General features: G+C 48.8%; 53 protein-coding genes and 1 riboswitch (1 of these 54 running past the window's edge). Of the genes, 46 read left to right on the plus strand and 7 right to left on the minus strand.

The genetic code is table 11. From position 1 onward, the window contains the following. Nucleotides 1-211: 211 nt before the first annotated feature. The 20 genes from HJV72_RS13720 (at nucleotide 212) to HJV72_RS13815 (ending at nucleotide 21,192) form a co-directional block, all read left to right on the plus strand. Nucleotides 212-568 (plus strand): hypothetical protein, encoded by a 357-nt coding sequence (locus tag HJV72_RS13720; RefSeq protein WP_049728617.1) that lies wholly within the window; start codon nucleotides 212-214, stop codon nucleotides 566-568. 124 nt (nucleotides 569-692) lie between these two features. After that, entirely contained in the window at nucleotides 693-1,193 is a 501-nt protein-coding gene (locus HJV72_RS13725) for a shikimate kinase (RefSeq protein ID WP_208071710.1), read from the plus strand. A gap of 159 nt (nucleotides 1,194-1,352) precedes the next feature. Further along, a complete protein-coding gene (locus HJV72_RS13730) occupies nucleotides 1,353-2,645 on the plus strand; it encodes a UDP-N-acetylglucosamine 1-carboxyvinyltransferase (protein WP_208071712.1) in 1,293 nt (430 codons plus the stop codon). A gap of 79 nt (nucleotides 2,646-2,724) precedes the next feature. Next, nucleotides 2,725-3,915 carry an MFS transporter gene (locus tag HJV72_RS13735; protein ID WP_208071713.1) on the plus strand — a complete coding sequence of 397 codons (1,191 nt, stop codon included), beginning with the start codon at nucleotides 2,725-2,727 and terminating at the stop codon, nucleotides 3,913-3,915. 69 nt (nucleotides 3,916-3,984) lie between these two features. Further along, a riboswitch (SAM riboswitch) is annotated at nucleotides 3,985-4,082 on the plus strand. A gap of 139 nt (nucleotides 4,083-4,221) precedes the next feature. Further along, a complete protein-coding gene (gene metK / locus HJV72_RS13740; protein ID WP_208071715.1) occupies nucleotides 4,222-5,409 on the plus strand; it encodes a methionine adenosyltransferase in 1,188 nt (395 codons plus the stop codon). Between the two features lie 78 nt (nucleotides 5,410-5,487). Continuing rightward, nucleotides 5,488-6,984 (plus strand): HAMP domain-containing sensor histidine kinase, encoded by a 1,497-nt coding sequence (locus HJV72_RS13745; protein ID WP_208071717.1) that lies wholly within the window; start codon nucleotides 5,488-5,490, stop codon nucleotides 6,982-6,984. Continuing rightward, on the plus strand, nucleotides 6,977-7,666 hold the full coding sequence (locus HJV72_RS13750; protein WP_208071719.1) for a response regulator transcription factor: 690 nt from the start codon (nucleotides 6,977-6,979) through the stop codon (nucleotides 7,664-7,666). Before HJV72_RS13745 ends, HJV72_RS13750 begins: the two co-directional genes overlap by 8 nt. Nucleotides 7,667-7,733: 67 nt before the next feature. Further along, complete coding sequence (locus HJV72_RS13755) at nucleotides 7,734-9,113, plus strand: TrkH family potassium uptake protein (RefSeq protein ID WP_208071721.1); 1,380 nt, start codon at nucleotides 7,734-7,736, stop codon at nucleotides 9,111-9,113. Between the two features lie 9 nt (nucleotides 9,114-9,122). Then, the gene (locus tag HJV72_RS13760; RefSeq protein WP_208071724.1) at nucleotides 9,123-9,773 is read left to right on the plus strand and encodes a potassium channel family protein; all 651 of its coding nucleotides are present in this window, start codon (nucleotides 9,123-9,125) and stop codon (nucleotides 9,771-9,773) included. A gap of 12 nt (nucleotides 9,774-9,785) precedes the next feature. Beyond that, nucleotides 9,786-10,577 (plus strand): TrmH family RNA methyltransferase, encoded by a 792-nt coding sequence (locus HJV72_RS13765; protein WP_208071727.1) that lies wholly within the window; start codon nucleotides 9,786-9,788, stop codon nucleotides 10,575-10,577. A gap of 70 nt (nucleotides 10,578-10,647) precedes the next feature. Next, nucleotides 10,648-11,088, plus strand: coding sequence for an NfeD family protein (locus HJV72_RS13770; RefSeq protein ID WP_208071729.1), 441 nt, complete (start codon nucleotides 10,648-10,650; stop codon nucleotides 11,086-11,088). Next, complete coding sequence (locus tag HJV72_RS13775) at nucleotides 11,088-12,035, plus strand: SPFH domain-containing protein (protein WP_049728627.1); 948 nt, start codon at nucleotides 11,088-11,090, stop codon at nucleotides 12,033-12,035. Before HJV72_RS13770 ends, HJV72_RS13775 begins: the two co-directional genes overlap by 1 nt. Before the next feature lie 14 nt (nucleotides 12,036-12,049). Then, a complete protein-coding gene (gene argF / locus HJV72_RS20350) occupies nucleotides 12,050-14,095 on the plus strand; it encodes an ornithine carbamoyltransferase (protein ID WP_243765648.1) in 2,046 nt (681 codons plus the stop codon). 9 nt (nucleotides 14,096-14,104) lie between these two features. After that, nucleotides 14,105-15,085: a biotin--[acetyl-CoA-carboxylase] ligase gene (locus HJV72_RS13785; protein WP_208071731.1), complete on the plus strand. Its 981-nt coding sequence runs from the start codon at nucleotides 14,105-14,107 to the stop codon at nucleotides 15,083-15,085. Next, complete coding sequence (locus HJV72_RS13790) at nucleotides 15,078-15,407, plus strand: DUF6145 family protein (RefSeq protein ID WP_066581886.1); 330 nt, start codon at nucleotides 15,078-15,080, stop codon at nucleotides 15,405-15,407. Before HJV72_RS13785 ends, HJV72_RS13790 begins: the two co-directional genes overlap by 8 nt. 9 nt (nucleotides 15,408-15,416) lie before the next feature. Beyond that, entirely contained in the window at nucleotides 15,417-16,190 is a 774-nt protein-coding gene (locus HJV72_RS13795; protein WP_208071733.1) for a type III pantothenate kinase, read from the plus strand. After that, nucleotides 16,168-17,130: a tRNA dihydrouridine synthase DusB gene (dusB, locus tag HJV72_RS13800; protein ID WP_208071736.1), complete on the plus strand. Its 963-nt coding sequence runs from the start codon at nucleotides 16,168-16,170 to the stop codon at nucleotides 17,128-17,130. The genes HJV72_RS13795 and dusB overlap by 23 nt, the downstream gene beginning before the upstream one ends. A gap of 241 nt (nucleotides 17,131-17,371) precedes the next feature. Beyond that, nucleotides 17,372-17,854: a transcription elongation factor GreA gene (gene greA, locus HJV72_RS13805; RefSeq protein WP_066580657.1), complete on the plus strand. Its 483-nt coding sequence runs from the start codon at nucleotides 17,372-17,374 to the stop codon at nucleotides 17,852-17,854. Nucleotides 17,855-17,892: 38 nt separating this feature from the next. Next, nucleotides 17,893-19,824, plus strand: a complete 1,932-nt coding sequence (lysS, locus tag HJV72_RS13810) for a lysine--tRNA ligase (RefSeq protein WP_208071738.1) — start codon at nucleotides 17,893-17,895, stop codon at nucleotides 19,822-19,824. Nucleotides 19,825-20,016: 192 nt separating this feature from the next. Further along, entirely contained in the window at nucleotides 20,017-21,192 is a 1,176-nt protein-coding gene (locus tag HJV72_RS13815; RefSeq protein ID WP_208071747.1) for a zinc-ribbon domain-containing protein, read from the plus strand. A gap of 81 nt (nucleotides 21,193-21,273) precedes the next feature. Here HJV72_RS13815 and HJV72_RS13820 read toward each other — a convergent pair whose 3' ends face one another. The 3 genes from HJV72_RS13820 to HJV72_RS13830 all read right to left on the minus strand — a co-directional run bounded on the left by HJV72_RS13820 (nucleotide 21,274) and on the right by HJV72_RS13830 (nucleotide 25,042). Continuing rightward, a complete protein-coding gene (locus tag HJV72_RS13820) occupies nucleotides 21,274-22,359 on the minus strand; it encodes a M24 family metallopeptidase (protein WP_243765647.1) in 1,086 nt (361 codons plus the stop codon). A 63-nt stretch (nucleotides 22,360-22,422) separates the two neighbouring features. Further along, complete coding sequence (locus HJV72_RS13825) at nucleotides 22,423-23,730, minus strand: MFS transporter (RefSeq protein WP_208071748.1); 1,308 nt, start codon at nucleotides 23,728-23,730, stop codon at nucleotides 22,423-22,425. Between the two features lie 43 nt (nucleotides 23,731-23,773). Beyond that, on the minus strand, nucleotides 23,774-25,042 hold the full coding sequence (locus tag HJV72_RS13830) for an amidohydrolase family protein (protein ID WP_208071749.1): 1,269 nt from the start codon (nucleotides 25,040-25,042) through the stop codon (nucleotides 23,774-23,776). Nucleotides 25,043-25,309: 267 nt separating this feature from the next. On the opposite strand from HJV72_RS13830, the gene HJV72_RS13835 reads away from it, so the two are divergent. Further along, nucleotides 25,310-26,002, plus strand: a complete 693-nt coding sequence (locus HJV72_RS13835) for an L-ribulose-5-phosphate 4-epimerase (protein WP_208071751.1) — start codon at nucleotides 25,310-25,312, stop codon at nucleotides 26,000-26,002. A 60-nt stretch (nucleotides 26,003-26,062) separates the two neighbouring features. On the opposite strand, the gene HJV72_RS13840 is transcribed toward HJV72_RS13835, so the two are convergent. Beyond that, complete coding sequence (locus tag HJV72_RS13840; RefSeq protein ID WP_208071753.1) at nucleotides 26,063-26,848, minus strand: HAD family hydrolase; 786 nt, start codon at nucleotides 26,846-26,848, stop codon at nucleotides 26,063-26,065. 229 nt (nucleotides 26,849-27,077) lie between these two features. Here HJV72_RS13840 and HJV72_RS13845 point away from each other — a divergent pair, with 229 nt between their 5' ends. From HJV72_RS13845 to HJV72_RS13855, 3 genes are read left to right on the plus strand one after another with little or no spacing between them, the layout of a single operon-like run. Further along, nucleotides 27,078-27,947 carry an L-ribulose-5-phosphate 3-epimerase gene (locus HJV72_RS13845; RefSeq protein ID WP_208071755.1) on the plus strand — a complete coding sequence of 290 codons (870 nt, stop codon included), beginning with the start codon at nucleotides 27,078-27,080 and terminating at the stop codon, nucleotides 27,945-27,947. A gap of 24 nt (nucleotides 27,948-27,971) precedes the next feature. Beyond that, nucleotides 27,972-29,480, plus strand: a complete 1,509-nt coding sequence (locus HJV72_RS13850) for an FGGY-family carbohydrate kinase (RefSeq protein ID WP_208071757.1) — start codon at nucleotides 27,972-27,974, stop codon at nucleotides 29,478-29,480. A 34-nt stretch (nucleotides 29,481-29,514) separates the two neighbouring features. Then, complete coding sequence (locus HJV72_RS13855; protein WP_208071759.1) at nucleotides 29,515-30,600, plus strand: alcohol dehydrogenase catalytic domain-containing protein; 1,086 nt, start codon at nucleotides 29,515-29,517, stop codon at nucleotides 30,598-30,600. A 780-nt stretch (nucleotides 30,601-31,380) separates the two neighbouring features. On the opposite strand, the gene HJV72_RS13860 is transcribed toward HJV72_RS13855, so the two are convergent. Next, complete coding sequence (locus HJV72_RS13860) at nucleotides 31,381-31,983, minus strand: DUF624 domain-containing protein (protein ID WP_208071761.1); 603 nt, start codon at nucleotides 31,981-31,983, stop codon at nucleotides 31,381-31,383. A 298-nt stretch (nucleotides 31,984-32,281) separates the two neighbouring features. On the opposite strand from HJV72_RS13860, the gene HJV72_RS13865 reads away from it, so the two are divergent. The 14 genes from HJV72_RS13865 to HJV72_RS20195 all read left to right on the plus strand — a co-directional run bounded on the left by HJV72_RS13865 (nucleotide 32,282) and on the right by HJV72_RS20195 (nucleotide 47,926). Then, nucleotides 32,282-33,712 (plus strand): ABC transporter substrate-binding protein, encoded by a 1,431-nt coding sequence (locus HJV72_RS13865; protein WP_208071762.1) that lies wholly within the window; start codon nucleotides 32,282-32,284, stop codon nucleotides 33,710-33,712. A 137-nt stretch (nucleotides 33,713-33,849) separates the two neighbouring features. Beyond that, nucleotides 33,850-34,785 carry a carbohydrate ABC transporter permease gene (locus tag HJV72_RS13870; RefSeq protein WP_066580604.1) on the plus strand — a complete coding sequence of 312 codons (936 nt, stop codon included), beginning with the start codon at nucleotides 33,850-33,852 and terminating at the stop codon, nucleotides 34,783-34,785. Nucleotides 34,786-34,833: 48 nt separating this feature from the next. After that, nucleotides 34,834-35,655, plus strand: a complete 822-nt coding sequence (locus tag HJV72_RS13875; protein ID WP_208071764.1) for a carbohydrate ABC transporter permease — start codon at nucleotides 34,834-34,836, stop codon at nucleotides 35,653-35,655. A 10-nt stretch (nucleotides 35,656-35,665) separates the two neighbouring features. Continuing rightward, the gene (locus tag HJV72_RS13880) at nucleotides 35,666-36,817 is read left to right on the plus strand and encodes an ABC transporter ATP-binding protein (protein WP_208071766.1); all 1,152 of its coding nucleotides are present in this window, start codon (nucleotides 35,666-35,668) and stop codon (nucleotides 36,815-36,817) included. A gap of 4 nt (nucleotides 36,818-36,821) precedes the next feature. Further along, nucleotides 36,822-37,943, plus strand: a complete 1,122-nt coding sequence (locus HJV72_RS13885) for an ABC transporter ATP-binding protein (RefSeq protein WP_208071768.1) — start codon at nucleotides 36,822-36,824, stop codon at nucleotides 37,941-37,943. A gap of 41 nt (nucleotides 37,944-37,984) precedes the next feature. Continuing rightward, the gene (locus HJV72_RS13890; RefSeq protein ID WP_208071837.1) at nucleotides 37,985-39,076 is read left to right on the plus strand and encodes an alcohol dehydrogenase catalytic domain-containing protein; all 1,092 of its coding nucleotides are present in this window, start codon (nucleotides 37,985-37,987) and stop codon (nucleotides 39,074-39,076) included. 21 nt (nucleotides 39,077-39,097) lie between these two features. Then, nucleotides 39,098-40,093, plus strand: a complete 996-nt coding sequence (locus HJV72_RS13895) for a dihydroxyacetone kinase subunit DhaK (RefSeq protein WP_208071770.1) — start codon at nucleotides 39,098-39,100, stop codon at nucleotides 40,091-40,093. Between the two features lie 35 nt (nucleotides 40,094-40,128). Then, nucleotides 40,129-40,767, plus strand: coding sequence for a dihydroxyacetone kinase subunit DhaL (gene dhaL, locus HJV72_RS13900; protein WP_208071772.1), 639 nt, complete (start codon nucleotides 40,129-40,131; stop codon nucleotides 40,765-40,767). 156 nt (nucleotides 40,768-40,923) lie between these two features. After that, nucleotides 40,924-41,856: a sugar-binding transcriptional regulator gene (locus HJV72_RS13905; protein WP_208071774.1), complete on the plus strand. Its 933-nt coding sequence runs from the start codon at nucleotides 40,924-40,926 to the stop codon at nucleotides 41,854-41,856. 241 nt (nucleotides 41,857-42,097) lie between these two features. Continuing rightward, nucleotides 42,098-43,627 carry an FGGY-family carbohydrate kinase gene (locus HJV72_RS13910; RefSeq protein ID WP_208071776.1) on the plus strand — a complete coding sequence of 510 codons (1,530 nt, stop codon included), beginning with the start codon at nucleotides 42,098-42,100 and terminating at the stop codon, nucleotides 43,625-43,627. A 4-nt stretch (nucleotides 43,628-43,631) separates the two neighbouring features. Continuing rightward, the gene (locus HJV72_RS13915; RefSeq protein WP_208071778.1) at nucleotides 43,632-44,669 is read left to right on the plus strand and encodes a 2-hydroxyacid dehydrogenase; all 1,038 of its coding nucleotides are present in this window, start codon (nucleotides 43,632-43,634) and stop codon (nucleotides 44,667-44,669) included. Between the two features lie 18 nt (nucleotides 44,670-44,687). Next, nucleotides 44,688-45,341, plus strand: a complete 654-nt coding sequence (locus HJV72_RS13920) for a class II aldolase/adducin family protein (RefSeq protein WP_208071780.1) — start codon at nucleotides 44,688-44,690, stop codon at nucleotides 45,339-45,341. A gap of 13 nt (nucleotides 45,342-45,354) precedes the next feature. Beyond that, nucleotides 45,355-46,407, plus strand: a complete 1,053-nt coding sequence (locus HJV72_RS13925) for a 2-hydroxyacid dehydrogenase (RefSeq protein ID WP_208071782.1) — start codon at nucleotides 45,355-45,357, stop codon at nucleotides 46,405-46,407. Nucleotides 46,408-46,423: 16 nt separating this feature from the next. Beyond that, complete coding sequence (locus HJV72_RS20195; protein ID WP_208071784.1) at nucleotides 46,424-47,926, plus strand: xylulokinase; 1,503 nt, start codon at nucleotides 46,424-46,426, stop codon at nucleotides 47,924-47,926. A 56-nt stretch (nucleotides 47,927-47,982) separates the two neighbouring features. Here HJV72_RS20195 and HJV72_RS13935 read toward each other — a convergent pair whose 3' ends face one another. Continuing rightward, on the minus strand, nucleotides 47,983-48,234 hold the full coding sequence (locus HJV72_RS13935) for a helix-turn-helix domain-containing protein (RefSeq protein ID WP_208071785.1): 252 nt from the start codon (nucleotides 48,232-48,234) through the stop codon (nucleotides 47,983-47,985). A gap of 360 nt (nucleotides 48,235-48,594) precedes the next feature. On the opposite strand from HJV72_RS13935, the gene HJV72_RS13940 reads away from it, so the two are divergent. The 4 genes from HJV72_RS13940 to iadA all read left to right on the plus strand — a co-directional run bounded on the left by HJV72_RS13940 (nucleotide 48,595) and on the right by iadA (nucleotide 52,189). Then, nucleotides 48,595-49,317 carry an ABC transporter ATP-binding protein gene (locus HJV72_RS13940; protein ID WP_208071787.1) on the plus strand — a complete coding sequence of 241 codons (723 nt, stop codon included), beginning with the start codon at nucleotides 48,595-48,597 and terminating at the stop codon, nucleotides 49,315-49,317. Further along, nucleotides 49,314-50,054 (plus strand): ABC transporter permease, encoded by a 741-nt coding sequence (locus tag HJV72_RS13945; RefSeq protein ID WP_208071789.1) that lies wholly within the window; start codon nucleotides 49,314-49,316, stop codon nucleotides 50,052-50,054. Before HJV72_RS13940 ends, HJV72_RS13945 begins: the two co-directional genes overlap by 4 nt. A 33-nt stretch (nucleotides 50,055-50,087) precedes the next feature. After that, entirely contained in the window at nucleotides 50,088-50,945 is an 858-nt protein-coding gene (locus tag HJV72_RS13950; RefSeq protein WP_208071791.1) for a MerR family transcriptional regulator, read from the plus strand. Between the two features lie 98 nt (nucleotides 50,946-51,043). Further along, the gene (gene iadA / locus HJV72_RS13955; RefSeq protein WP_208071793.1) at nucleotides 51,044-52,189 is read left to right on the plus strand and encodes a beta-aspartyl-peptidase; all 1,146 of its coding nucleotides are present in this window, start codon (nucleotides 51,044-51,046) and stop codon (nucleotides 52,187-52,189) included. A gap of 62 nt (nucleotides 52,190-52,251) precedes the next feature. On the opposite strand, the gene HJV72_RS13960 is transcribed toward iadA, so the two are convergent. Next, entirely contained in the window at nucleotides 52,252-53,448 is a 1,197-nt protein-coding gene (locus HJV72_RS13960; RefSeq protein WP_208071794.1) for a hypothetical protein, read from the minus strand. A 272-nt stretch (nucleotides 53,449-53,720) separates the two neighbouring features. Here HJV72_RS13960 and HJV72_RS13965 point away from each other — a divergent pair, with 272 nt between their 5' ends. From HJV72_RS13965 to HJV72_RS13980, 4 genes are all read left to right on the plus strand, one after another. Continuing rightward, the gene (locus HJV72_RS13965) at nucleotides 53,721-54,596 is read left to right on the plus strand and encodes a ketose-bisphosphate aldolase (protein WP_208071796.1); all 876 of its coding nucleotides are present in this window, start codon (nucleotides 53,721-53,723) and stop codon (nucleotides 54,594-54,596) included. Nucleotides 54,597-54,651: 55 nt separating this feature from the next. Beyond that, on the plus strand, nucleotides 54,652-55,515 hold the full coding sequence (locus tag HJV72_RS13970) for a MurR/RpiR family transcriptional regulator (protein WP_208071798.1): 864 nt from the start codon (nucleotides 54,652-54,654) through the stop codon (nucleotides 55,513-55,515). Between the two features lie 17 nt (nucleotides 55,516-55,532). Beyond that, a complete protein-coding gene (locus HJV72_RS13975) occupies nucleotides 55,533-56,849 on the plus strand; it encodes an ADP-dependent glucokinase/phosphofructokinase (protein ID WP_208071800.1) in 1,317 nt (438 codons plus the stop codon). 232 nt (nucleotides 56,850-57,081) lie between these two features. Beyond that, nucleotides 57,082-57,671: the 5' end (the start) of a sugar ABC transporter ATP-binding protein gene (locus tag HJV72_RS13980; RefSeq protein ID WP_330618995.1), read on the plus strand. Its footprint extends 940 nt past the window's final position; 590 of the gene's 1,530 nt are visible here — the first part of the coding sequence; the start codon lies at nucleotides 57,082-57,084; its stop codon lies off the right edge, out of view.

Raw genomic sequence — 57,671 nt, forward strand, 5'->3', positions numbered from 1 at the left:
TGGATTTCTGAGGAAAGCCAGCTTTTTTGCCGTATCGGAAATCCCCCGGATTAAAGGAATAGCGTATAATGAGATGAAAATTCCGTTTGGCGAGGATGAAGTTGGCAGAGCATGATATAGGATTAAGTCAAGATTCGCCTGACGGATTATGGAACATCGGTGAAAACGGCGCATATGATAAGATAGATACTTAGCTTAGGAGTGTGTGTACATGGACAATCGACTGCCTTACTACATGGCCTATCCGATGCCTTTACTCTATGATGACGACAAGGTTGCCAGAAGGGACCTGGATTATATGAAGAGCCTGTATCCTGCGACAGCCAAACGGCTGATTCCTTATATTGAAGATGAATGTGACAGGCTGGAATACGAAGGAAGCATGATGTATGATGAATATCCGGATCAGCTGCAGCTGCGGCTGATGTGCCGGCGGATATTCGACAGGGCCGAAGAAGATGAAGAAGATCCGGGCAGCTGGCTGAATGACTTGATTCAAGTCATGGCTTATCAGGAATTATGCCGCAGACGCTGTGAGCACAGGAACATGAGACGAAAATACTACTAATGAAAGAAAGGAGCCAGACCTTGGGAAGAAAGGCCTGACTCCTTCCTCGCTTTCGTGAGGGTGGACGGATGAGCCGGTATATGTTAGAATACTTATTGAACATATTGAGGAAGGTACGACAGACATGGAGAATATAATATTTATCGGTATGCCTGCGGTAGGAAAGAGTACAGTCGGAGTTGTCGTTGCAAAGCGGCTTGGATATCAGTTTATTGATACGGATCTTTTGATACAGGAAGAGGAAGGGAATCTTCTCAGGGAAATTATAGAAAAAAAGGGGATCGATGGGTTTTTGGAAATAGAGGACCGTGTGAATGCGAAAGTGGAAGTGCACAACACGGTCATATCACCGGGCGGCAGCGTAGTATACTGCGAAAATGCCATGAAACATTATAAAGAAATCGGTACGGTCGTATATTTGATGGCATCTTATGAGACAATAAACAAGAGGCTGAAAAGTGCGAAAAAAAGAGGCGTCGTGCTTAGGGCCGGACAGACGCTCAAGGATCTGTATGATGAGAGGGTCCCCTTGTTCGAGCGGTATGCGGACTTGACCGTGTGCGAGGATGGACTCAAGCTGGAAGATACGATAGACAAGGTGATCGAGGCGTTACAAAATGCATAAAAAGTTACGGTTGCATTAAGAAAAATGTAATATAAGTTACATAATTGTAAAAAATATTTTACAATTTTCGATTCTATGGTATAATAGCAAAGAATGTGAATAAAGAAAAATAGCTATCAGAGTTTTGAGAGTGAATATAAATTGATATTGAGGTGCAGTATGGAACAGTATATTATAAAAGGCGGCCATCCGCTTGTGGGAGAAGTAGAGATAGGCGGAGCGAAGAATGCGGCTCTGGCGATACTCGCAGCGGCAATCATGACAGATGACACAGTTCTTATTGACAATATACCGGACGTCAATGATGTCAATGTACTATTGGATGCAATTACCGGAATCGGTGCAAAGGTGCACCGCGTAGACCGACACACGGTCAAGATCAACGGAAGCGGAATCAGGAATTTTGATGTGGAGTATGATTATATCAAGAAGATTCGCGCGTCTTACTATCTGCTAGGTGCGCTGCTCGGCAAATACAAGAGAGCAGAAGTGGCGCTGCCGGGAGGATGCAACATCGGGAGCAGGCCGATAGACCAGCACCTGAAAGGATTCCGGGCACTCGGAGCCGACGTGGATATCGAGCACGGCAAAGTAGTTGCCGAAGCAGAGAATCTGGAAGGGCGGCACGTGTATTTTGACGTCGTGACAGTAGGAGCAACAATCAACGTGATGATGGCGGCGACGATGGCAGACGGCATCACAATCATGGAAAACGTGGCCAAGGAGCCGCACGTGGTGGACGTTGCCAACTTCCTGAACAGCATGGGTGCCAACATCAGAGGAGCGGGTACCGATGTGATAAAGATACGTGGAGTACACAGACTGCATGGGACGGAATATTCTGTCATACCGGACCAGATCGAGGCAGGTACATTTATGTTTGCTGCCGCAGCCACAAAAGGAGACGTAACGGTGCTGAATGTCATTCCGAAGCATCTGGAAGCAACGATTGCAAAGCTGACAGAGATTGGCTGCGAAGTAGAAGAATTTGACGATGCCGTGCGTGTCGTATCCAAAGGAGACTTGACAAGCACTCACGTAAAGACACTTCCATACCCGGGCTTTCCGACGGATATGCAGCCCCAGATAGGGGTGACGCTGGCTTTATGCAAGGGGACAAGTACCATAACAGAGAGTATATTTGAGAACAGATTCAAATATCTGGATGAACTGGCCAGAATGGGGGCCAATATAAAAGTAGAAGGCAATTCTGCTACCATCGAAGGGGTAGATAAGTTCTCCGGGGCCAGGGTGAGCGCACCGGACCTTCGCGCAGGCGCGGCGCTCTGCATCGCGGGACTTGCCACAGATGGTATAACGATTGTAGATGATATCATCTATATACTTCGGGGATATGAAAGATTTGATGAAAAGCTGCGCAGCATAGGCGCACTCATGGAACAGGTCTCTACGGAGAAGGAGATTCAGAAGTTTACGCTTAAGGTAAGCTAGAAGAAAAGATGAATCATATAAAACAGACATTTGAATCAGTCCGCATTTTGCGGGCTGATTTTGGTAAGCGGGGAATAAGATGAAGAAGATAAAGAATCGTTATATTATTCTGCTCATTGCAGCTATCGTTAATTTTGTACATGGAAACCCGTACATATGGACTGTGTTCCAGCCCCATGTCAGAGCTGAGTACCAGCTCAGCCTGGCGGCATCCAGCCAGCCCTTTACGATAATCATCGGTATCTTCGCCGTGGGCAATATGATAGGCGGATATCTTCAGCACAAGATTGGAGCCAGGGCGACAATCCTTGGCGGAAGCTTCGTGATGTGTACCGGATTCTTTCTGGCAGCAGTTGCACCGGTTGGCATGCCGTGGGTAATATCGGCCGGTTATGGGCTGCTCGGCGGTCTTGGTTCCGGCTGTGCGTTCAGCATGCTTGTAGCCGTGCCACAGCAGTGGTTTCCAGACAAGAGAGGGCTGGTGACAGGGATAACGGTAGGAATCGTCGGCATCTCCGGCGTCGTCATGAACCCGTTCTGTGACTGGCTGCTTGCGAACCACGGTTACAGGTATGCAATGCTGGCTGTGACGGGAATCTATGCTGTGCTCAGCCTGGGAGGCATATGTATCTCAGAGCCGGATGACAAACCGGACGGAGCTGGGGAGGGCAGTGCAGCCGAAACCGTGCAGAGGAAGCAGTATACCACAAAGGAAATGTTCCGGACGAAGACGTACTATCTCCTGAGCGTATCCATGGCCCTTGCCGTGCCGGCTTATGTGCTTGTCAATCCGCTTATGAAATCGCTTGGGATGGAGCGGGGACTGACGGATGGCGCAGCCCTGATAGGCGTCGTAGCCGCTTCGGCAGCGAATATTGCCGGTCGTTTTGCAGCGCCATGGATGTCGGACTTCTTCGGACGGAAGACGGTGATACAGGTATTGTATGCAACCGCCATGATTTCGGTCATCGGCCTCACGGTGGCAAAGGGCGGATTGTTCATACTGCTCATATCACTCGTGTCGCTTACATATGGAGGGTTTGTCAGCGTATATCCCGTACTGACTTCAGACTGCTTTGGCATGAAGTACCAGGGGATGAACTTCGGAGCGGTCATGCTCGGATACGGAGCCGTCTCCATCCTCTGCCCTTATCTGCTGGCTGCAGTCCAGGATACGCCGCTTGGAACCAGCCTTTCCTTTATCATCGCAGGAGGGATATGCATAGTCGGGATGGCTGTGACAGCCCGCATACAAGTCCGCCAGGAATGAATTGAGTATTGACATTTTGCGTGAAAGGCTGTAAAGTCTTATTGAACAACAAGTTAATAATGAAACTTTCTCTTATTCAGAGCAGTGGAGATACAAAGGATCTGTGAAGCTGCGGCAACCCCGTAAAGGAAGGTGCCAACCTGAGCGAGTCTTTCGAACAATAAGAGGATTGGTTTATGAATATAAAACAGTCCGCTTATGGCGGATTGTTTTTTTGTACAATAGGAAAAGAAGTTTCTATATTGCCAGAGACCACCGGGAGAAAGTTTTACAGTGCCGGAAACGGCCGTTAAGAAAGGAGAACATATGGAAAAGAGATTATTTACATCAGAATCAGTGACAGAAGGGCACCCGGACAAAATGTGCGACCAGATCTCCGATGCGATTCTGGACGCGCTAATGGAGCAGGATCCAATGAGCCGTGTCGCCTGCGAGACGAGTACGACGACGGGGCTTGTGCTCGTAATGGGAGAGATAACGACCAATGCATATGTAGACATCCAGAAGATCGTGAGGGATACGGTCAGGGAAGTCGGATACACAAGGGGGAAATATGGGTTCGACTGTGAGACGTGCGGTGTCATAACGGCCATTGATGAGCAGTCGCCGGATATCGCACTCGGGGTTGACAAGGCACTGGAGGCGAAAGAGAATAAGATGTCTGATGCAGAGCTGGAGGCGATTGGCGCAGGAGACCAGGGTATGATGTTCGGGTATGCGACGGATGAGACGCCGGAGCTGATGCCTTACCCGATAGCGCTTGCACACAAGCTGTCCAGGAAGCTCACGGCAGTAAGGAAGGACGGGACGCTCTCATACCTGAGACCTGACGGCAAGACGCAGGTGACGGTAGAGTATGATGAAAAAGGGACTCCGATCAGGCTGGAGGCGGTCGTGCTGTCTACACAGCATGACCCGGATGTAACACAGGAGCAGATACACGAAGATATTAAAAAATATGTGTTTGATGAAGTCATACCGTCAGAAATGATAGATGAAGACACAAAGCTTTTCATCAATCCGACAGGAAGATTTGTAATCGGCGGCCCTCACGGGGACAGCGGACTTACAGGAAGAAAGATAATCGTGGACACATACGGCGGAATGGCACGCCACGGCGGCGGGGCGTTCTCGGGCAAAGACTGTACGAAGGTGGACCGTTCAGCGGCCTATGCGGCACGCTATGCGGCTAAAAATATCGTGGCTGCGGGACTCGCACGCAGATGCGAGATACAGCTGTCATACGCAATCGGCGTGGCACATCCGACGTCTGTCAGAGTTGAGACGTTCGGCACAGGCAGGCTGCCTGACGACAGGCTCGTGGAGATAGTCCGTGAGCATTTTGACCTACGTCCGGCTGGCATCATCAGGATGCTGGACCTCAGACGTCCGATTTATAAGAAGACAGCGGCTTACGGGCATTTTGGAAGGACCGATATCGAGCTGCCGTGGGAAAAGACTGACAAAACGGAGATATTGTCCGCATATTTATAAAAATTTTATAAAAGTTTATGGGTGCTTTCGTGTGGAGCACCCTCTTTCATGCTATACTTAAGCTCGGAGGATATGACTATGAAGCTAAAAACGAGGCTTATAATAGCATTTTTGACAGTGATACTGATTCCGGTTCTGCTCACGTTCCTCATGGTCTGCGGGTTGAGCCGGTATCAGATTAATTCTATAGAAAAGACATATGAGATAACCGGAACGACAGTAAAAAGCTTTGCCAATTCCATGCAGGTGCTGTCCCGCCTGACAGAGAAGCCGTACCATGAGCTGGAAGAGATGGTGCAGGAAGATCCGGGGCAGCTTGAGGATGCCACATGTCTGGAGAAGTTTAATAAAAAGCTTGAGAAGAAAAAGGCATACCTGCTCGTGCGCAAGGGAACCACGATTATATATATGGGGACGGACATCGACAATGTGAACCATGTGATTCCGCAGCTGCCCGAATATGGGGAATCAGGCAACACATCCGAGAACGGGGTGTATCTGGGCGGAGAGGCGCAGGCACTCGTCAAACAGGTAGATTACTTATATGAGGACGGTGAACAGGGGAGTGCTTTTATAGTTACGGATGTCAGCAATATGATTCCGGAAGTGCAGGAGTTTATCGTAGATCTGGTGATGGGAATAATTATCGTGCTCGTGCTGACTGCGCTGCTTCTCATATTCTGGATATACCGCGCGGTGATGCAGCCTCTTGGCAAGATGCAGAATGCGGCCCAGAACATCAAAGAGGGCAACCTGGACTTTGAACTGAGGCCGGAGTCTGACGATGAGCTTGGACTGCTGTGCCGGAATCTGGAGGAGATGAGAAAGCGCCTGAAAGACAATGCAGAGGAGAAGGTAGAATTCGATAAAGAGAGCAAGGAGCTTATCAGCAACATTTCCCACGACCTGAAGACGCCCGTTACGGCAATCAAGGGATATGCGGAAGGCATCATGGACGGTGTGGCCGATACGCCTGAGAAGATGGATAAATATATCAGGACGATATATAATAAAGCCAATGAGATGGATCTGCTTATCAACGAGCTGACGTTGTACTCCAAGATAGACACGAACAGGATACCGTACAATTTCAACACATTGTCCGTGAACGAATATTTCAACGACTGTGCGGAGGATCTGTCGCTGGAGATGGAGTCTAAAAATGTGGAATTTGGCTACTTCAATTATGTGGCGCCAGGCGTACAGGTCATCGCGGATGCAGAGCAGATCAAGCGTGTGATACACAATATTGTCAACAATTCCCTGAAGTATATGGACAAATCAAAGGGAAAGATTAATCTCAGAGTCAAAGATGTAGGCGACTTTATCCAGGCGGAGATCGAGGACAATGGAAAGGGTATCGCGGCCAAGGACCTGCCAAATATATTTGACCGGTTCTACCGGACCGACGCTTCGAGGAATTCCTCGAAGGGAGGAAGCGGCATAGGGCTGTCGATCGTCAAGAAAATCATTGAGGAGCACGGGGGGAAGATATGGGCCACTAGTCGGGAAGATACCGGAACGACCATGTACTTTGTGCTCAGAAAATATCAGGAGGTACCGATTCATGAATAAGATATTGATAGTGGAAGATGAGGAGTCAATTGCAGATCTGGAAAAGGATTATCTGGAGCTGAGCGGATTCCATGTACAGGTGGCCAATGACGGTGAGCTTGGCCTTAAGAAGGCGCTGGAAGAGGACTATGACCTGTTTATCCTGGATCTGATGCTTCCGGGCATAGACGGGTTTGATATATGCCGGCAGGTGAGGAATGTCAAGAATACCCCGATTATTATGGTATCCGCCAAGAAGGACGACATTGATAAGATCAGGGGGCTTGGACTCGGGGCCGACGACTATATGACCAAACCATTCAGCCCGAGCGAGCTTGTGGCAAGGGTGAAGGCACATCTGGCGCGGTATGACCGCCTGACGGGGAGTGCGGCAGAGGTGAACAACATCATCGAGATCCGTGGACTCAAGATAGATACGACGGCAAGGCGTGTATGGGTGAACGGGGAAGAGAGGACATTCACGACGAAGGAATTCGACCTGCTTACTTTTCTGGCAAGCCATCCAAACCACGTATATACGAAAGAAGAGCTCTTCCGGGAAATATGGGATATGGAGTCCATAGGAGATATCGCGACCGTCACCGTGCATATCAAGAAAATACGAGAAAAGGTGGAGATGGATACCTCAAACCCGCAGTATATTGAGACAATCTGGGGTGTGGGCTATCGCTTCAAAGTATAACGGGACATATTTATAGCCATCCCATGTTACGGATGGTAATTATCTGACAGCAAAGAGAGGAACGGTCATGCACGAGCACAAGAAGAATATCAGGTGGAACACGATGCAGCTGTTGACACTCGGTTTTCTGGGAGTGATTCTGCTTGGAGGGATCCTTCTGTGGCTTCCGATATGCAACGAAAAGCCCCTTGCATTTGCGGATGCTTTGTTTACTTCCACGACGGCAGTCTGCGTTACAGGTCTTGTGACGATAACGCCCGCCGTGCAGTTTACGCTTGTGGGGAAGGTAATCCTGCTGCTTCTGATTCAGATCGGAGGACTGGGAGTCATTGCCTGTGCCACGGCCTTTTTCCTGATATTAAAAAAGAAGATTACCGTGCGGGAACGGGTTGTAATCCAGGAATCTTACAATATGGACCGGCTCGGCGGGATGGTAGGGATGGTCAGGCGGGCCATCATCGGAACGCTCGTTGTGGAAGCCGCTGGGGCGGTGCTGTATGCGGTACAGTTCATCCCAGAATTTGGAGTGGCAAAAGGGATCTGGTATTCTGTATTCCATGCCGTGTCTGCGTTCTGCAATGCAGGTATCGATATACTAGGCGACACCAGCCTGATGGAATATGTGACGAATCCAGTCATCAACATAACGACCATGCTGCTAATCATATTGAGCGGCATCGGATTCACGGTATGGACAGATGTCATCACCAACAGCAAAAAGATATTTAAAAAAGAAGTGCCACGGAAATGGTGGTTTACCCGGCTGGCGCTCCATTCCAAGATAGCTATCGTTACGACCGCCGTCCTGCTCGTGTCAGGCACCGTCGCGGTACTGGGCATGGAATATAACAACCCGGAGACGATTGGTAACATGAGCATAGGAGAGAAGGTCATGGCCTCCATGTTCCAGTCGGTCACTACGAGGACAGCCGGGTTTGCCACGATATCACAGGGAGGGCTCTATACGGAGTCCAAGCTGATCTGCTGCATCCTTATGTTTATCGGAGGGTCTCCAGGCGGTACGGCGGGAGGCGTGAAGACGACGACAGTGGCGATGCTCGTGATAGCCTGCATCACCTTTGTAAGGGGTGGCCGGGATACGGAATGCTTCGGCCGGAGGATTGACAACGCGAATATACGCACCGGCTTTTTCGTCGTGCTGGTGGCGTTCGCGGCGTTCCTGGCCGGCGTGACCGCAATCACGGTGATAGAGCCGGAAGATGTCCCGTTCATCGGAATCTTGTACGAGGCGTCCTCCGCAATCGGAACGGTAGGGCTGACTGCAGATCTGACGCCACATCTGAGCAGGGCGAGCCAGGCGGTCATCATGGCCATGATGTATCTTGGACGGCTCGGGCCGATTACGCTGGCACTCCTGTTCGGCGGAAAGGTACATCCGAGAGATAAGATACGCAGGCTGCCCAAGCGGCGGATCATGGTAGGTTAGGAGGTAGAGATGAAGAAACAATATGCAGTATTTGGACTGGGTAGCTTCGGTTCCAGCGTGGCAGTCACGCTGCAGAACCTTGGCTGCGAGGTCGTTGTGGTAGATAACAGGATGGAGCGCATCCAGGAGATTGCAGACGATGTGTCTTACGCGATACAGGCGGATATGCAGGACCAGGAGGTCATACGCTCCCTTGGGGCGCGGAATCTGGACGGGGTAATCATAGCAGTCTCGGAGGACATGGAGGCCAGCGTGATGGCTACCATCATATCCAAAGAGCTTGGCGTACCGTATGTGCTTGCCAAGGCAAGAAATGAAATGCATGCGAAGATACTGCGTAAGCTCGGAGCCGATGCAGTCGTATTCCCGGAACGTGAGACGGGAGAGCGGATTGCGAAAAATCTTGTATCCACGAATTTTGCAGACTGGATCGCGCTGTCTCCGGAGTACAGTATCACCGAGGTGGCCGTACCGGAGAGCTGGAGCGGAAAGAGCCTTCAGGAGCTGGATGTGAGACGCTCCCATGATGTGAGCGTAGTAGGCGTAGTGACAGGTGATAGGGTAGAGGTGAATCCGGATCCTAACAGGCCGCTTGGCCGGGATATGGTATTGATTCTGGTCGGAGCCAACGAGGCACTGGAGAACTTTCAGAAAGGATAAGGGCGGGATGCGATGATAACAAGTACAGGAAACCAGAAGGTAAAACGGCTTGTTAATCTTAAAAAAAAGAGAAAGGCCAGAGATGAAGAAGGCGTTTTCCTCGTAGAAGGTATCCGAATGTTCCGGGAAGTTCCGGCCGGCCGGCTTGCCGAAGTATATGTGTCGGAGTCATTCTACAGTAAGGAAAGCAGTACAGTCAGGCATGTGCTGGAAGGGAGCCGTATCCAGCCGGAGATATTGGCGGATCAGGTCTATGCCTATGCTTCTGACACGAAGACACCCCAGGGCGTCCTCTGTGTCGTGCGTCAGGAAACGTATACGCTTGCACAGGCCGCAGGCGGAGAACGGGCGCATATTCTTGTCCTTGACAATCTGCAGGACCCCGGCAATATGGGAACCGTCATCCGGACGGCCGAAGGTGCCGGGGTGACAGGAATCATCATGAGCAGCGATTGCGTGGATGTATATAACCCGAAGACGATTCGTTCTACGATGGGGTCTGTCTATCGGATGCCGCTATACCGGACAGAGGACATCGCCGGTGCGGTGCGGTGGATGAAAGAGAGGGGAATCCATACATATGCGGCTCATCTTGACGGGATGCTTTCTTATGATGAAGCCGATTATACGAATCCGTGTGCTTTTTTAATTGGAAATGAAGGCAATGGACTCAGAGAGGAGATTGCCGCGATGGCGGATTCTTATATCCGCATTCCCATGGAAGGCCAGGTGGAATCGCTGAATGCTGCCATAGCTTCCGCGGTGCTACTGTTTGAGGCGGCAAGGCAGAGACGGCAACAGTAATTGCTTTATAGACAGAAGTATAGTAAGATAGACTTGAGGAATACTATTACAAGAAAAGAGAGGACAGCATATGCAGACAATGTATTGGTTGGTATTATTTGTTATTCTGTTGATTGTCGAGATCCTTACCATGGGTCTGACGACCATATGGTTCGCAGGCGGCGCGCTTGTAGCATTTGTGGCCGGCGTGCTTGGATTTGGCACGATAGTGCAGATGATCGTATTTGTGGTAGTGTCCGTGATTCTTCTGATTGTTACGAGGCCCATCGCGGTCAAATATTTTAACAAGGAGCGTCAGAAGACCAATGCGGAGAGCCTGATCGGGCAGCAGGCACTGGTTCTGGAGGATATCGATACACTCCAGTCGAAGGGAAGAGTCGAGATAAACGGACAGGAGTGGTCGGCTAAGACAGATGAGCCTGACGGCCGCATTGAAAAGAATACAGTAGTTGTGATTGATGGGATACAAGGAGTGAAGCTCATAGTAAGAGCAAGAGAGGAGAAGGCATAATGGGAGCGTTAGTTGGTAAAATCATAGGAATCATAGTCATAGTCGTTGTCGTACTGGTTCTGATATCCTGTATCAGGATCGTAAGACAGGCGCAGGCGCTTGTCATCGAGAGGCTAGGCGCATATCAGGCGACATGGGGGACCGGACTCCATGTGAAGCTGCCGATCGTAGACCGGGTGGCAAGAAAAGTAGACATGAAGGAGCAGGTGGTGGACTTTGCGCCGCAGCCGGTTATTACAAAGGATAATGTCACGATGCGGATCGATACGGTCGTATTCTATCAGATTACGGACCCGAAGCTCTTCTGCTACGGAGTGGCAAACCCGATTATGGCGATTGAGAATCTGACCGCCACCACGCTGAGAAATATTATCGGCGATTTGGAACTGGACCAGACACTTACATCCAGAGAGACAATCAACACGAAGATGCGTTCCTCTCTTGATGTGGCGACAGATCCATGGGGCATCAAAGTCAACCGTGTGGAGCTTAAGAATATCATTCCGCCGGCTGCTATCCAGGATGCAATGGAGAAGCAGATGAAGGCAGAGCGTGAACGCCGTGAGGCAATCCTGCGTGCCGAAGGTGAGAAGAAGTCTACCATTCTTGTGGCAGAGGGCCATAAGGAATCAGCGATTCTGGATGCAGAGGCAGAGAAGCAGGCGGCAATCCTGCGTGCGGAGGCGAAGAAAGAGGCGATGATCCGCGAGGCGGAAGGTGAAGCAGAAGCTATCATGAAAGTCCAGCAGGCAAATGCAAATGGTATCGAATTCCTGAAGGAAGCCGGTGCCGATGAAGCAGTGCTGACGCTCAAGAGCCTCGAGGCTTTTGAAAGGGCGGCAGACGGCAAGGCGACAAAGATTATCATACCTTCTGAGATTCAGAGTATCGCAGGGCTTGTCAAGTCACTTGCAGAGGTTGGACAGAAAGACGGGACAGAGGCGTAGCATGAAAGGGTGTGATGGAGTTGAAACCCATCATAGATTTAACAGTAGAATATGGCCTTGTATTTGACGGAGGCGGAGCGAGGGGAGCTTACCAGATAGGTGCCTGGAAGGCTCTCAGGGAAGCAGGCGTGAAGTTGAATGCAGTGGCAGGAACATCCGTGGGCGCATTAAATGGCGCCCTCGTTTGCATGGGTGATGAGGAAAAGGCGGAGGACATCTGGAGCAAGATGACTTTTTCCAATGTGATGGACGTGGATGACGAATGGATGGAACGTTTCTTCCGGAAGGAGACGACAATCCGGGAATTCCTGAATGAGGGATGGAGCCGCTTAAAAGACGGCGGGATTGACATCACTCCGCTGAAAAAGCTGATTCATGAAGTTATAGATGAAGAAAAAATACGAAAGAGCAGCATTGAATTCTGCCTGCTCACATTTTCTGTGTCTGATTTTAAGGAGCTGGATCTGAGCGTGGAAGATATCCCGGAGGGGATGCTGGAGGAATTTCTGCTGGCGAGCGCGTATCTGATAGGCTTTAAAAATGAGCGCCTGCACGGCAAGAAGTATATCGATGGGGGCGTGATCAATAATGTCCCGTTAAGTTCTCTTGTCAAGAGAGGGTATGAGAATATAATAGAAGTACGAATCTACGGTCCGGGCAGGGAGCCCCGGGTAAAGATGCCGGACACAGGGGTGAAGTACGAGATCGGTCCCCGCGTGAAGCTGGGAAGCATTATAGAATTTTCGGGTAAAAGAAGCAGACAGAATATGAAGATTGGATACTATGATGCCAAGAGGATGCTGTACGGGCTGGAAGGATTTATCTATTACGTAGATCAGACTTACGATGATTTGTACTATGAAGAGCTGATGAGCGGGATAAAGGAGATCGAAAAGGCAGAGATTGCATTTGCCCTTAAGCTGTCCCTCGGACACTCGGACAAGGAGCTGTTCATGGGGATGCTGGAGGCGGCGGCAAAATTGCTGCATGTTCCGAAATATCAGATATACACAGTGGACCAATTATATGATATTGTATATAGTAAATATGAAATCTTAAGTGACAAGCTCCGCCTGCCACGCTTTGTTCATATACTAACAGGATTAAGAGAGGAACGTAAGATGAATTTAAAAGGAAGAAGTTTTTTGACATTGAAGGATTTTACACCGGAGGAAATCATGTACCTGCTTGATCTGGCAGCAGACCTGAAGGAAAAGAAAAAGGAAGGAATCACGGGAAACAGCCTGCGGGGCAAGAACATAGCGCTTATATTCGAGAAGCCTTCAACCAGGACGCGCTGTGCGTTCACGGTAGGGGCGGCAGATGAAGGCGGCAATCCGACGTATCTATCAGGTAATGAGATCCAGCTTGGACATAAGGAGAGCATCGAAGACACGGCACGTGTGCTCGGACGTATGTTTGACGGAATCGAATTCCGCGGCTTCCGGCAGGACCATGTAGAGGCGCTTGCGAAGTACAGCGGCGTACCGGTCTGGAACGGGCTGACGGATGAATATCATCCGACCCAGATTCTGGCGGACCTGCTTACCATGAGAGAACATTTCGGTTATCTGAAGGGGCTTAGATTTGCCTATCTTGGAGACGGACGCAATAATATGGCCAACAGCCTTATGATCGGCTGCGCCAAAGTAGGCGTGGACTTTATCAATGTGGCGCCGAAAGCCTTATGGCCGACAGATGAGCTGACAGACCTCTGCAGGAAGTATGCGTCGGAGTCGGGGGCTTCCATCACGATTACAGATGACGTGGATGACGTGGAAGGCGCCGATGTCTTATATACGGATGTATGGGCATCTATGGGCGAGGAGGACAAGGCTGCAGAGAGGATCGAGATGCTCCGTCCATATCAGATCAACAAGGAGATGATGGCGAGGACGAAGAAGGACAGTACGATATTCATGCACTGCCTGCCTGCAGTCAAAGGCAAGGAAGTGACGGAGGATGTATTTGAAGGCGAGGCGTCTGTCGTATTTGACGAGGCAGAGAATCGTCTGCATACGATCAAGGCGGTCATGGTGGCTACACTTGGGAATATCTAGGAGACAGGAATGAAGACAGAGATTCTGAAAGTGCTCCGCGAAAGCGGAGGGTATGTGTCCGGACAGCAGCTCTGTGACAGCTTTGGCGTGTCGCGGACGGCAGTCTGGAAGGTGATAGAGCAATTGAAGAAAGAAGGCTATGAGATAGAGGCGGTGCGCAACAAAGGGTACCGCCTCATAGAAAGTCCAGACTTGATGGGACAGGCAGAGCTGGAAAGCCTGATTGACACACGATGGGCAGGAAAGACGGTCGTATATGCCAAGGAGACGGACTCCACGAACATTCAGGCCAAGGTACTCGGGGAAAAAGGAGCCGTTCATGGTACGCTCGTCGTCGCAGACCGGCAGACGGCCGGAAAAGGCAGGCGGGGGAGAAGATGGACGTCACCGCCGGGGACAAGCATCTATATGACTATCCTGCTTAAGCCACAGTTCCTGCCTTCAAAAGCCCCCATGCTGACGCTTGTCATGGCGCTGAGCGTTGCAGAGGGGATTATGGGCGAGACGGGGCTTCCTGCACAGATAAAATGGCCGAACGATATCGTGGTAAACGGGAAGAAGGTATGCGGCATCCTGACGGAGATGAGTGCGGAGGTCGATTATATCAACTATGTGGTGACCGGTGCCGGAGTCAATGTGAATACAGACAGCTTTCCGGAGGAGATTGCCAGGACGGCGACCTCTCTTTATATAGAAGGAGGGGTTAAGCTGCGCCGCGCGCAGCTGGCTGCCAGAATCGTGGAACGGTATGAGAAGAACTATGAGATATTTCTTGAGACGGAAGACCTGTCTAGGCTGAAGGACACCTACAACCGGCTGCTTGTCAACTGCCGGAAAGAGGTGCGGATCCTCGAGCCGGGCAATGAATATGAGGCAATCGCTTCCGGAATCAACGATACTGGTGAACTGATTGTCACGACGGAGGACGGCAAGGAGAAGGCGATATTCGCAGGTGAAGTATCGGTAAGAGGAGTATATGGATATGTATGAGAATAAAGTGGTGCTCTGCGGAGCGAATTCTTACGAGGAAAAATATTATCTGAACCCTGATTTTGAACAGCTGCCAGGTTCTATCAAAGATGAGCTGAAGATCATGTGCGTGCTGTATGTAAATGATGTGGGCGGGATTCTTACACTTGTCTATGAAGAGGACGGCGGACTCTGCTTTGAAGTGACGAGCGAAGAAGGCGACCCTATGTTTGATGAGATAGGAAGCCAGCTGAAGATTAAGGAGCTGCAGAAGGAAAAACAGGAACTGCTCGCTGCTCTGCAGCTCTACTACCGTGTATTTTTCCTTGGAGAAGAAGTATAGGAGGCTGATATGTTACTTGTTATAGATGTAGGAAACACGAATATTACGCTTGGGGTATTTAAGGAGGATGAGCTGCTTGGAACGTTCCGCATGACGACGAAGCTGCCGCGCACCTCTGATGAGTATGGCATCACCCTGAAAGAGCTGGTAGAACGCCAGGGGATTTTGAGCGCAGATATCAGTGCGGTCATTATCGCTTCTGTCGTACCTGACATTATGCATTCGCTTGGCAGCTCTATTATCAAATACTTTGGCATAAAACCTGTCGTAGTATCGGCAGGGATCAAGACAGGGATAAGGATTGTGACCGAGAATCCAAGACAGGTAGGCCCCGACAGAATCGTAGACGCGGTGGCTGCTTATACGCTGCACGGCGGCCCTGTTATCGTCCTTGACTTTGGGACGGCCACTACATATGACGTAGTGGGAGTAGACGGGACATTCGAGGCCGGCATAACCGCCCCCGGCATCCGTACGTCGGCGCAGGCGCTCTGGGGTGAGGCTGCGATGCTTCCGGCAATCGAGATAAAAAAGCCGGACTCCATCCTGGCAAAGGAGACCATCTCCAGTATGCAGGCCGGACTCGTATATGGACAGATCGGGCAGACGGAGTATATCGTCAATAAGATCAAGGAAGAAGCCGGCTATGCAGATGCAAAGGTCGTGGCAACAGGAGGCCTTGGGAAGCTGATTGCGGCGGAGACGGACGTGATTGATATCTATGACTCGCAGCTGACGTTAAAAGGACTGAGGATTATATATGAAAAAAATAGGAAACGTTGAGCTTGAAAATCCATACATTCTGGCGCCTATGGCAGGGGTTACCGACCTGCCATTTCGTCTGCTGTGCAAGGAGCAGGGGGCAGGACTGCTCTGTATGGAGATGGTCAGTGCGAAGGCGCTGCAGTACAAGAACAAAAATACAAAGCTGCTCCTTGCCATCCACCCGGAAGAATATCCGGTGTCGCTGCAGCTGTTCGGCTCAGACCCTTACATTATGAGCGAGATTGCGAAACAGATTGAAGAGCTTCCATTTCAGATACTGGATATCAACATGGGATGCCCGGTACCGAAAGTGGTGAAGAACGGAGAGGGTTCTGCACTGATGAGAGAACCGGGACTCGTGTATGACATCGTGAATGAGACGGTAAAGGCTATCAGGAAACCGGTTACTGTCAAGATCAGAAAAGGGTTTGACGAGGAGCATGTTAACGCGGTGGAGATTGCAAGGGTCATTGAAGAGGCAGGCGCCGCTGCGGTGGCTGTACACGGCAGGACGAGAGAACAATACTATTCGGGAAAGGCGGACTGGGATATCATCCGGAGGGTAAAGGAAGCCGTTACCATCCCTGTCATCGGGAATGGTGACGTGGTATCGGCCGAGTCGGCGGCAGCCATGCAGGAACGTACCGGATGCGATATGGTGATGATAGGAAGGGCGGCGCAGGGGAACCCGTGGATTTTCAGGGAGTTAAGAGAGCATGACATACATGGGGGATATCCTCCGCGCCCTGCCCCGGAAGAAGTAAAGCAGACGATGCTAGCGCATGCCCGGATGCAGATTGAATATAAGGGAGAATATCTTGGTATCCGGGAGATGAGAAAGCATGTGGCATGGTATACGAAGGGGATGAAGGGGTCTTCAAAACTGAGGGCACAGATCAACAGCGTAGAGTCATATGAAGAGCTGGAACATCTGCTTGCAGACCGGATTGCTGGATAAAATTGAGATAATAAAAGAGCCTTGTCCTACATATACTTAACCAATATGTGAGGCGGGGCTTTTCTGTAAAAGGTAAGATGATTTCTCATATCGAAAAATGATTGACATTAGGCGGCTGATTATGTATAATAATGAAATTGTGAAAGTATCTTTTCAATACAGACAGCAAAGCGAGAACGATACAGGAAGACCTGTGAAAGAATAGAGACAGAAATCTGTGTATATTAAGGAGAAGAGGGACATGGAAGCAAAGAAAAAATTACTTACTTATGCAGGCCTGAAGGCACTGGAGGATGAACTTGAGAACTTGAAGGTTGTAAAGCGGAAGGAAGTAGCAGGCAAAATCAAAGAGGCAAGGGAGCAGGGCGATCTGTCTGAGAATGCAGAGTACGATGCGGCTAAGGATGAGCAGCGCGATATCGAGGCCCGTATCGAAGAGCTGGAAGGCATATTGAAGAATGCGGAAGTCGTTGTGGAAGATGAAGTGGATTTCGATAAGATTAATGTCGGCTGTGCTGTGAAAGTATTCGATAAGACATTTGATGAAGAGATGGAATTTAAAATAGTAGGTTCTACCGAGGCCAACAGTCTGGAAGGCAAGATATCCAATGAATCGCCGGTAGGCCAGGCTCTGATGGGCAAGAAGGTAGGAGAGACCGTGAAGGTAGAGACGCAGGCAGGCGAGATGGCATACAAGATTCTTGAAATCAGCCGTTCCATGTAGCACATAGGAGACCTGTTCAATCGAAAGGAGAGGGTAACGTGTCCAAACAGCAGGGAAATGTACAGGAGCCGGATATCAACCAGTTAAGGAAGGTCCGCCGGGAAAAATTAAAAGAGCTTCAAGATAATGGGAAGGATCCTTATCAGGTCATGCGCTATGAGGCGACTGCCCATGCCGCACATATAAAGGAACACTATGATGAGATGGAAGGAAAGCACGTATCTGTGGCAGGACGTGTCATGCAGAAGCGTGTCATGGGCAAGGCTTCTTTCTGCAATGTGCTTGACCAGAGCGGAGGCATCCAGTCATATGTGGCAAGGGACAGCATGGGAGAAGAGGCGTACAGGGAATTCAAGAAGCTCGACATCGGGGACATCGTTGGCGTAGAAGGCGAAGTGTTTAAGACGAAGACCGGGGAGATCTCCATACATGCATCAGCAGTGAAGCTTCTGTCCAAGAGCCTCCAGATTCTCCCTGAGAAGTTCCACGGACTTACGAATACGGATATTCGTTACCGTCAGAGATATGTGGACCTGATTATGAATCCGGAAGTAAGGGATACCTTTATCAAGCGCTCCCATATTATAAGTGCCATCAGGAGATACCTGGACGGACAGGGATTTCTGGAAGTAGAGACGCCGATGCTCGTAAGCAATGCCGGAGGGGCCGCGGCAAGGCCGTTTGAGACGCATTTTAACGCGCTTGGCGAGGACTTCAAGCTGAGGATTTCCCTGGAACTTTACTTAAAGCGCCTTATCGTGGGCGGTCTCGAGAAAGTATATGAGATAGGTCGTGTATTCCGCAACGAAGGGCTTGATACGAGACACAACCCTGAGTTTACACTCATGGAATTATATCAGGCATATACCGATTACAACGGAATGATGGATCTCACAGAGAACCTTTACCGCCATGTGGCACAGGAGGTGCTCGGTACGACGACAATCGTGTACAATGGTGTAGAGATGGATCTCGGCAAGCCGTTCGAGAGAATCACGATGATTGACGCAGTGAAAAAGTATGCCGGAGTGGACTGGAACGACATACAGACATTGGAGGAGGCCAGAGCATTAGCCGACAAGCATCATGTTGAATATGAGGACAGGCATAAGAAGGGAGATATCCTGAGCCTGTTCTTCGAGGAATTTGCAGAAGAGCATCTCATCCAGCCGACATTCGTTATGGATCACCCGATTGAGATATCACCGCTCACGAAGAAGAAGCCGGAGAATCCGGAGTACGTGGAACGGTTTGAATTCTTTATGAACGGATGGGAGATGGCGAATGCTTATTCCGAGCTCAACGACCCGCTTGACCAGAGAGAGCGTTTCAAGGCACAGGAAGAGCTGCTGGCACAGGGCGATGAAGAAGCCAATACGACAGATGAGGACTTCCTTAATGCACTGGAAATCGGTATGCCGCCTACCGGAGGCATCGGATTTGGAATTGACCGGATGTGCATGCTGATGACTGACGCGGCTGCAATCCGGGATGTGCTGCTGTTCCCGACGATGAAGAGCCTTGATACGGATAAGAAAGCTTCTAAAGCTTCAACAGCAGATCGGACAGAGGCTGAAAAACCGGCTGAGAAGATTGATTTTTCTAAGGTAAAGGTAGAGCCGTTATTTGAGGAAATGGTTGATTTTGATACATTCAGCAAATCCGATTTCAGAGCTGTAAAGGTAAAAGCTTGTGAAGCTGTTAAGAAATCCAAAAAACTCCTTCAGTTCACCCTGAATGACGGAACAGATACAGATCGTACCATTTTAAGCGGTATTCACGATTATTATGAACCAGAAGAATTGGTTGGAAAAACACTGATTGCTATCACAAACCTGCCACCAAGGGCTATGATGGGAATCGATTCCTGCGGTATGCTGATATCAGCAATCCACGAGGAAGAAGGAGAAGAAAAACTTCATCTTCTTATGGTTGATGATCATATCCCGGCTGGTGCAAAGCTGTATTAAAAAATAAGTTAACTTTAAAGGGCCTTTTTTGAAGCAATTTCAGAAAGGGCTTTTTTATTTTGTCTTTAAATTTATAAAGTCGTGAATATTATGATGGAATTTCCGGGAATCCATGATAAAATATATATAATAAAAAACAAGATGTTTTGTAACATGTCGCTAAAGACTATGAGGTATGAGGGAGGAAAGTTTATGGCATTAAAATTATGTCCAAAATGTGGGAAAGAGATTGATGATAAAAGCAAGGAGTGTATCTATTGTGGGTTTTCTGTTTCAGAGACAAGTGGAGAGGCAGATAAAGAATTTGAAGAAAAGCCAGTCCTTGATGGAGACGGGGATGAGAATAAGAATCCAGATGAAGATATACATAATTGTACGGACAATAAAAAATCAAACAATAAAAATAAAATAATTATTGGAATAGCAGCAGCTTCTGTTATAGTAATAGCTTTTGTTGTTTTCTTTGCTACTTCAAATCTTAGAGCGTATTCAAAAGCGGAAAATTTATTAGCTGACAAAGAGTATGAAAAGGCTATACATGCATTTGAAAAGTTAGATGGATATAAGAATTCTGATGAAATGATAGAAAAGTGTCATCTGGATTGGGGTAAAGATTTGATAGAAGAAGGGCAGTACACAGAGGCTTTGGAAAAATTACAAGCCGCCGGTTCTGGAAAGGACGTAGAAGCAGCAACGCAAGAGTGCATATATAAGCAGTCGGTTTTATATATGGAATATGATCAATATGAAGAAGCAATTAAAAATTTAGAAATGATAGAAGATTATGAAGATAGTAAAGAACTTTTAGGTGAATGTAAATATATTATAGGAAAAGGGCTGTATGAAAAAAAAGATTATGAGAATGCATTAAAATATTTAGATAAATTAAAATATAAAGATAGTGAAGCAATGGTTGAAAATATAAAGAACAACCCATATTCCATAAACAAGTTTATTGAAAGATACAATGCCATGGCAGATATATTGAATGAAACTAAAGGAGCGGGAGTTAAAAAGCTGGATGTGAATAATGTCTCTGATAACAAAATAGAAACAGGGACTGAGGCGGTATTGAAGTTTAACAGTTCATCGGATGAAGATATTGATTGTAAGTATGAAATAACATCATTTATGTGGAGCAAAAAAGGCTGGATATTTGTAGACGAAAACTTGCTTACTGCAGAGTGGTATTGCAGTGTTGCGGGATTCGTACCAGACAGTAATTATGATTCGGTAGGTGATATCTTAACCAGTGTGACAAATGGTTCGGAAAACAGTCTATATGCTTCCGCCAAATTCGGGGATTCAAATTATACTATATCCAAATCGAAAAAAGTGATAACTTTAGCTGGTCAACGTATGGAATAGGAAAAGTGTGGGATACCAGCTTGATGCAGCATAGGGGCAGAGTCGTGGAATCCGGCTCTGCCCCTTTCTCAGTTCTTTACATCAGTCGTTTCCGACAATCTGCAGCTCTTTCGGGTATTTCGTCAATACTTCACATCCGTCTTCTGTCACGATTACAAGATCTTCAATCCTGACACCGACGTCGTCTTTCAGATAGATGCCTGGCTCGATGGAAAAACACATGCCAGGCTGTGCAATCAGGTCGCAGGATGCGCTTGCCTCCGGCGGCTCATGGACAGTCATGCCGACGCCATGTCCGGTGCGGGTGAGGAACTTGTCTCCGTAACCGGCATCGGTGATAACCTTGCGGGCAACGGCGTCAATATCGCACATTTTAACTCCGGGTTTTACAAAATCAATAGCCGCCTGCTGCGCCTCTTTTACGATTTCGTATACTTTCCTATGCTCATCACTGACACTCTTGTAGAATACGGTGCGTGTCATGTCACACCAGTAATTGTCGACAGGCGCCCAGAGGTCGAACAGCACTGCATCGCCCTCTTTCAGCTTTTCTCCCGCCACAGCCCCGTGGTGTGGTTCGGCCGCGTTCTTGCCGTAGCACACATACTGGAGCTGTATATCTCTGGCGGCGCCATGCGCTTCAAAGAATTCTTCAATCATATCGGAGAGCTGCTTCTCATCCAGGCTCGGGTCAATATGGCTGATGGCGAATTCAACAGCCATGTCGTTGATTCTCGAGGCATTGCGTAATAGTTCACGTTCCTCTTCGTCTTTCTGGCTTTTGCACAGATCTACACAATCAGAACCCAGCACCGGAATGATATCGTCTCTTTCCTGCAGGATGGAAATCGTGTGTTTGGACGGCCAGTTCTTATCAAAACCGACCTTACCGGGCTTAAGTTCCGCTGCAATCAGTGCATATGGGTTTTCGCCGTCTGCGTAATAGTGCATTATCATGCCTTCGATTGGATCGAAGCAGAAAAGGTTATTCATAAATGCATGTACTTCTCCGCTGTCTTTAATCAATATAGCGCCGCAGCGTTCCATCGGATTGACAGTCCGCTTCGTCAGGTAAAATATGGACGGGTCGTCTGTGACGAGTATCTGGCTCAGGCCGGATGCCTTCATATTTTCTACAACTCTTGCAAATCTTTTCTTATTCATCATAACTTCTGCTCCTTTTCATAATAAAATATGTACGGTACCGTAACAGATATGGCGGTTTCGACATTAGCCGGCTTCTGCTTCTGCGGCAGCGCCTCCACCTGCCCTCAGCTTTGCGAGCTCCGCACGGCGTTCTTTGGTAAAATGTCTGTATCCCATACATGCAAGAAAGCCGATTCCGATGAGGATGAGGAATCCTGTAAACATGACACGGTACCCGGATATGCCGTCAAAGGTAGACAGGCACCAGCCGTTGAATAACGGCATGATGCTCTCGGCGCCGTAGCCTAACGGGGTGATGATGAATGTTGCGGCACCCATCGTCTCTATCGGATAATTACCTTCTTCCATTATAGCATAATGCAGCGCCTGTGCAGAATACATAAACATACATAAGATTGCGATACTGATGATAAGCATCCACATGAATTTCATAGACTTTGGTGTGACGAGCAGTCCTGCCACGCCAACAGCCATGAGGACAAGGTTTGCCAGCATCATGGAAGATAGCCCTTTACGGTCTGCAATCTGTCCGCCGATCCAGCACCCTGCAAAACGGAACCCATTTGCCGCATAACCCATAATACCTGCCAGTGCCGCGGACATTCCAAAGGCGGCTGTACAATATGGCACGACATAGGTATAGCTGATGATAACGCCGTACGTAGTGAACATAATGATGACCAGCATCCACGTAGTCGGCATCTTGAGTGCCTTTAGCACTTCACGGGCAAAGTTGGTGTCTTTTTCCTTTGCGGTCTTTGTGAAATCCGGCAGTCTGTTTCTCAAAGCGAAATAACAGATGACACCTACGATGATAGCTTCGAGAGCGTAGAAGACAATCAGTCCGGTCATGCCCCGTGTGTCTCCGACAACTCTGCACAGGGCAGTAAATGCAGCCATAATGAGCAATCCTGAGCCGAAATTCAAGATGCCCCGTCCCATGTCAAACAGTGCATATCCTCTGGCCTGCTCCTCGGACCTGCTCAGTGTCCGCAGAACCTTCATAAGCGGATTCCAGAATGTCAGAATCGTCGTGATTCCCCATATCGCATAGATAGCAACATGGACAGGATATGCCGGTTTGGTAAGCAGGATCAGTCCTGCTGCACCGGTCACGACGAGGGAGCCTGGAACTACGATTTTCAGCGGAGCTCTGTCAGCTACCCATCCGCCAAGGCAGTAACCTACGATTGCCAGAGCACCGTATACGCTGCCAAGAGCGCCCATCTGCAGATCGTTGATTCCAAAATATGCCAGATACGCATCATAGTAGTAGTAGCGGAAATAAGGCAGAAGATAGGCAGTCATACCTGCCAGTGCTATCAATAATATAATAGGTCTGTTCTTTTTATATCCAACGTTGTTATCCATATGTTTTCTCCTTCATATCGGTTACAATCCATTAATCCTTCAGTTACCTCGTATACCCGTCCACAACTATGTCAGCAGTGGGATAGACGCAGCCGTTTTTCATAACGAAGTCGCACTCGCTCAATGCGTCGCAGTCGTCTAACAGGTCCCTGTGCCATCCGGCTATGTCTGCCAGCTTGCCTGGCTCGATTGTTCCAATCAGGTGGTCCATTTTCAAGATTCCTGCATTTACGCTTGTTGCAGCCTTTAAAGTTCGGAATGCCCCCATGCCCGAACGCATCCAGCTTCTGTATTCGTACCAGCTTTCGTATGGCTGATGGACGGCGCAGAAATCAGATCCAAAACCGAGCCTGATCTTACTGTCTCTGATAATCTGTCTGCTTTCTTTCAAACGTGGTGCGAATTTTCTTAATTTCATCTGGCTGTCTTCTGTATTCTTGTCAACAAGATTATCATTTCCTTCGATGACATCCTGAAATGGTGAAAATGTTGGAACTAAATATGTATCCTGCTTTTCGAACATTTTGGCGGTCTCTTCGTCCATGAGCGCACCGTGCTCCATACCGTCGATTCCGAATTCAAGCAGCTTTTTCATCATTCTTGGCGGATACACATGTGCTGTGACCGGTTTTCCCAGATCATGTGCCGTCTGGATGATGATCTGTAATTCCTCGTCGTCCAGATAGCTGATTTCAGGACCTCCGTCCGGACTCAGGAAACTGCCTGACAAGAAGATCTTGATAAAATCAGTGCCGTACTTTACCTCCCTGCGAACCTGATTCCGGAAGAAATCCCTGCCGCTCCCGATTGTCTTTATCTGCATATAATCCGAAAGTGGTTCATTGGTGCATGCATACATGCTCATGTCTCCCGGCATGCCCGGTCCTCCAAGCATATGTGCGCCGACATTCATCCTGGCAGCAGGGAACAGTCCTCTGTCAATCACATTCCTGGCGTCTACGATGCCATAGCCTGCCGGCCCCATCCCGTTACATCTGATTGTGGTAAAACCTCTCTCCAGGCAGCGCTCTGCGGTATGCAGGAAGGCGAGTGTACTATATCCTTCTGACTGAAAGAGGATATTGTCGGTTTCCTGCCATCGCATCAGATTGCCATGCACATGGGCATCAATCATCCCTGGCGTAACCGTGAGATGCTTCAGATTGATTACGTTCACATCCTTCGGTCTGGAAAGATTCCTGCCCACTGCTGTAATACGGCTGCCTTCTACCAGGATTTCCATATCTGGTGTCAAGTCTTCATGAATTCCATCGAAAAGTCTGCCACAAATAATCAAGTGTGATTTTTTCATTGCTTCACCTCCGCATTGAATTTGATAATATTATAACATGAATAAAATAATTGTAAATAAATTTTTATAAATATGAAAATATAATCTATATTTTTACAGCATAAATAATATTTTATTTGAATACATATTTTTTTAACAATCTCTATTTCTAGAAGATTGGTGAAAGAGATTCTGCCTGAATGATGTAATAGGATTAGAGCTTGTAATCGGCGGGCATGTATTGTAGTATAGCTTTATAAAATATCGAGATAAAAGGAGGAGAAGAACTTGTTAGAAGCGTTAAAAAAAGAAGTGTATGAGGCGAATATGCTGCTTCCAAAGTACGGGCTGGTTACATTTACATGGGGTAATGTAAGTGGGATAGACAGAGAAAAGGGACTGTTTGTCATTAAACCAAGCGGTGTGGATTACGATAAGCTGAAAGCAGAAGATATGGTAGTTATGAATCTGGATGGGAATAAAGTTGAGGGTGAATATAATCCTTCTTCGGACACGGCGACCCACCTTGAGCTCTACAAGGCATTCCCGGATATGGGAGGAATCGTACATACCCATTCCGAATGGGCGACCAGCTGGGCCCAGGCCGGCAGAGGGATACCCTGCTATGGAACGACTCATGCTGATTACATGTATGGGGAGATTCCTTGTGTGCGCAATCTTACGAGAGAAGAGATAGAAGAGGCCTATGAGAAGAATACAGGCCTGCTGATAGCAGAACACTTCAAAGGAAAAGAATACATGGCGATGCCTGCCGTACTCTGTAAGAACCACGGGCCTTTTACGTGGGGAAGCAATGCGGACGAAGCGGTACACAACGCGGTCGTCCTGGAAGAGGTGGCGAAGATGGCGGCCCGATGTGAGCTGATTAACCCGCAGGTGCGGCCCGCGCCTCAGGATCTGCAGGATAAGCATTACTATAGAAAACACGGCGCAAATGCATACTATGGACAAAAGAAATAACCGGAATCACAGAACCGGCGTATTCCGCAGCCTCCAGCCAGGCCTGCAGAATACGCCGGTTTATTCAAGCTCCTTAATAATATCTGCCAGCGCTTCTTCAACCGAATCTGTCGTACAAGAGGCATGCCGTAAGGCAGCCGGCGGCGCATAAGACATGGCATAGCTTGTGCCTGCAAGCTGAAGCATCTCTTCATCGTTGCACTGATCGCCGAAGGCGATACAGTCCTGTGCGTCAATCTCAAGATAATCCAAAAGTACCTGCAGTGCATTCCCTTTATTGGCTCCAGGGGTAATAAAATCAACCCAGATATTACCGGATGTCACGATTTTGATTTCATCTGAAAAGAGTTCCTTAAAATGTGCTTCCGTATGTGCGGTGCCGTCAAAGTCACAGAGCGCCAGCTTTAAGAAGGGCTCTTCTACGTCTGTCTTTAAATCATCTACAAATTCCATGTCGTTACCGACAACATTCAACATATGTTCCGCGAAGCGGGGATTCCGTGAATCTGTGTAGCAGACGCGCTCCCCGGATACGATACATTCACAGCGCCCGTAATCTCGGACCGCGTCAAGAATGCGAAGTCCCAGGTTCCTGCTGACCGTTCCCTTTGAAAGTGTTTTCCCCTCATAGATGCTTAAGGAGCCATTCTCCGCCACGTAGGCAATATCATCCTTTACCGGTGCGAACAGGCGCCGCAGATTCGTGTACTGGCGGCCGCTGGCAGCAGTAAATAAAATGCCATGACTTTTCAACGTTCTTATCATATCAAATACTTCCGGACTCAGGCGCTGTGCCCCATTCTGAAGAAGTGTGCCATCCAAATCACTGGCAATCAACTTAACCATATCAGCCTCCTAATATAAATATAATCATGGACAGGCTCTGCATGCCCTTTTGACCTTGGTATCATTATATTACATTGGCAGGAAATAGAAAAGAGATGATGCACAAAACGGACAAATGTAAATTAATATGAAAAATGTCATTGCTTTTTTTGTGCAGTAAACGTATAATTGTTCTTGTAAAATCATTTAAAATATATAAATTGCACAAAACAGAGAAAGGAGGGGAGATATGTCATATAGGAATACATACAGGATTGGAGTCTATGAGAAGGCCATGCCCGCTGAGCTGGCATGGGAGGAGCGTCTGGAGGCTGCCAGGGAAGCCGGTTTTGACTATATAGAAATGAGCATTGATGAGACGGATATGAGAATGTCCCGGCTTGACTGGAGCGACGAACAGATATATGAGCTCTTAGAAGCACAGAAAAGAGTGGGAATTCCGATAGAGACAATCTGCTTCAGTGCACAGCGGAAATATCCGTTAGGGAGTAGAAAGTGGGAAAAAGAGGCCAGGGAGCTTCTGCGCAAGGGGATTCTGTTTGCCGGGAAAATGGGCATTCGTATAATACAGGCGCAGGGATATGACTGCTATTATGACGAGACGAGCGATAAGGCTACAAGAGAAAGATTCTACAGAAATCTGGAAGAAGGGACGATGTTTGCAGCATCCCATGGTGTAATGCTGGCTATCGAGACGATGGAAAATGATTTCATGAATACGGTGGAGAAAGCGATGTACAGTGTAAACAGGGTAAATTCACCGTATCTCCAGGTGTACCCCGACATTGGAAATATCTTTAATGCCACGAATGATGTGGCAGCAGATATCAATACCGGAAGAGGGCATATCGCGGCAGCCCATCTGAAAGAGACTGTAATTGGAAAATTCAGAGAAATTCCATATGGGACAGGACAGGTAGACTTCCCCATGGCCATTGCAAAGCTATATGAGCAGGGAGTCAGAAGATTTGTTGCGGAATTCTGGTACTGCGGGGAAGAGAACTGGCGGGAAATCGTGCGGACGAACAGAGCTTTTCTTGAGGAGCAGTTTGAAAGGGCAAGACATCTTCTCGGCCTGCCGGATGATATCAGCGCATAAGAAGTTCGGAAAGGAGTTCTGAGAATGGGAAAGTATGTAATTGGTCTGGATAACGGCGGCACTTCTACGAAAGCAGCTATCTTTGATCTGAAAGGAAAGGAAATCGCTTCCGCCGGAAAGCAGACGAAAGTTATCACTCCGAAATCGGGCTATACAGAACGTGATATGGAGGAACTCTGGCTGGCCAACTGTGACTGTGTAAAGAGGGCCATTGAGAAGGCAGGGACGAATGGCGCTGATATACTTGGAATAGCTGTATGTGGACATGGGAAAGGGCTGTATCCGTGGGGCAAAGACGGCAGGCCTGCATATAACGGCATTATTTCTACTGACAGCCGCGCCTGGAAATATCCGAAGAGATGGCATGACAACGGAGTATATGACGAGCTGCACGGCCAGCTGTGCCAGGAACTTATGGCCTGTCAGCAGGTATCGCTGCTTGCATGGTTCAAGGAGCATCACAGAGATGTATACGACAATATGGAGTATGTATTCTCTGTAAAAGATTATATACGGTTCCGACTTACCGGAGAAGCCTACAGTGAAGCGACAGACATCTCCGGCTCCGGCCTCATGGATGTGAAGCATGCAAGGTTCGACAGGACGATACTGGAAAAGCTCGGCATAGGAGAGGTATACGACAAACTGGCTCCGGTAAGATATTCGTATGACTTATGCGGTACCGTTACAAAAACGGCGGCGGAACTTACCGGGCTCCTGGAAGGGACACCTGTGGCAGGGGGGATGTTTGACATCGACGCCTGTGCCGTCGCGGTGAACGTCATGTCGCCAGACGAGCTGTGTACGATAGCCGGGACCTGGAGCATTAACGAATACATCTCCAAGACGCCCGTACTGGACGGAAGCGTTGCGATGAATTCATTATTTGCCGTACCGGGATACTATCTGGTAGAAGAATGCAGCGCCACTTCTTCCGGCAATCTGGAATGGTTCCTGGAAAACTGTATGGAAGGAGAAGAGATACCGGATGGAAAGACAATATACGATGTGGTAAATGAAAAGGTGAGCAGCATAAAGCCGGAAGAATCGGATGTATACTTCCTGCCTTTCCTGTATGGATCCAATGCCCATCCGCTCGGGAAAGGAGCGTTTGTCGGGCTTACTACTTACCATGACAAGGCACATATGCTGAGAGCTGTCTATGAAGGCGTGGCATATTCCCACCGGACTCATATCGAGCGCCTTCTGTCTTCGAGGAAGCCACCAGAGGCGATTCGCATGGCGGGCGGTGCGGTAAACTCCAAAGTCTGGGTCCAGATGTTCGCGGATGCGCTGGGACTGCCAATCGAGACGGTGGAGGCAAAGGAGTTGGGCGCTCTTGGCTGCGGAATGGCAGCGGCAATCGCGGCAGGAGTATACAAAGATTATAAAGACGCTGCAGACCATATGGTACATATATCGGACCGGATTTATCCGGATAGAGACAAGACTTTTGTCTACCAGAAGAAATATGAAAAGTACCGCGAAGTGGTCAGAGCGCTTGATACTGTCTGGGGACAGTTCGAGGTATAGAATATTATGATGAAAAATGAAAGGTGGAAACATTATGGCAAACCAAGGAAGTACCCCGAAAACGATGAAGGCATTGGTGGCATACGGAAAAGATGACTACCGCTTTGAAGCGGAATATCCCACACCAGATTGCGGGCCGGATGATATCATCATTCAGACAGAAGCGTGCGGCATCTGTGCCGGCGATTTAAAGTGCAGCCACGGAGCCGCAATGTTCTGGGGAGATGATGTACAGCCGGCATGGGTAAAGCCTCCGTTTATACCTGGTCATGAATTTTTCGGCCGTATCGTGGAAATGGGTGAAAATGTAGAAGGCTATAAGCTGGGAGACAGAATTATTGCGGATCAGATCGTTCCATGCGGAAAATGCCGGTTCTGCAAAGACGGCCATTATTGGATGTGCCAGCCACATGATATGCTGGGCTTCCAGTCATATAATAACGGAGGTATGGCAGAGTATGTAAGATATCCAAAGAACTGTGTCATCAGCAGTGTTCCCGAAGATATGAGCATCGAGCAGGCACTTCTTGTAGAACCTTATGGCTGTTCCAAACATGCGGTAGACAGGGGAAGCATCACAAATGAGGACATCGTAGTCATATCTGGTGCAGGGACACTCGGCCTTGGTATGATTACATATGCAAGGATGAAAAATCCTAAACGATTAATCGTACTGGATATGCAGGATGCACGCCTAGAAAAGGCGAAAGAGTTTGGTGCGGATCTAGTGTTCAATCCGGGAACCTGCGATATTGACAAGGAGATAAAAGCTTTGACGGATGATTACGGCTGTGATGTATATATCGAGGCTACAGGCCATCCATCCAGCGTTATCCAGGGCCTTACAATCACAAGAAAGCTTGGCCGGTTTGTGGAATTCAGCGTGTTCGGTGCCGAGACCTCTGTCGACTGGTCTATCATCGGAGACAGGAAGGAGCTGGATATCCTTGGAGCACACTTAAGCCCGTATGCCTATCCATTCGTCATCGACAATATGATGAAAGGCTGCTTGAAGACCGAAGGCGTCGTCTCAAGCATGTTCCGTATTGAGGAGTGGGAGAAGGCCTTCGACTATGCATCTGGAAAATACGGCGATTTCAAAGTGGCATTCAAGTTTTAACTGGGGGTTTAAGTAAAGTGGCTGCGGACAGGGAGCCGGGTGGCATCTGCTCCGATGCGTCCGAGGCTCTGACTAGTCCACGGCCTCCTAACTTTGCGGAAGAGTCGCTGATAGCAGCTCCTCTCCCACAAACTAAGGATTCCGGGACGGATTCTCCGCCTCTTCCGCTTACACCTGCGCATCTCCCACCCGGCTCCCCGCCCGCTATCTACTTCACTTAACAAGGGCGAGTGCGGCTGTGTGACGTTACTGGCCAGCGGATGAACGCTGGCTGCGTGAGATGAATGATAAGAGTTTTGTTCATCCAGACGAATCAGGCTGGCGAATATGTTCGTTGTTTAGCGCTTGCAGCGAGGCGTGCGCGCCATTGCTGCAAGAAGAGCCGGAACCAGGCAGGGGATGTCATCTCATACATATCCCCGTACCTGATTCCGGCTCTTCTTATATTAAGATTTCTCTTCGGCAAAGGGCTTAGCTTGCTTAGCCCTTTATCACTATGCTGACACAACCAAATCCCTTCCATCAGCCAATCGTGTTACACAGCCGCCCCCACCCATGCCAGTAAAGTAGATAGCCGCTGGGGAGGTATGGGACAGATGCGCAGGTGTAAGCGGAAGGGACGGAGAATCCTCACCAGATTCCTTGGCTTGTGGGGTGAGAGCCGCTATCGGCGAACATTCCACAGGCTTAGGAATCTGTGTGATAGTCGCAGTTCCCGGACGCATCGGAGCAGATGCCCCATACCTCCCCAGCGGCGTCTCAGTTTACTTAAACCCCCAATTACCGGTACTTCCTGAACACTTTTTCAAACAAGACTAGTATCCCGTACACGATCAGGGACGGGCCGAACAGGATGCACAGGCCTTTTGTAAAAGTAAAACGGATGAATAAGAATCCGGCAACACCATAAAATGCGGCGGCAATGAGCGTCACAGGTGCATACATGAAAGTGAACACGAAAGAATTGAACAATATCTCTGCGAAACTGCCGGTAAAGTTTATCATAACCGGGTATACCCAGAGCATGATGAGCGCTGCCGTCAGATAGGCAAGACCGGATATGGATATCAGTATGGTCCTGCCAGGCACGGATGCAGCCGTCAGTATGTAACACGCTGCCGCAAATGCCACGGTAAGCAGCGCGAAGGCAATCCAGATGACGGCTGCTCTTTTCCAGTGCAGCTTAAAACCGGACTTGAAATTCTGCAAGACTTCTGTGCTGCCGCGAAAAAGCCGGTTAGCCGTATAATATTGGGCGGCTGTCGCCGGTCCGATCGTAACGATTGGGATGCAGCATATGAACCAGATAATATTTAAAAGAGTCAGACGGCTCAACAGAAGAGCAGTCTTCATAAAGCCGCTGTCATATTCAAAAACTTTCATAGTACGGACCTCCGGTTATCAGTTTATGGAGTAATCATACAATAAAAAACAGGTGGATGCAAGAAAAAAGAACGTCGTTAAAGAAAAAAACAAACAAAAGAATAAACAAAAAATAAGTTATATTAGTGCAAATATACCTTAAATACGGCATAAAACAAGACAAATGACAAAATGCTTGACAAATGACATGATTGGGAATATACTGGCTTTAGACAAAATGCATAAAAAATCGGGCAGGTAAACCGAAAAAAGAAGCACTTTTTTATGCAGAGAATGTATCAAAAGGGAGGAAAAAAGTATGAAAAAAAGAGTAATCAGTGTTCTTCTATGTGCAGTGATGGTTGGCTCGATGCTGGCAGGATGCGGCAAAAGCTCCGATTCCGGCGGCGGTGATGACGACAAGGCAAAGTCAAGCGGCAAGGCCGAAGATTTTGACTGGAAAAACTACGAAGGCACGACAATCAATGTTATGTTCAATGAGCATAATTATTCGAAAGCAGTAATTTCAAAAATTGAAGAGTTTGAAGATCTGACAGGTATTACGGTAGAGTATTCATCCACACCGGAATCAAATTACTTCGACAAGCTGAACACATCCTTAAGCAGCCGTTCCGGTACTCCGGATGTGTATATGACCGGTGCATATCAGGTATGGGAATATGCGTCAGCCGGTTATATGGAACCATTGGAAGATTACATAAACGATGCTTCGAAGACAGCAGCCGACTACAATTATGATGACTTTATCAGTGCGACGGTAGATCCTCTTAAATGGGATCTTGTTCCGGGGCACGCAGTTGGCGAAGGTTCTCAGTGGGCACTCCCGATGGGATGGGAATTGAATAACCTGGCTTACAACAAGAAGGTATTTGAGGAAAAAGGAATATCTGTTCCGACGACTACAGACGAGCTGCTTGAGACGGCAAAATCGCTAAACGAATTTAACGGCTCCGGTTCTTACGGTATCGCAGTACGCGGTACACGTGAATGGGCCACTATCCATCCCGGATATATGTCATTGTTCGCTACCTGGGGTGGAAAAGACTTTGCAATCGAAGACGGCAAGCTCGTGTGCCAGCTGGATTCCAAAGAAGCAATCGAAATGACGGATTACTGGGTGAAATTGATAAAAGAAGCAGGCGCTCCGCAGTGGTCCAACTATACGTGGTATGAGGCGAGCTCAGACCTTGGCGCAGGAAAAGCCGCTATGTTATTTGATGCTACAAGTGCCGGTTACTTCCAGAACTACGAAGGCGCATCCGACCAGTCGGGCAACATCGCATGGTCAACGATTCCGCTTCCAGAAGGAAAGACAGAAGAGGATATGAAGGCAAATGTCTGGATATGGTCACTTGCTATGAATGCTGATTCAAAGAATAAAGATGCCGCATGGTATTTCATCCAGTATTTTACGAGCCCGGATTACATGCTTTATGCAGGAACTGACGGAGCAAGCCCGGATACGCCACGTACATCTGTAATGGAGAGTGATGAGTACAAAGCAATTGTCGGAAAAGCAGACAACTACCTTGAATCCATCGATGTGTTATCCAAAAATGCGACGATTCAGTTTACGCCTCAGCCGTACTTCTTCGAGTGTACGACCAAATGGGCGGAAGTGCTCCAAGATCTGGTACTTACTGATAAGTATTCATCCACAGAAGATGCTATGAAACAGCTGAAGAAGGATCTGGATACGATTGTATCTGATCTAGAAGTATCCGATTAACTCTGGAAAAACAATAGCAGCTCATTAATTCTTAAGGGTGAAAGGCAAGGAGGGGTTACCTGACCCTCCTTGATTTTTTTCTAATATGAAATCCTGCTTTAATTGAATCAGGAAAACAGAAATTGGAGGAAACGCAAATGAAAGAGCAGAAAAAAAACAGTGCCGCGGTGAGCGAGCTGAATGTGGTGCCGTTTAAGACGAGGATGCGTCCGTACCTGATTGTAGCTCCTGCACTGATTATTACGATTGGAATTATGATTCCTTTTGTGATGTCTATCTATTTCTCGCTGACAAGCTACTCATTCCGGATGCCGACGTACAGTTTTATCGGGTTGAAGAACTGGATTACTATACTTTCTTCGTCGGGATTCTGGAAATCAGTATGGGTAACCTTGCGGTATGCATTCTTCAGCACCGTGCTTGAGATGGGGATAGGCCTGGGGATTGCCATGCTGCTGAACAATCTGGAAAATCGATTTTCAAAGATTCTCAGGGTCGTTCTCATATTCCCTCTTATGGTTGCGCCGATTACCGCTACCATTATATGGCAGCTGATGCTGAACAACTCCGTAGGTATCGTAGAAAAGTTCCTGAACTTCTTCGGGGTATATAACTTCCCGTGGGCGGCCAGCGCGTCGACGGCTATGATGACGGTCGTGATGATTGACATATGGGTGAATACATCGTTCTGCATGCTGTTAGTGCTTGCAGGGCTGCAGTCACTTCCAAAATCACCGTTTGAGTCAGCGAAGATTGACGGAGGAAGTGCATGGTTCAACTTCCGGAATCTGACACTGCCTATGCTGAAGCCAAGCTTATACATCGCACTGCTGTTCCGTCTTATGGCGGCACTGCAGGAATATGCCATTATATTCGGACTGACAAAAGGAGGGCCGGGCGACACGCTTATGAACCTGTCCCTGACCTCATACCAGACAGGGTTCCAGTTCCAGAAATTTGGATTTGCCCTCCCGTACATACTTGTACTTTGGGTATTTATAAATATCGTGGCCAAGCAGATTGTCAAGAGGCAGCGCATGGCTCAGAAGCTCGCGTCCGGACAGGATGAGTAGCCAGCGGCTTAAAAGACATAAAACATATAGTCAGAAAGGATGTAAAGCATGGAAAGTAAAAAAAGATTGGGCCGTGTCGTCCAGAATCTACTGTTAGTCATATATACGATTTTTGCTTTGTTCCCATTGTTATGGATGCTGATCCTGACAATAAAGCCCGATGCACAGATGTATACGACGACATTTGTATTCAGCCCTACATTGGACAATTACAAAGCAGTCATATTCCAGTCAGATTATCTCAAATATATGTTGGACAGTCTGATCGTAGCAGGGGGCGCGGTTATCGTCTCCGTCGTGGCAGGGGTTCCTGCCGCATATGCACTTGCAAGATATAATTTTAAGAAAAAAGAAGACATTGCATTTCAGATATTGTCTTTCAAGTTCGCACCTGAAATCCTGGTCGTACTACCCTTGTTCATGATCTTCCAGAAACTGGGCATCTATGATTCTTATTTTGGGCTTATCTGGGTATACCAGCTGATTTGCATGCCCCTGCTTATCTGGGTCGTGAGAGGTTATTTTGAAGATATCTCTGTGGAGATCGAGCATGCGGCCCAGGTTGACGGTTATACGTGGTATCAGATATTTTTCAAGATGCTTGTGCCTCTGATCAAGCCGGGTCTCGTATCCGCAGCTCTGCTGGCATTTATCTTCGCCTGGAACAGCTTTACGTTCCCGCTGATTCTGGCAGGCACTAACGTACAGCCGATTACGGTAGCCATTACCAAGTTTCTCGGAACAGACAGTGCCCATTATGGGCAGCTGGCCGTCGCGGCAACTGTGTCTGCGTTACCCGCTATTATCTTCGCATTATGTATACAGAAACATTTAGTGCGTGGTCTGAGCTTTGGCGCTGTGAAGGGATAGGTGTGAGAATATGTCAAGAATACAATTGGAAAATGTTACAAAGAAATTTGGAAAAGTTACGGCTCTGGACGGCATATCCCTGGATATCAAAGATAAAGAGTTCTTTGTCCTGTTCGGTCCCGCAGGTGCCGGCAAGACAACTATCCTTAACTGTATCGCAGGTATCCAGATACCGGAAGAAGGGGTTATCAGATTTGACGGGGAGGTCATGAATCTTACAGATGCCGCCCACAGGGACACGGCTATGGTGTTTGAGAACTATGCACTGTATCCCCAGATGACAGTATATGACAATATGGCCTCTCCCTTGCGGAGCCCGCTATATAAAAGAGATGAAGCATACATAAAAGCGAAGATCCAGGAAGTTGCAGAGATGATGAAGATGGACTATCTTCTGCAGCGTCTGCCGAGCCAGCTGTCCAACGGTCAGAAACAGCGTGTCGCCATGGGCCGCGCCCTTGTCCGTTCGCCGCGGGTATATCTGATGGACGAACCGCTTGCACATCTGGATGCAAAGCTCCGCAATTCTATGCGTACGGAGCTGAAAGAGATACAGGCGAACTTCGGGACAACGAGCGTCTACGTAACCCACGATTTCATGGAGGCCATGTCTCTTGGTGACAGGATTGCCATCGTTAACGAAGGCAAGATTGTCCAGATAGGTACCGGTGACGAGATCTATTACATGCCGCGCAATGAATTTGTAAGCCAGCTCATGGGCGACCCGGAGATCAACCTGATTGCGGGGACGCTTAAAAAGGAGGGGGAGTCCTATTCATTTGTAATGGATGCGGGAGAAAAGATGTATGCCCTTCCGACGGATTATGAACTGTTTGAAAAGCTGGATCATCTGGGATGTGAGAGAGTAGATATCGGTATGCGGCCCCAGAACCTGAACTATTCTTTTGAGGCCAGGGAAGGATATCTGAAGTGTACGGTATACAGTTATGAAAGCATAGGAAACAAATCCGTAATCGTCGCGGAGCTGAACGGGCTTCAGCTTCGGATGATTGCCCCCAATGGACTCACGGTCAAGATCGATCAGGATATTTATGTCGATATGGAACTTAACTACGCTATGTTCTTTGACGCAGAGTCAAAAGAATATTTGACAAGATATAACGAAGCTGCCGTATTGGCTTTGACAGAACAGGAGGGGTAGGGATATGGCTGGATTGAGAATAGAACATCTGTATAAACGTTATGAGAACAACGGCAAAAAGAAGAAAAATGCGGTACAGAATGATTATGCTGTAAAGGATCTGAACCTTGTATGTGAACAGGGGGAGTTTATAGCGCTTCTGGGCCCCTCCGGGTGTGGCAAGACTACGACGCTGCGTATGACGGCGGGTCTGGAGGATATCACGAAGGGGGATATCTATATCGGAGATACGCTCGTCAATAATCTTCACCCGAAAGACAGACACATCGGCCTTGCTTTTGAAGACTATGCCATGTATCCGCCTCTGACCGTATACGACAACATAGCGTTTAACCTAAAGGCCAAGGGCGTCGATAAGGCGGAGATTGATAAGCGGGTGCAGGAGATTGCGCCGCTGATGCAGTGTGACGATCTGCTGGATAAGATGCCTGTCAAGCTGTCCGGCGGTCAGAAGCAGCGTGTGAATATCGCGCGCGCTATCATCCGGCGTCCGGAGCTGCTCCTCATGGATGAGCCTCTGTCACATCTGGACGGGAAGGCCCGCCAGGCGATGCGTACGGAGATAAAGCGCCTCATCAACGACATCAAGTGTACGACCGTATATGTAACGCATGACCAGTTAGAGGCGATGTCGCTGGCAGACAAGATTGCCATCATTAACTTCGGCGTGCTGCAGCAGTTCGGAACGCCGGCAGAAGTATACGACGACCCGGTAAATGAATTCGTCGCCTCCTTTATCGGGGAGCCGCCGATGAATATCCTGGAAACCACGATTGCCGGAGAGGAGGAGCATTTCTTCTTCACGTTTAAGGACAGCAATCTGAAGATAGCCGTCCCACAGCGCTACTATAATGTGGTGAGCAGCGGGTTCAAATGCAAGATGGGGGTACGGCCTATGGATGTACTCATCGGCGGGGCAGATTCTATGGGGGCGCCGGAGGAAGTTGCCACATTTGAGAATCTGGGTGACGAACGCCGCATCGGTATCCATGTGGGAGAAGCGCTGCTTATGCTTATCACTGATGATGAAGCACGCTATAAGAGCGGCGATATCATCAAGCTGGAGGTCCGTGGGGAGAAAACACATCTGTTTGATATTGAGACGGGAGACCGCATACGTGAATAGCGTATAGTTTAAAGAGATATTATGAAAAGGAGGTAGTCATGATGAGCAGTTTACCTGAAAAAATGAAAGCAATTGTGGCCTATGCGCCCGGCGATTACAGATACGAAATGGTCGACACGCCGAGAGCAGGAGAGGGCGAGATGATTCTGAAAGTAGAAGCCTGCGGTATCTGTGCAGGAGATACGAAAGCTTATGCAGGAGCCGCAAGCTTCTGGGGATTTGACGGACAGCCCAAATACATAAAAGAACCGATGATTCCGGGCCACGAATTTGTCGGTACGGTGGTAGAGATCGGGGAGAAGGTAAAAGGCAGCTGGAAGATAGGCGACAGGATCTGTCCGGAGCAGATCGTACCGTGCGGAGAGTGCATGTTCTGCAGGACCGGGCGCCACTGGATGTGTGAGAAACATGATCTGTTTGGCTTCCAGAACAATGTTAATGGCGGGATGGCAGAATATGTAAAGCTTACGAAAGAATCACTTCCCTATCTGGTGCCGGCAGATATGCCCATTGAGAAGGCGGCGTTGATCGAACCGTACGGCTGTTCGTTCCACTGTGTGGAGCGTGCCCAGGTGACGCCGAGGGATTTCGTCGTACTTTCCGGTGTGGGGACGCTCGGCCTTGGCATGGTGGGAGCCCTCAGGCAGGCAAATCCGAGGTGCCTCGTAGTTCTTGATATGAATGAAGCCAGACTTGCAAAAGCTCTGGAGTTTGGAGCTGATATTGCATTGAATCCTGCAAAAGAGGATGTGGCCGCTAAAATCAAAGAGATGACTGACGGCTACGGATGCGACATCTATATAGAAGCGACCGGACATCCGTCGAGTGTACAGCAAGGGCTTGACGCTATACGGAAGATGGGGCGCTTCGTAGAATTCTCCGTATTCGGGCAGCCGGTTACGGTAGACTGGTCTATTATCTCGGACAGGAAAGAATTAGATTTGCTGGGCGTACATCTAAGCCCGTTCTGCTATGATACGGTCATTGACTGGATTAGCAGCGGGAAGCTTCCGACCGAAGGTGTCGTAACACATAAGTTCCCTCTGGAGAGATGGGAAGAGGGATTCCACATTGCAAAGACCGGCGAGAACGGAGCGCTGAAAGTGATTCTGGTTCCAGGCATGGATGCATAAGTCGTAAGGAGGAAAAAGTGTATGCAGCGTATATTAAACAACCCGGATAATATTGTAGATGAGATGCTGGAAGGATTTCTGAAAGCGCATGGCGATATCGTGGAGGCAACGGACAATCCGAGGGTCGTTAAGGCAAAGAATATTCCGGAAGGAAAAGTCGGCGTGGTAACCGGAGGAGGCTCCGGGCATAAGCCAGCCTTTATCGGATACGTTGGGGAGAATCTGTGCGATGCGGCAGCCGTAGGGGAGATCTGTTCCTCCCCTACCGCAGCAGCATTCCTCGATGCCTGCAAGGCAGCGGACCAGGGAAAGGGAGTTGCATGTCTGTACGGCAATTACTCGGGAGATAACATGAATGTAAGGATGGCGGTGAAGATGGCCGGAAAGGCCGGCATTACGGTAAAGACGGTTGTGGCCAACGACGATGTGGCATCTGCACCAAAAGACCAGAGAGAGAAACGCCGCGGTGTGGCCGGCGAGGTGCTGATGTGGAAAGTAGGCGGTGCAAAAGCGTCCAAAGGCGGTAATCTGGACGAGGTGATTGCAGCAGCCCAGAAAGCCATCGACAATACCCGTTCTGTAGGTATCGGGCTGACACCGTGTACGCTTCCGGCAGTAGGCCATCCGAATTTTGAGATCAAGGATGGGACGATGGAAGTCGGCATCGGCCATCATGGGGAACCGGGAATCGAGGTATGTCCGCTGGAGACGGCGGATAAGATGGCCAGGAGGATGGTCGATGTGGTGCTGCCGGATTATCCTTTCGCAGAGGGGGACGAGGTGGCAGTGCTTGTGTCAGGTCTTGGAGCAACACCGGTCATGGAACTGTATGTATTATATGATGAGATTGACAAGCTTCTGAAAGAGAAGGGAATCAAAACCCATAAAGCATATGTAGGTAACTACTTCACGTCCCTGGAGATGATGGGGGCGACGCTGACTATCATGAAGCTGGATGAGGAGCTGAAGGAGCTGCTGGATATGCCGGCCTACAGCATGGGGCTGAAACAAAGATAGGACGAACCGACAACAAACAGGGAGGGGTTAATGTGATGAGCACATTTAAAAATGCAGACGGCAAGCCGGTACTACTGAAAATGGTCAAGGCCATCCAGGAGAATAAAGCATATCTCGGCGAGGTAGACGGCCTGATTGGAGACGGGGACCATGGTATGAACATGAACAAAGGGTTTTCTGTATTTGAAGCCCGTTTTGCAGAGGAGGACATAAGCTTTACAGAAGGGCTGGATGAACTGGGAATGATACTGCTGAATGAAATAGGAGGCTCCATGGGTCCTATCTATGGAACAATTCTGATGGATATGGCAGAGGCAGGGGAAAGCCTGGAGGACATCAGCGTGGCTGATTTTGGCAATATGCTGGCGGCAGGGCTTGACGGCTTGCACGACATCGTGGAGGCACAGGTGGGAGATAAGACGCTGGTAGACACGCTTTCTCCTGCGGTAGACGCGGTAAAGCAGGCGCAAGAAGCGGGGGAAGGATACGAAACAGCGCTTCAGAAGATGAAGGCTGCTGCGGAGGCCGGGCGCGACAGTACAAAGGATATGGTGGCAAAGTTCGGGCGCTCCAGCCGTCTGGGAGAGCGCTCCAGAGGGGTGCTTGACGCCGGAGCCACATCATGCTGTATCCTATTGTCCGCAATGGCAGAAGGAATATCAGAGCTGCTGTAATGCATGTAATGAACTACATAAGAACACCAACCCAAGGTGCCTGTTTAGGGCATTTTGGGTTTTTTTGGCTGTAAACAATAAGTGGAAAATATAAAGAAGCAATGTTATACTCTAATTAAGATAAGAATATAGTTAGGTTTTTAACAAGGAGGCACTATGAAAAGGAACCTGTATATAAAAATAGCGTATTGGTATTATACGCTTGGAATGACTCAGGATGAGATTGCAAAGCGTCTTTCCTTTACGAGGCAGAAAGTGAACCAGATTATCAGCTCTCTTATCGATCTGGACGTTGTAAATATCAATATCCACGGTTATGAGCGGGATAATGTGGAGCTGGAGTGCAGGTTAGAGGAACGTTTTGGCTTAAAGGAGGTACTTGTTACGGAGGACTACGGTGAAAGCAGTACCGCTATCTACAAAGTTGCTAATGTAGCAGCCCAGTATCTGGATGAAAATATCAAGCAGGGAGATATCATCGGAGTATCCTGGGGGCATACGCTGTCGGAAGTCGTCAAGCAGATGGAATTCAAAAGGCGCAGCGAATGCCGGGTAGTACAGCTTATCGGTGCCCAGAACATAGAGGATTTCGTGGAGAAGTCGGATGAAATAGCCAGGGGGCTTGCCAACAGGCTGGACTGTCCAAGCTATATGCTGTACGCCCCGGTTGTGGTGGAACACGCGGAGACGAAAAAATGGCTCATGGAGGAAAGAAGCATCAAAGTATCCTGTGAACTTATGCAGAAGTGCGATGTGGCGCTGCTTGGGGTTGGAGAGCTTACAGAACAGTCTACCATGTGCACGAGCGGGCACATAACGAGAAATGACGTACGGATACTGAGAGAACGGGGATTTGTGGGCGATATAGCCATGAATCCAATCAGGAAAGACGGAAGCTGGGACAACTGTCCTTTGAGCGACAGACTTTTGAATGCAGATATGGAGTGTCTGAAAGGAATTAAGAATACCGTCCTGATTGCAAGCGGCAGGCAGAAAGTAGAGGCGATACAGGCAGCTCTTTGTACCGGAACCATCAACACGTTGATAGTAGATGTGACGACGGCAAGGCAGGTCATGGACAGCTTTTAACATATAAATACAATCAAGAAGAAGTTACGGCGCCATCTGGGCAGGAAGTCCAGATGGCGCTTTTTCATATTGGAAACCGCGACATTCTTTTTCTATAAGAAAGGAATTGACAAAAGTGTATGAGGTGATATACTGAAATTACAAATGTAAGATAATATTACATATGTAACATTTCAAATGATAAGAAGTGAGTCGTGGAGTATAAAAGACCGGTTCATGATAGCTTTCGGGAGGCTGTAAGATGAAATATATTCTTGGGATTGATGTCGGAACATCAAATGTAAAGGCTGTTCTATTTGACGAGTATGGAAATGAAGTGTGTGTGTCAAGCAGGGAGAGCCAGCCAGTCAATGGTACTGCAAACCAGATGGAACAGGATATGAACCTTATATGGGAAAAGGTGAAGCGTTGCATAAAAGCTGTCATAGAGGAAGGAACCTGCGGCGGTGATGAAGTAATCGCAGTCGGCGTGACGGGCCAGGGGGAGGGATGCTGGCTGATTGACAGCAAAGGGGATCCGGTGCAGAACGCTATACTATGGTGCGACGGCAGAGCGGTGGATGAGGTTAAGGCGATTACAAAAGACTGTCCGGAAATCGGCAGGCTCTATCATACCACTACCGGTACGCCGCCGCTGCTTGGCAATCAGATGATTCTATTAAAATGGATGAAGAATAACCGGAAAGACATCCTCGATCATGCGGAACATCTCATATTCTGCAAAGACTGGATACGCTATAAGATGACCGGTGAGATCCGGGCTGAGATTACGGACAGCCTTACCTCGCTGGTAGATGTCGGGAGCGGGGCTATCGCAGATGAGCTTATGGAAGCATTGGACCTATTCGAATACAGAAGCTACCTTCCGGATCCGGTCCGGTCTGACCAAGTGGCAGGGACTGTTCTGGATTCCTTTGCAGATGAAGTGGGGCTTCAAAGGGGAACACCGGTTATTGCTGGAGCGCTGGATACTTCCGCGACGGCTGTAGGGCTCGGGGCTATCCATGAAAAAGATGTCTGTGTGATTCTTGGCACGACGTGTGCAAGCGAAATAGTCCTGAAAAAAGAGGACTGCCATTTTGGAGCAGAGAATACAAGATATGAAAAGCATCCTCTGGGCGATCTGTACGTGGAACTGCAGCCTACGCTTAACGGGACGCCGAATATAGACTGGATGCTAGAGAACATAGCTCTTACAAAAGATTTTAATGAGATAGACAGAATCGTAGACAGGACACCGGTCGGATGCGGAGGCGTCGTGTATCACCCTTACATCAGCGTGGCAGGAGAGCGCGCCCCTTTCTATCACCCATATGCGAGAGCCAGCTTCTTCGGCATCAGCCAGGTGACTACGAGAGACCATCTGATCCGGGCCGTGTACGAAGGAATCAGCCTTTCCATCCGGGACTGCCTCCAGCACGTAGATAAAAGCGGAACAATATATCTCGCCGGGGGAGGAGCCAAGAGTCCGGTATGGGCCCAGATGATTGCAGACGTGGCCGGCATGAAAGTTATGATTCCGGCCGGCGAAGAACTGGGGGCGAAAGGCGTGGCGCTTATGGCGGGCGTAAGCCAGGGACTGTACAGGGATTATGATGATGCCGCGGGAAAAGCCTGTAAGTTCAAACATGTCTATCTTCCGGGTCCATCGAATGTTAAGAAGTACGATCTCTTATATGAACTGTATAAAAGGGTTCGGATACATAACCAGGAAATATGGGACTACAGGCATCAGATGAACAAGAAAATGAAAGCCATCAAGGAGGACTAATATTATGAAGATTTTTTTTACTGCTGAGTACGATGAAGAGGAGCTGAAACCGCTGTATCAGGCCGGGGAGGTCATCAAAGACGGATGGGCGCTTGGCCTTCCTAAGATGGAGGAAGAGGAGCTGATGGAAAAGACAAGAGATGTGGACATGATCATCACCAGCTACGATGACATCACAAGAAATGTGATTGAACATGCAGAAAATCTCAAACTGATAGCCTGTACGAGAGCCACACCGGTCAATGTGGACATAAAGGCTGCCAGGGAGCGCAATATCCCCGTCCTATATACGCCGGGACGCAACTCCGACTCGACTGCGGAGATGACGATAGGCCTGATGCTGTCGGCGGCCAGGAAGATACCTATGGCCTATAAAGCATTAAAGGATGGAAAATATACAGGAAACCCGGATGCCAGGAAGGAGACAAAGGATGGCCTGAAGGCAGACGTAATCTGGGATATGAAATTGGATGCTCCGTACATGGTGTTCAAAGGGACGCAGCTGAAAGGAAAGACGCTCGGCATCCTGGGCTACGGCAGCATCGGCCGCAGAGTCGGACGTATTGCCAGGGCCTTTGGCATGGAACTTCTTGTGTACGATCCCTTTGTCGGAGAAGTGGAGATAGAAGAGATAGGGATAAGAAAAGCATCATCAGTAGAAGAGCTGATGAAAGAATCTGATTTCATTACGTGCCATATGAAAGTCACCCCGGAGACGACAGGAATCATCAGCCGGGAAAGGATCGCATTGATGAAACCTACCGCGTATTTTATCAATGCATCGAGGGGAGCGATTCTTGACGAAGCGGCCCTCATAGATGCCCTGAAAGATAACAGGATTGCTGGAGCGGCATTTGACGTGTATGCGAGTGAGCCGATTGCGGGGAACCATCCGTATATTACAGAACTTGACAACGTGGTCGTCACGCCTCATATCGCCGGAGCGACCGATGACGTGCTTGTGAACCATACAAAACAGATCGTATCTGATATAAAGAGGTTCCTCAAAGGAGAGCATCTGTTATATCAGTACAGATATTAAGAAGATGGAGGAAGAAAGATGAACAGAGAAAAAGCAAAACTGATGCAGATTGAAGTGTGTAATACTGCCCTGGAGATGTACCACAGCGGGCTCGTTGCAGGAACGTGGGGAAACATATCAGGCAGGGTAGATGACGAGCATATGGTCATCACGCCGTCCGGCATGGATTACGAGCGGCTTGCCGCGGAGGAGATGGTGATCGTCAATATGAAGACGCTTGCGTATGAAGGAAGCTTGAAGCCTTCTGTCGAAGCGGTCGTGCACGCCGCTATCTATCTGGACCGGCCGGAAGTAAATGGCATCATGCATACGCATTCTACATACGCCCTCACGGTAGCCGCGGCCAGAAAGTCCATCCCCCCTATCTGCGACGACCAGGTTCAGATTCTGGGAGGCGATGTGCGTCTTGCCGCATACACCATGCCGGGCACAAAAGAGATGGCAGAAGCCGTAGTCGGAGCCTTAGAAGGCAGGGCAGGAGCCCTGATTGCCAATCATGGGGCCATTACGGTGGGGAGGACGCTTCCTGAGGCATACGTCGGTTCCCAGGTGCTGGAAAAGGCGGCCATGGTATATATCAATAGCCAGAGCATTGGAGGCGGAGTGGAAATATCTCAGGAGGATATTGACTTTTTCCATGACTTCTTTCTAAACAAATACGGACAGAGATGAGAGGGGAGACAGAATGAAGACGCTGATTACAGCAAGGTTTGACAGGCAGTATACTGAATTGCTGGAAACGGTTACTACAGATTATGCATTTGCCGGCTATGGCGTGACGGGAGAGAAGATGCCGGTGACGGAGATGAAAGTAAAGATAAAGGGGATAGAGCTCCTGATAACAGAATTCGAGGATATAACGGATGAAGTAATCGAAGCGGCCGACCGATTGAAAATCATCGTGTGCTGCCGTAACGAAGCCTTCGCGAGCATAGACATCGAGGCTGCCACGAAAAAGAAGATTCCTGTGCTGCGGGCAGGCGGACGTAATGCCATAGCGGTGGCAGAGCATACCATAGCGCTGCTCATGTGCGTATCCAAAAATATAAGCCTCACAGACCATCTGCTGAAATATACAGATGATCTGACAGGAGTATCTTATAACGACGGCAGCGGCAAGCGAGCCGAGACGATGTCCGAGTGGTCTATGGATCCGGATGCACCCTTCGCCCTCTACGGAGGAGGGCCGGAGATGTACCAGAAGACGTTCGGCCAGATTGGATTTGGAATGATTGGGAGGGAGGTGGCCGGACGTGCAAGGGCGCTCGGTATGAAACTCCTTATATATGACCCATATGTAAGCCAGAAGGATATGGAATATCTTGGAGCGAAAAAAGCGGATCTTGATACGGTGATGAAAGATTCGGATTTTATCAGTGTCAACTGTAATGTCGTCCCTGAAACAGAAGGCCTTATCAGCAGAGAAAAAATCGCGCTTATGAAGCCGACTGTTTACTTTGTGAATACGGCAAGAGCCAAAGTGCTCGACTACGATGCCTTATACGACGCTTTGAAAGAAAACCGGATCGCGGGGGCGGGGCTGGACGTATATCCGGTTGAGCCGATTCCCTCAGGTGACAAGTTCCTTGGCCTGAAAAATGTAGTGCTGACCCCTCATCTGGCAGGATCTGCGAGGGACATCGTAGGACACCAGACAGAGATTACGTTACATGATGTGAAGAAGCTGCTTGCTGGAGAACCTCCCCGGTTTATCTGTAATCCGGAGGTGCTCTCCTAGATTGGAGGGATAAAAAGTGCGGTATTCCATAGGGATAGATATCGGGACGACAACGGTCAAATGTATCTTGTTCAGAGAAGGCCCCCAGGTAGCCGCGGAGGCGGGAAAAGAATATGAAACGCTTCTGCCGGAGCCTTCCTGGGTACAGCAGAATCCTGAGAACTGGTGGGATGCGGCCGTACAGTGCATTCGTATGGTACTGGCAAAAAGCTGGGTCAATCCGGAAGATATAAAGGTCATATCGGTAAGCAGCCAGGCGCCTGCCGTACTTCCGGTGGACAAGGACGGAAGGCCGCTGCATGATGCGCTGATCTGGATGGACAGGAGAAGCAAGGAAGAATATGAGATTATAAAGGAAGTAGTCGGGGAGGATAAGATATTCGATATTACCGGGAACCGCCTCGACACCTATTTTACTTTGACAGAACTCATGTGGTTCCTTCGCCACAAGCCAGAAATCATGGATAAGTGCCACAAGGTGCTCCAGGTAAACGGATATATCAATTATAAGCTGACCGGGACGTTTTCTATAGACGACACGCATGCTTCGCTGACCCAGATATACGATATTCATCATAACTGCTGGAGCGATGAGCTGTTAAATGCAATCGGCGCGGATGCCTCTCTGATGCCGGATGTGTACCAGTGCTGTGAACCGATAGGTACCGTATCGGCAGAGGCGGCGGCGCTCACAGGACTGTCTGTCAAGACAGCGGTGCTGGCGGGGGCCGTGGATGCCACGGCGGCAGGTCTGGAAGCAGGGGTATATGAAGGGGGGAGGATAGCGGAGATGAGCGGTACGAGCTCTGTCGTACTGATCGGATTTGATAAGCTGGTTACGGCGCGGGAACTGTCATACCTGAAAGGAAGGGGAGAGAACAGCACTATCCTCTATGGGGCGATGAATACGGCAGGCGGGTCTCTTAAGTGGTTCAGGGACGCGCTGTATGGCGGAGAGACCATCAGAAAAGATTCCTATCAGCGGATTAACAGAGAGATAGAAAAGATGGCGAAATATCCGTCAAAGATAATATTCCTCCCTTATATGGCCGGGGAGAGGGCCCCTATCTGGGATCCGGACGCGAGAGGGACCTTCATAGGGCTGAACCTGAATACGAACCGGGCGGAGATGGTGCGCTCTATTATGGAAGGAACTTGCTTTGCGCTGAAGGACAATCTGGACCAGGCGGTTAAAATCGGAATTCCAATCCACGATATCATCTGCTGCGGCGGCTGCAGCAAGAGCGACATCTGGCTGAAAATCAAGGCATCTGTGATCGATAAGGAAATCAAGCTGCCGGAAGTGAATCTGGGTGCGCCCGGAGGGCTGTCCTACATGAATGCCGCCTTTATGGGGGAATACGAAAGCCCGGAAGAGGCATCGGCTGCCAGCCTTAAGATCAAACGTACGGTGGAACCGGTAAAAGAATGGGTAGAGCCTTACCGGGAGATGTACCACATATATGTGGAATCGTACAAGGCATTGAAGGATGAGTTTAAGGCACTTGTAAAGATATGATTGACAAAGGCCCATAGGATAAGGCGTGTCCTATGGGCCTTTACCTATGCTGCATGTTACTCCCCACTGAGCAGTTCATCGGCAGTCGTATTTAGAATCTGGGCAAATGCTTTGAGTTCTATATCTGTCACAAATCTTTTTCCGCATTCGATTCTTTGAATCGCGTTCTTATCTAAATCGATTCCTTTCAGCTGCAGCTTGTCTGCAAAAGCCCGTTGCGAAACTTTGGGAGTAAGCTGCTTTCTAAGCATGCTGAGCTTATTGCCGCATAAGTTATTTTTTCCGCTCGTCGTTTTATTTTTATACATTGAGAAGCCCTCCGTCATAGGTGGTGTCAAATAAAATGACATTCACTACTTGTCATTATTTTTAGTTTATGTTAAAATAGTTGAAAATATGACATCTTGTAGATGTCAGTTTTAAACTATTGTAGAATGATGGGAGTGGACAATATGTATAGTTTAAATGAATGCTGCATGCTTGTTGGGATAGTGCCCTTGCTTCTGGGGCTCATCATTACAATTTGTATTGCTATAGTGCAGATCTGCATGTCTTTGAAGAGATGACCGATAACCGGCTGGCCGGGTTATCGGTTTTTTATTTTGAAATAGCACTTGACCCTGACCTTGGAGGAGACTGTAGGATATCTTTGTAAGGAGGAAAATAGGATGGAATCATGTATGAAGGTAAAGAATCTTACGAAGAGATTTGGAAAGAGAGTCGTGGTGGATAGGCTGTCGTTTCATGTGAGCAGGAAGGAAGTGTTCGGCCTGCTCGGTCCGAACGGGGCCGGCAAGAGTACGACGATTGAGACAGCTCTCGGGCTAAAAAAAGCGGATGGCGGCACAGCCGAAATCGTAGGGATGAATCCTGCGGCAAAGAGGAAGAAGATATTTGAGCGTGTCGGCGTACAGCTCCAGTCATCTAATTTTCAAAACAATATACGGGTGGAGGAGATATGCGAAGAGCTGTCCGCACTCTATAAGTCTCCGGCTGACTACCGGGAACTTCTTCGCCAGTTCAAGCTTGAAGAATTCTTGAGGCAGCCGGTAGATAAGCTGTCGGGCGGAGAGCGGCAGAAGCTGTCCGTCATCCTTGCCCTGCTTCCGGGGCCGGAGCTTGTATTTCTGGATGAACTTACGACAGGACTTGACGCGGCGGCCCGCAGGGAAGTATGGCAGACGTTGAAAGGATTAAAGGAAAGAGGGATGACGATATTCCTCACGACGCATTATATGGAAGAAGCAGAGAGCCTGTGTGACCGTATTATGCTCATAAAGCAGGGAAAAGAGATTATTACAGGGACAGTAGAAGAAGTCGTGGAAAACAGTCCGTACGATAACCTTGAGGATGCATATCTCTGGTATATGGAAGAGGAGGGAAAGAGATGAGACGTTTTTGGACATTATATAAGATAGAACAGAAACTGGGGTTCCGCTGCCCGGACGGCCTGATATTCGGGGTCGCCATGCCTGCCGGCATTCTCGTGCTCATAGCAGTTATCGCAGGGGAAAAGGCAGCAGGCGGTGGGAACTATACATTTCTTCAAAGTGCGTTTGCTTCGTTGACGGCAGTAGGAATCTGTGCAAGCGCTTTTATGGGAATCCCCCTGACCATAGCCGATTATCGGGATAAAAAGATCCTAAAGCACTTTTTTGTCACGCCGTGCAGTCCGATGGCATTGCTGGCGGCAGTAGTTACCTGTGGGACGGTGACCGCGCTCATTTCCTGTGCGGCGGTTTCGATAATTTCTGTGGCCGCATTTGGATACAGGATGGAAGGAAATGTATTGCTGTTTGCGTGCGCATACCTGCTGGTCATGGCGGCCATGTACAGCATCGGCATGCTCATAGCAGGACTGTGCAGGACCGTTAAGATTGCAAACGTGGTAACGACAGCAGTGTATTTTCCGATGCTGTTCTTATCCGGAGCTACCATACCGTTTGAGCTGTTTCCGGAACGACTTCAGAAAGTGGCATCCGTGCTTCCTCTGACGCAGGGAATCAAGCTGATGAAAGAGATATCCATGGGCGGGCAGGTGGAAGATACTGCCGGAATCGTGGTACTGCTTGCGGCAATTACTATTATCTGCTGCTGTCTTACAAAATTTACATTTCGATGGGAATAATCGGTAGTATAATTATATATCGGGAGGTGTGATATGAAAAAGGAACATTGCTGTGAAAATAAGCCGGGGGATAAGCTCTATAAGATTGGAATGTTCGCAGCCATGAATCATGTGACGATAAAAGCATTGAGATATTATGACGAACAAGGCCTGCTTAAGCCTGTCTATGTAGATGCCGATTCGGGATACCGCTATTACACGGCAGGGCAGCTGCCGATCATGCATCAGATTCTGGCCCTGCGTGGCATGGGCTTTTCTCTGGAAGAGATAAGGTCCATACAAAAAGGCACTTCTGAGAAGGCGCTGCTGGCGGCCAGAAAGCAGCAGCTTCTAACTGAGATTGCAGAGAGGACCGCCAGGCTTGCCCAGGTAGAGAGCTACCTGTCTGCCGATAAGATAGAATCGGAAAATCATGTACTCATAAAGAAGCTGCCGGAGGTGATCATAGCTTCGGTGGAGACGACACTCCACGGCTATGAGGACCTGTTTAATCTCATGCCTCCCATGGGACAGGAGATGGAACGTCTCGGATGTATCTGTGCCGAGCCGGAATATTGTTTTACGATATACCATGACGGCGGGTACCGGGAAGAGGACATCAATGTCGAGATCTGCCAGGCCGTCACTGAGAAAAGGCAGGATTCAGAGACGGTAAAGTTCAAGGTGATGCCGGCGGTAGAGACCGCCGCATGCATCCTCCACAAAGGTTCTTATGAAGGATTTCCGGAGGCTTATGGTCAGGTGCTCCGATTCGTGGAGAACAATGGGTATGAGATATGTGGAAATCCGAGGGAATCGTATATCGACGGCGTATGGAACAAGGAATCAGAAGAGGAATGGCTGTCGGAGATTCAGTTTCCGGTAAAGAGAACAAGTGCAGAACCGCTGTAAAAAAATAAAGATTAACAGTGTATCGAATTGACAAATGCGGGGAAATCATGCAATATGGATTTGAGAAAGTACCCTTCCGGGAGATTGGAGTATGCGACATGCTGTTAATAAAAAATGCCGAAGTCTATGCGCCGGCCAGTATTGGAAAAAAAGATATTCTTATATGTAATGAAAAGATAGAGATGATAGAAGACAATATAGAAGGACTGCCTGGAAACTGCCGGGTGGTGGATGGAGAAGGACTTCTCCTCGCCCCGGGGATGATTGACCAGCATATCCATGTGACCGGGGGAGGCGGAGAAGGCAGCTTCCACACCCGTACCCCGGAACTTGCCATGTCCGAGATGATAAGGGGGGGGATTACCACGGCAGTCGGCCTTCTCGGCACCGATGGCATAACGAGAAGCGTGGAGAACCTGTACGCTAAGACGGCTGCGCTGAACGAGGAAGGGGTTTCTGCATATATGCTCACCGGGGCCTACGGATATCCGGGGCCATCCATAACAGGTGAACCTGACAGAGATATCCTGTTCGTCAAAGAGGTGCTTGGAATGAAGCTTGCGCTGTCCGACCACCGGGCACCCAACGTGACCCCGGAACAGCTGATGCAGATTTCAAGCCGGGTCAGAGTGGCAGGCATGCTGAGTGGGAAGCCGGGAGTGGTCGTACTTCATATGGGGGATGCGCCGGAAGGGCTGGAACCGGTATACGAAGTCCTTAAAATGAGCACGCTTCCGATCCGCAACTTCCGTCCCACCCATGTGAACCGCAACAAGGCACTTCTTGAAGCCGGATACGGATTCCTTGAAAAAGGCGGCTATGTAGATTATACATGTGGGATGAAAGGGCAGCCTTCACCGGGCCAATGTATCGCGGAGGCGTCAAAAAGAGGGCTTCCGCTTGCACATATTACAATCAGTTCCGACGGTCACGGCAGCTGGTCAAGCTATGATGAAGACGGGACGCTTCTGGATATCGGCGTATCGGGAGTGGACAGCCTGTACAAAGAGCTGCGGCTTATGGTCAAGAATCTGGGCATGCCCCTTGAAGATGCCCTCGGATATGTGACCTCCCATGTGGCGGAAGCGCTCGACATGTACCCGAAGAAAGGCTGCATAAAAGAAGGGGCGGATGCGGATATACTGCTCTTTACAGAACATCTGGATCTTCACACGGTGATAGCGAGAGGCACGGTTATGATGGAAGGCGGGGTTTTGAAAAAGATGGGCACATATGAAAGCTAGGATTATGAGCCGATATCACAGCACGGGCACCCCGCCTTCCCGGAGGCTGCACTACAGAACGGCTAAACGGCTGACGGCACTTCGGGATTGTTATTAGAAAAGTTCTGCAGTATCACGAGCGGCTGGTAAGAGCTTTTATTTACTATCTTGACGCCCTTCTTCGCGGCAGCCTCAGATATGAAGTATTCATCCCCTGTGACATCTCCGTAGCGGATAAGCTCGGGAGTCTCGCACTCGAACACGCCGAACGCCCCATGACCCTGGACGATGACAGCGCAGTAGCATGCCTGGTCGGTCAGGGTATAGCTCTGCCCCGGCAGGACGGTCACTTCTTTGGCGGCGACCCAGTCGTTGGCGTAGGCAATCCATTTCTCTGACGCCGCAGGCGTTTCGCATTTTAATCTTGGTGCCCGGAAGTACGTCTCTTTATAGTCGGGTCTTGTACTTTCTTCCCAGTCAATCTGATTGAAAATAGCATCCAGGTCTTCCTTTTCCTCTTCCGGTGCACAGTCTGTGAGGAGATTATGAGGATTGACTTCTCCCATCGTAACATTTTCCATGATCGTATTCACGTCACTGTTCCACTGTGGTTCAAAAGTAACGACGGATGCGGGAGCGTGGATTACGCCTGCAGGCGTATACCAGCCGGTCCCGAGCTGTATGCGGTAAGCGCGGGAAAGCTCTGTAATCCTATTGTCTTTTGTGTCATAATTTTCCAGGCATTCCATGACCTCCTGCTTTGTGGTAGAGGGGTCAAAGCCAAAATACGTAAGAGGAAAACGTCCGAGATAGCTGCAGTTATACTGGGGCGGGAAATAATAAGCCTCAGGTTTGCCGTGCATGCCTATCCTGGCAGCTTTTTCCTCTGTCAGATGAAGATGGTGGAACAGCGGCTTGTCATAGTCATAGAGCTTGGCAAATGTCGGCCACGTACCATACTTAGACATAAGGGCGTCCCCAATCAGGTCGCTCCCTAGTTCATCCACATAGTCTTTGAAAAGGCGGACGGATCTTGTGGCGGAATCCTCCAGGACAAAGCTCATCCCTTCTGTTTCACCGGTCTTGGGGCCGTTCAGTGCCCTTGCAAGAGAGCCGAGCCATCGTTCGCAGATGCCGCCGCGGTCCATGCCAAGGGCATAGTAGTCATCGGGGTGCAGCCGGAGCCTTCTGCCCGGTTCGTTAAAGCTGCGTGGGACCCAGGAAGGCATCAGGTGCAGGATGCCCTCCCCGTGCTCCAATACATTTCTTACATTGCTCATAATGATTTCCTCCTTCAGAATATTTATTTGCTATATGTATTTAGTACCAATGGTAAAGAAAATAAATTTCATATACAAGTTCAAAATATAGCTTTTGAATTATAATAGCACAAAAAATATAAAATTAAAATACGAAATAATAGACAAAATGACCGATTTATAAAAAAATATTTCATATGATTATTGACAATGTTTTTTCTGTAAGATAAGATAATCGTACAAACAATAAAACCTTCACAGAACAGAAGGTGTACGCACAAGGAGGAAGTAATATGTTGCTGAACATGAAAGATCTGTTGGCGGTAGCTAACAGAGAAAACTTTGCCGTGCCGGCTTTTAATATTGGTACGGGACAGATATTGAACGGTGTTATGGATAAGTGCGAAGAGCTGAAAGCACCTGTCATCCTTGCCATTCATCCGAATGAGCTGGAATTCCAGGGGGACAGCTTCCTGAAGATGTGTATCGACAGGGCCGCCGGCTCGCCCGTTCCGGTCTGCATCCATCTGGATCACAGCGGATGGGAACCGATTGTCAGGGCCGTAAGGGCCGGTTTTACTTCTGTAATGATAGATGCCTCTTCTCTGCCGTTTGAAGAGAATGTTGCCATTACAAAGAAGGTGTGCGACCTGGTGCATCCGCTTGGAGTATCTGTAGAAGGAGAGCTAGGGACTATCGGCACCACGGACGGGGATACCGAAGGCGGCACGGAGGATATCATATATACGAAGCCGGAGGATGCGGTGCGCTTCGTGGAAGAGACGGGATGTGACACGCTTGCGGTTGCCATAGGAACGGCCCACGGGATCTATCCTGCAGGGATGAAGCCAGAGCTCAGGCAGGAACTGCTGAGCGATATAAAAAGCAGGGTAACGGTACCCCTTGTGCTTCATGGAGGCTCGGGAAACGAGGATTCAGAGATTGCAGAAGCGGTCCGGCGGGGAATCAATAAGATCAATATATCTTCCGACATTAAGGATGCGTTCTACCAGGAACTGAGAAAGACGCTGCAAGACCAGAAGATCCGTGAGCCGTTTGAACTTTATCCGGCAAGCGTCACAGCCATGAATAAAGTGATCGAGCACAAAGTAAGGCTGTTCAACGATGACGATAAAGTCAAATATTACTCATTGAATGAAATGCTGTAATGCTTTATGATGAAAGAAAAGAATCATAGATTCGGAAGTAGGACGGTGTTTTATTATGGATAAACGTGGGAATTCTGTACTGGAAAATATCAAGGCCAATTATGAAAAATTATTTTCTGCGGAAAAGAAAGCTGCCGCATATATACTGGCAAATCCGGAACAGGCTATCATGATGAATATATCTGAACTGGCCAGGAAGAGCGGAAGCAGCGAAGCTACGGTAGTACGTATGTGTAAGCATGTGGGCTATCAGGGGTACTACCAGATGCGTCTGCTGATGTCCCATGATCTGGGGAAGGCAAGACCCACGTATGATGAGAATGAGATGCTGAGTTCTGCAAGGAGAATCTTTGATTCCAGTGCCGCGAGAGTAGCAGCACTGGAGGAGGCTATCGATCTTGAGCTGCTGGTTAAGGCAGTACGGCTGCTGCGTTTGAGCCGGATGGTCTTTGTCGTCGCTGCGGGAAACACGAGCCCCATCGCGACAGACCTGGGATTCCGCCTGGAACGTTGCGGGATTCCCTGTTCGTATTCTATGATTCCGGAACATTTCCTGAATCATGTCAGCCTTGGAACGAGTGATGATACGATTGTCGCTATCTCCAGGTCCGGCGCTTCCAAACAGGTCGTACAGGCCATGGAGCTGGCCATGAAAAAGCAGATGCACAGTATCGTGATTACGGGCGAGAAGGATACGCAGCTGGCGGAACACGCGGATTGTGTGATACAGATTGTGGATAAGAAAAAGCAGGCGCTTGACACGGAGCCGGATTCCCATCTTCTGGAGATGGCAGTGAGCGACGCGCTTCTCTATATCAATCGTCATTTTGATGCCTTGACCCAGAATGCAAAGGACGATAATAAGGAGGCAGGCTACGGCGACGACGTAGAATTGCTGCTGAGTGAATATAAGCTGTAAAAAAGCGGAGGATACAGATGGCTTACATAGATAAATACAGGAACTACCTTGAGTCGGTGCCGGATGTCATCGAACGGTGCCGTGCGTCCAAAAAGAGGCCCGTGCTGGCCTATACGAGTAATCTGGACGCCATAGTAAAATGGGATGTGGATAGCTTTAACAGATTGCTGGAACGATATCTGGAGGAAGAACCGTGCTGTGAGGAAGGAGAGGCCGTTGGAAGCATGCAGGATTTTGCAAAGATCGTGAGCTACTATGCAGTGAACGGACTTGGGGGAGAGGTGGAGATAACATCCGGCGGGGTTATCGAGAGGCTGAAGGACTATTTTGACATATATTACGGACTTGGGGGGACATGCGCGCAGGGTGCCGCCGCGCTTGGCACGTTAGGGGTGCCGGTGCTGATCCACATTACGGACCGGTCGCGGGAAGTGGTCAAATGGCTGGAGGACAAAAGGATAGAATCGGTGAAAGGACACAGAAGTGTTCCGATAAAGGAGTGCGTGACCGGGGAGGAGCCTTTGATTCACCTGATTATGCAGTACGACAAAGGAGATGTAATCAGGTGTGGAGACAGGGAATACGAGGTGCCGGTTTCAAACCGCCTGATTATGGGATATGACAAGGTGCACAAGGTTATGCCGGTAAGACAGGATTTTCTGGAATATCTGGAAGAGCATGCCCAGATGATGTGCTCCTATGATATCTCGGGATTCAATGCCATAGTGGAGCCGGAAGTCCTGAAGGAGCGTGCCGGAGAGCTGGCGAAGCATTACAGGACATTAAGATCAAGGAACCCGCAGCTTAAGATATATTTTGAAAGCGCTCACTTTATCAGTGCCGGATGCAGGGATTTGTTGTATGACACGCTTGCCGGACATATGGATATTATGGGAATGAATGAGGAAGAGCTGGTGGATCTGGCGGGTAAGAAAGCCTGTCCGGTAGACAAGGATGACATCAGATCTGTAATAAAAGGTCTGGATCATATGCTGGAGCTGTACCCGGTGAAAGGAATCGTGATGCACAGCAAGGACTATGCGCTGTATTACGGCGAGATGATGGAAGGGGTGGACGTTGAGATGGGGCTTACGCTTGGGAGTCTGATGTCTGGGACACGGGCACGCATCGGGCGTTATGGTACCATAGACGACTGCAGGGAAAGCCTGAAGCTTCCATTAAGTCCCACAGGAATCAGGTTTGTGCAGGCTCTGGATGAGATGGAGCTGCAACATGAGGCTGTGCTTGTACCTTCGCGGTATATGGAGAAGCCGAGATATACCATTGGGCTTGGAGATACCTTCGTAGCCGGAATGCAGCTATGTTTTATGTAATAGTTCTTTTTTTTGACTGTTTAGTGAAAAATAATTTCACATTATAACGCATGAATTGTAATTAATAACTAAAAAATGTAATTAAAATGTGGGATAATTAACAAAAAATGCAGTTATATGAAATTATATTTCATATTTACATTGACATTTAAGTTTTGGATTGATATGATTTTTTCAGAGACTAAGATGCTTCCTGTACAGAAGCGACGGAAGTACGTAAGGCGAGAATGAGGTGAGATATTTGGAAGAGAAGGCGAGAGAAGGCGAAGCATATGTATTGGAATGCCGCGGCATCTCCAAAGCGTTCGGAGGCACACAGGCCCTTAAGGATGTCAATCTGTTTGTGAGGCCTGGAGAGGTACATGCGCTTCTCGGAGAAAACGGTGCCGGCAAGTCTACCCTGATGAAGTGCATTATCGGGCTTCACCAGCAGGATGAGGGAACGATTCGGTTTGAAGGCAGGCCATATACCGCCAGGGGGCCGGTAGAGGCGCTGAATGCAGGGATATCGATGATACATCAGGAACTGAATCCGGAGCCCCACCTGACGATAGCAGAGAGCGTGTTCCTCAAAAGGGAAGACACAAGAGGTATCTTTCTGAATAAAAAGGCGCAGAACGAACGGGCGGAAGACATCTTAAAAAAGTTTAACTTTCCACACGGCGCCAAGACCTTGATGAAAGAGCTGACACTGGCACAGATGCAGATGGTAGAGATTATCAAGGCAGTATCCTGCAATGCCAGGCTGATTATCATGGATGAGCCCACTTCATCCCTTGACAGCGAAGAGACGGAGCATCTGTTCCATACCATTCGCGAGCT

It is taken from the genome of Extibacter sp. GGCC_0201 (genome assembly GCF_017566055.1).
In the GTDB taxonomy this organism is placed as follows: domain Bacteria; phylum Bacillota; class Clostridia; order Lachnospirales; family Lachnospiraceae; genus Extibacter.

What these genes read in the sequence shown, in the direction of transcription:
- HJV72_RS13720 (WP_049728617.1), top strand. Translation starts at nt 212, where the DNA reads ATGGACAATCGACTGCCTTACTACATGGCCTATCCGATGCCTTTACTC.
- HJV72_RS13725 (WP_208071710.1), top strand. Translation starts at nt 693, where the DNA reads ATGGAGAATATAATATTTATCGGTATGCCTGCGGTAGGAAAGAGTACA.
- HJV72_RS13730 (WP_208071712.1), top strand. Translation starts at nt 1,353, where the DNA reads ATGGAACAGTATATTATAAAAGGCGGCCATCCGCTTGTGGGAGAAGTA.
- HJV72_RS13735 (WP_208071713.1), top strand. Translation starts at nt 2,725, where the DNA reads ATGAAGAAGATAAAGAATCGTTATATTATTCTGCTCATTGCAGCTATC.
- metK (WP_208071715.1), top strand. Translation starts at nt 4,222, where the DNA reads ATGGAAAAGAGATTATTTACATCAGAATCAGTGACAGAAGGGCACCCG.
- HJV72_RS13745 (WP_208071717.1), top strand. Translation starts at nt 5,488, where the DNA reads ATGAAGCTAAAAACGAGGCTTATAATAGCATTTTTGACAGTGATACTG.
- HJV72_RS13750 (WP_208071719.1), top strand. Translation starts at nt 6,977, where the DNA reads ATGAATAAGATATTGATAGTGGAAGATGAGGAGTCAATTGCAGATCTG.
- HJV72_RS13755 (WP_208071721.1), top strand. Translation starts at nt 7,734, where the DNA reads ATGCACGAGCACAAGAAGAATATCAGGTGGAACACGATGCAGCTGTTG.
- HJV72_RS13760 (WP_208071724.1), top strand. Translation starts at nt 9,123, where the DNA reads ATGAAGAAACAATATGCAGTATTTGGACTGGGTAGCTTCGGTTCCAGC.
- HJV72_RS13765 (WP_208071727.1), top strand. Translation starts at nt 9,786, where the DNA reads ATGATAACAAGTACAGGAAACCAGAAGGTAAAACGGCTTGTTAATCTT.
- HJV72_RS13770 (WP_208071729.1), top strand. Translation starts at nt 10,648, where the DNA reads ATGCAGACAATGTATTGGTTGGTATTATTTGTTATTCTGTTGATTGTC.
- HJV72_RS13775 (WP_049728627.1), top strand. Translation starts at nt 11,088, where the DNA reads ATGGGAGCGTTAGTTGGTAAAATCATAGGAATCATAGTCATAGTCGTT.
- argF (WP_243765648.1), top strand. Translation starts at nt 12,050, where the DNA reads ATGGAGTTGAAACCCATCATAGATTTAACAGTAGAATATGGCCTTGTA.
- HJV72_RS13785 (WP_208071731.1), top strand. Translation starts at nt 14,105, where the DNA reads ATGAAGACAGAGATTCTGAAAGTGCTCCGCGAAAGCGGAGGGTATGTG.
- HJV72_RS13790 (WP_066581886.1), top strand. Translation starts at nt 15,078, where the DNA reads ATGTATGAGAATAAAGTGGTGCTCTGCGGAGCGAATTCTTACGAGGAA.
- HJV72_RS13795 (WP_208071733.1), top strand. Translation starts at nt 15,417, where the DNA reads ATGTTACTTGTTATAGATGTAGGAAACACGAATATTACGCTTGGGGTA.
- dusB (WP_208071736.1), top strand. Translation starts at nt 16,168, where the DNA reads ATGAAAAAAATAGGAAACGTTGAGCTTGAAAATCCATACATTCTGGCG.
- greA (WP_066580657.1), top strand. Translation starts at nt 17,372, where the DNA reads ATGGAAGCAAAGAAAAAATTACTTACTTATGCAGGCCTGAAGGCACTG.
- HJV72_RS13815 (WP_208071747.1), top strand. Translation starts at nt 20,017, where the DNA reads ATGGCATTAAAATTATGTCCAAAATGTGGGAAAGAGATTGATGATAAA.
- HJV72_RS13820 (WP_243765647.1), bottom strand. Translation starts at nt 22,359, where the DNA reads ATGATGAATAAGAAAAGATTTGCAAGAGTTGTAGAAAATATGAAGGCA.
- HJV72_RS13825 (WP_208071748.1), bottom strand. Translation starts at nt 23,730, where the DNA reads ATGGATAACAACGTTGGATATAAAAAGAACAGACCTATTATATTATTG.
- HJV72_RS13830 (WP_208071749.1), bottom strand. Translation starts at nt 25,042, where the DNA reads ATGAAAAAATCACACTTGATTATTTGTGGCAGACTTTTCGATGGAATT.
- HJV72_RS13840 (WP_208071753.1), bottom strand. Translation starts at nt 26,848, where the DNA reads ATGGTTAAGTTGATTGCCAGTGATTTGGATGGCACACTTCTTCAGAAT.
- HJV72_RS13845 (WP_208071755.1), top strand. Translation starts at nt 27,078, where the DNA reads ATGTCATATAGGAATACATACAGGATTGGAGTCTATGAGAAGGCCATG.
- HJV72_RS13850 (WP_208071757.1), top strand. Translation starts at nt 27,972, where the DNA reads ATGGGAAAGTATGTAATTGGTCTGGATAACGGCGGCACTTCTACGAAA.
- HJV72_RS13855 (WP_208071759.1), top strand. Translation starts at nt 29,515, where the DNA reads ATGGCAAACCAAGGAAGTACCCCGAAAACGATGAAGGCATTGGTGGCA.
- HJV72_RS13860 (WP_208071761.1), bottom strand. Translation starts at nt 31,983, where the DNA reads ATGAAAGTTTTTGAATATGACAGCGGCTTTATGAAGACTGCTCTTCTG.
- HJV72_RS13865 (WP_208071762.1), top strand. Translation starts at nt 32,282, where the DNA reads ATGAAAAAAAGAGTAATCAGTGTTCTTCTATGTGCAGTGATGGTTGGC.
- HJV72_RS13870 (WP_066580604.1), top strand. Translation starts at nt 33,850, where the DNA reads ATGAAAGAGCAGAAAAAAAACAGTGCCGCGGTGAGCGAGCTGAATGTG.
- HJV72_RS13875 (WP_208071764.1), top strand. Translation starts at nt 34,834, where the DNA reads ATGGAAAGTAAAAAAAGATTGGGCCGTGTCGTCCAGAATCTACTGTTA.
- HJV72_RS13880 (WP_208071766.1), top strand. Translation starts at nt 35,666, where the DNA reads ATGTCAAGAATACAATTGGAAAATGTTACAAAGAAATTTGGAAAAGTT.
- HJV72_RS13885 (WP_208071768.1), top strand. Translation starts at nt 36,822, where the DNA reads ATGGCTGGATTGAGAATAGAACATCTGTATAAACGTTATGAGAACAAC.
- HJV72_RS13890 (WP_208071837.1), top strand. Translation starts at nt 37,985, where the DNA reads ATGAGCAGTTTACCTGAAAAAATGAAAGCAATTGTGGCCTATGCGCCC.
- HJV72_RS13895 (WP_208071770.1), top strand. Translation starts at nt 39,098, where the DNA reads ATGCAGCGTATATTAAACAACCCGGATAATATTGTAGATGAGATGCTG.
- dhaL (WP_208071772.1), top strand. Translation starts at nt 40,129, where the DNA reads ATGAGCACATTTAAAAATGCAGACGGCAAGCCGGTACTACTGAAAATG.
- HJV72_RS13905 (WP_208071774.1), top strand. Translation starts at nt 40,924, where the DNA reads ATGAAAAGGAACCTGTATATAAAAATAGCGTATTGGTATTATACGCTT.
- HJV72_RS13910 (WP_208071776.1), top strand. Translation starts at nt 42,098, where the DNA reads ATGAAATATATTCTTGGGATTGATGTCGGAACATCAAATGTAAAGGCT.
- HJV72_RS13915 (WP_208071778.1), top strand. Translation starts at nt 43,632, where the DNA reads ATGAAGATTTTTTTTACTGCTGAGTACGATGAAGAGGAGCTGAAACCG.
- HJV72_RS13920 (WP_208071780.1), top strand. Translation starts at nt 44,688, where the DNA reads ATGAACAGAGAAAAAGCAAAACTGATGCAGATTGAAGTGTGTAATACT.
- HJV72_RS13925 (WP_208071782.1), top strand. Translation starts at nt 45,355, where the DNA reads ATGAAGACGCTGATTACAGCAAGGTTTGACAGGCAGTATACTGAATTG.
- HJV72_RS13935 (WP_208071785.1), bottom strand. Translation starts at nt 48,234, where the DNA reads ATGTATAAAAATAAAACGACGAGCGGAAAAAATAACTTATGCGGCAAT.
- HJV72_RS13940 (WP_208071787.1), top strand. Translation starts at nt 48,595, where the DNA reads ATGGAATCATGTATGAAGGTAAAGAATCTTACGAAGAGATTTGGAAAG.
- HJV72_RS13945 (WP_208071789.1), top strand. Translation starts at nt 49,314, where the DNA reads ATGAGACGTTTTTGGACATTATATAAGATAGAACAGAAACTGGGGTTC.
- HJV72_RS13950 (WP_208071791.1), top strand. Translation starts at nt 50,088, where the DNA reads ATGAAAAAGGAACATTGCTGTGAAAATAAGCCGGGGGATAAGCTCTAT.
- iadA (WP_208071793.1), top strand. Translation starts at nt 51,044, where the DNA reads ATGCTGTTAATAAAAAATGCCGAAGTCTATGCGCCGGCCAGTATTGGA.
- HJV72_RS13960 (WP_208071794.1), bottom strand. Translation starts at nt 53,448, where the DNA reads ATGAGCAATGTAAGAAATGTATTGGAGCACGGGGAGGGCATCCTGCAC.
- HJV72_RS13965 (WP_208071796.1), top strand. Translation starts at nt 53,721, where the DNA reads ATGTTGCTGAACATGAAAGATCTGTTGGCGGTAGCTAACAGAGAAAAC.
- HJV72_RS13970 (WP_208071798.1), top strand. Translation starts at nt 54,652, where the DNA reads ATGGATAAACGTGGGAATTCTGTACTGGAAAATATCAAGGCCAATTAT.
- HJV72_RS13975 (WP_208071800.1), top strand. Translation starts at nt 55,533, where the DNA reads ATGGCTTACATAGATAAATACAGGAACTACCTTGAGTCGGTGCCGGAT.